Annotated in this window: 47 protein-coding genes, 1 tRNA gene and 1 pseudogene (2 of these 49 running past the window's edge); 28 read left to right on the top strand and 21 right to left on the bottom strand. The window is 62.9% G+C overall.

Annotated features, from left to right (window positions below; genetic code table 11):
• Positions 1–491, bottom strand: partial view of a CPBP family intramembrane glutamic endopeptidase gene (locus BV82_RS18625; RefSeq protein WP_010223347.1) — the 5' portion only. It extends 286 nt beyond the left edge of the window; the window shows 491 of its 777 coding nt (coding positions 1–491); it begins with the start codon at positions 489–491; its stop codon lies beyond the left edge, outside the window.
• Between the two features lie 152 nt (positions 492–643).
• Positions 644–3385, bottom strand: a complete 2742-nt coding sequence (gene acnA / locus BV82_RS18620) for an aconitate hydratase AcnA (protein ID WP_036996422.1) — start codon at positions 3383–3385, stop codon at positions 644–646.
• Between the two features lie 253 nt (positions 3386–3638).
• Between acnA and rlmM the strand changes: the two genes are divergently transcribed.
• Positions 3639–4703 carry a 23S rRNA (cytidine(2498)-2'-O)-methyltransferase RlmM gene (rlmM, locus tag BV82_RS18615; RefSeq protein ID WP_036996421.1) on the top strand — a complete coding sequence of 355 codons (1065 nt, stop codon included), beginning with the start codon at positions 3639–3641 and terminating at the stop codon, positions 4701–4703.
• A 122-nt stretch (positions 4704–4825) separates the two neighbouring features.
• Positions 4826–5068, top strand: a complete 243-nt coding sequence (gene tusA / locus BV82_RS18610) for a sulfurtransferase TusA (protein ID WP_010223351.1) — start codon at positions 4826–4828, stop codon at positions 5066–5068.
• Here tusA and BV82_RS18605 read toward each other — a convergent pair.
• Positions 5065–6462 carry an MATE family efflux transporter gene (locus BV82_RS18605; RefSeq protein ID WP_010223352.1) on the bottom strand — a complete coding sequence of 466 codons (1398 nt, stop codon included), beginning with the start codon at positions 6460–6462 and terminating at the stop codon, positions 5065–5067. The two genes, tusA and BV82_RS18605, sit on opposite strands and share 4 nt — an antisense overlap.
• Positions 6463–6605: 143 nt before the next feature.
• On the opposite strand from BV82_RS18605, the gene pdxB reads away from it, so the two are divergent.
• Positions 6606–7748, top strand: a complete 1143-nt coding sequence (pdxB, locus tag BV82_RS18600) for a 4-phosphoerythronate dehydrogenase PdxB (protein ID WP_036996420.1) — start codon at positions 6606–6608, stop codon at positions 7746–7748.
• A gap of 53 nt (positions 7749–7801) precedes the next feature.
• On the opposite strand, the gene BV82_RS18595 is transcribed toward pdxB, so the two are convergent.
• On the bottom strand, positions 7802–7975 hold the full coding sequence (locus BV82_RS18595) for a PA1571 family protein (protein WP_010223354.1): 174 nt from the start codon (positions 7973–7975) through the stop codon (positions 7802–7804).
• A gap of 276 nt (positions 7976–8251) precedes the next feature.
• Between BV82_RS18595 and BV82_RS18590 the strand changes: the two genes are divergently transcribed.
• From BV82_RS18590 to mqo, 4 genes and pseudogenes are all read left to right on the top strand, one after another.
• On the top strand, positions 8252–10024 hold the full coding sequence (locus BV82_RS18590; protein ID WP_010223355.1) for an ABC transporter transmembrane domain-containing protein: 1773 nt from the start codon (positions 8252–8254) through the stop codon (positions 10022–10024).
• A 209-nt stretch (positions 10025–10233) separates the two neighbouring features.
• Positions 10234–10917, top strand: a pseudogene (locus BV82_RS26780) (methyl-accepting chemotaxis protein); the annotation flags it as partial.
• Positions 10918–11082: 165 nt separating this feature from the next.
• Positions 11083–11850: a methyl-accepting chemotaxis protein gene (locus tag BV82_RS26775; RefSeq protein WP_420831752.1), complete on the top strand. Its 768-nt coding sequence runs from the start codon at positions 11083–11085 to the stop codon at positions 11848–11850.
• 373 nt (positions 11851–12223) lie between these two features.
• Positions 12224–13822 (top strand): malate dehydrogenase (quinone), encoded by a 1599-nt coding sequence (gene mqo / locus BV82_RS18580; RefSeq protein WP_010223357.1) that lies wholly within the window; start codon positions 12224–12226, stop codon positions 13820–13822.
• Between the two features lie 83 nt (positions 13823–13905).
• Here the strand turns inward: mqo and BV82_RS18575 are convergent, their stop codons facing one another.
• The 3 genes from BV82_RS18575 to BV82_RS18565 form a co-directional block, all read right to left on the bottom strand.
• A complete protein-coding gene (locus tag BV82_RS18575; RefSeq protein WP_010223358.1) occupies positions 13906–14280 on the bottom strand; it encodes a hypothetical protein in 375 nt (124 codons plus the stop codon).
• 131 nt (positions 14281–14411) lie between these two features.
• Positions 14412–14488 (bottom strand) — tRNA-Pro (locus BV82_RS18570).
• Between the two features lie 64 nt (positions 14489–14552).
• Positions 14553–14774: a YgdI/YgdR family lipoprotein gene (locus tag BV82_RS18565; RefSeq protein ID WP_010223359.1), complete on the bottom strand. Its 222-nt coding sequence runs from the start codon at positions 14772–14774 to the stop codon at positions 14553–14555.
• 197 nt (positions 14775–14971) lie between these two features.
• On the opposite strand from BV82_RS18565, the gene moaB reads away from it, so the two are divergent.
• Both moaB and BV82_RS18555 read left to right on the top strand, forming a co-directional pair.
• Positions 14972–15511, top strand: coding sequence for a molybdenum cofactor biosynthesis protein B (moaB, locus tag BV82_RS18560; protein ID WP_036996416.1), 540 nt, complete (start codon positions 14972–14974; stop codon positions 15509–15511).
• Positions 15512–15518: 7 nt separating this feature from the next.
• Positions 15519–16721 carry a molybdopterin molybdotransferase MoeA gene (locus BV82_RS18555; protein ID WP_010223361.1) on the top strand — a complete coding sequence of 401 codons (1203 nt, stop codon included), beginning with the start codon at positions 15519–15521 and terminating at the stop codon, positions 16719–16721.
• Here BV82_RS18555 and BV82_RS18550 read toward each other — a convergent pair.
• From BV82_RS18550 to BV82_RS18530, 5 genes are all read right to left on the bottom strand, one after another.
• Positions 16710–17957 (bottom strand): glycosyltransferase family 4 protein, encoded by a 1248-nt coding sequence (locus BV82_RS18550; protein WP_010223362.1) that lies wholly within the window; start codon positions 17955–17957, stop codon positions 16710–16712. The genes BV82_RS18555 and BV82_RS18550 overlap by 12 nt on opposite strands.
• 64 nt (positions 17958–18021) lie before the next feature.
• Complete coding sequence (locus tag BV82_RS18545; RefSeq protein ID WP_036996415.1) at positions 18022–19476, bottom strand: mannose-1-phosphate guanylyltransferase/mannose-6-phosphate isomerase; 1455 nt, start codon at positions 19474–19476, stop codon at positions 18022–18024.
• A 356-nt stretch (positions 19477–19832) separates the two neighbouring features.
• Positions 19833–20492 carry a response regulator gene (locus BV82_RS18540; protein WP_010223364.1) on the bottom strand — a complete coding sequence of 220 codons (660 nt, stop codon included), beginning with the start codon at positions 20490–20492 and terminating at the stop codon, positions 19833–19835.
• Positions 20489–21379 (bottom strand): sensor histidine kinase, encoded by an 891-nt coding sequence (locus BV82_RS18535; protein ID WP_010223365.1) that lies wholly within the window; start codon positions 21377–21379, stop codon positions 20489–20491. Before BV82_RS18535 ends, BV82_RS18540 begins: the two co-directional genes overlap by 4 nt.
• Positions 21380–21815: 436 nt before the next feature.
• Positions 21816–22340, bottom strand: coding sequence for a hypothetical protein (locus BV82_RS18530; protein WP_036996516.1), 525 nt, complete (start codon positions 22338–22340; stop codon positions 21816–21818).
• A gap of 346 nt (positions 22341–22686) precedes the next feature.
• On the opposite strand from BV82_RS18530, the gene BV82_RS18525 reads away from it, so the two are divergent.
• Together BV82_RS18525 and BV82_RS18520 are read left to right on the top strand one after the other, a co-directional pair.
• Positions 22687–23622 (top strand): chemotaxis protein CheV, encoded by a 936-nt coding sequence (locus BV82_RS18525; protein WP_036996413.1) that lies wholly within the window; start codon positions 22687–22689, stop codon positions 23620–23622.
• A gap of 40 nt (positions 23623–23662) precedes the next feature.
• Positions 23663–24469, top strand: coding sequence for an MOSC domain-containing protein (locus tag BV82_RS18520; RefSeq protein ID WP_036996412.1), 807 nt, complete (start codon positions 23663–23665; stop codon positions 24467–24469).
• A gap of 799 nt (positions 24470–25268) precedes the next feature.
• On the opposite strand, the gene BV82_RS18515 is transcribed toward BV82_RS18520, so the two are convergent.
• A complete protein-coding gene (locus tag BV82_RS18515; RefSeq protein WP_010226999.1) occupies positions 25269–27197 on the bottom strand; it encodes a transglycosylase SLT domain-containing protein in 1929 nt (642 codons plus the stop codon).
• A 221-nt stretch (positions 27198–27418) separates the two neighbouring features.
• Between BV82_RS18515 and BV82_RS18510 the strand changes: the two genes are divergently transcribed.
• A complete protein-coding gene (locus BV82_RS18510) occupies positions 27419–29338 on the top strand; it encodes an ATP-binding cassette domain-containing protein (protein ID WP_036996410.1) in 1920 nt (639 codons plus the stop codon).
• A gap of 45 nt (positions 29339–29383) precedes the next feature.
• On the opposite strand, the gene BV82_RS18505 is transcribed toward BV82_RS18510, so the two are convergent.
• The gene (locus BV82_RS18505; RefSeq protein ID WP_010226995.1) at positions 29384–29827 is read right to left on the bottom strand and encodes a universal stress protein; all 444 of its coding nucleotides are present in this window, start codon (positions 29825–29827) and stop codon (positions 29384–29386) included.
• A gap of 109 nt (positions 29828–29936) precedes the next feature.
• On the opposite strand from BV82_RS18505, the gene BV82_RS18500 reads away from it, so the two are divergent.
• The 7 genes from BV82_RS18500 to BV82_RS18470 all read left to right on the top strand — a co-directional run bounded on the left by BV82_RS18500 (position 29937) and on the right by BV82_RS18470 (position 38255).
• Positions 29937–30374: a hypothetical protein gene (locus tag BV82_RS18500; protein ID WP_010226993.1), complete on the top strand. Its 438-nt coding sequence runs from the start codon at positions 29937–29939 to the stop codon at positions 30372–30374.
• Between the two features lie 483 nt (positions 30375–30857).
• Positions 30858–33005, top strand: coding sequence for a fatty acid oxidation complex subunit alpha FadB (gene fadB, locus BV82_RS18495; protein WP_010226991.1), 2148 nt, complete (start codon positions 30858–30860; stop codon positions 33003–33005).
• Between the two features lie 31 nt (positions 33006–33036).
• Entirely contained in the window at positions 33037–34212 is a 1176-nt protein-coding gene (fadA, locus tag BV82_RS18490) for an acetyl-CoA C-acyltransferase FadA (RefSeq protein ID WP_010226989.1), read from the top strand.
• Positions 34213–34290: 78 nt separating this feature from the next.
• Complete coding sequence (locus BV82_RS18485) at positions 34291–34542, top strand: DUF1653 domain-containing protein (RefSeq protein ID WP_010226982.1); 252 nt, start codon at positions 34291–34293, stop codon at positions 34540–34542.
• A gap of 100 nt (positions 34543–34642) precedes the next feature.
• On the top strand, positions 34643–37255 hold the full coding sequence (gene topA / locus BV82_RS18480) for a type I DNA topoisomerase (RefSeq protein ID WP_010226976.1): 2613 nt from the start codon (positions 34643–34645) through the stop codon (positions 37253–37255).
• Positions 37256–37449: 194 nt separating this feature from the next.
• Positions 37450–37971, top strand: a complete 522-nt coding sequence (locus BV82_RS18475; protein WP_010226974.1) for a DUF6586 family protein — start codon at positions 37450–37452, stop codon at positions 37969–37971.
• 50 nt (positions 37972–38021) lie between these two features.
• Positions 38022–38255 carry a hypothetical protein gene (locus tag BV82_RS18470; RefSeq protein WP_010226971.1) on the top strand — a complete coding sequence of 78 codons (234 nt, stop codon included), beginning with the start codon at positions 38022–38024 and terminating at the stop codon, positions 38253–38255.
• Between the two features lie 66 nt (positions 38256–38321).
• Here BV82_RS18470 and sulA read toward each other — a convergent pair whose 3' ends face one another.
• Positions 38322–38816, bottom strand: coding sequence for an SOS-induced cell division inhibitor SulA (sulA, locus tag BV82_RS18465; protein ID WP_010226969.1), 495 nt, complete (start codon positions 38814–38816; stop codon positions 38322–38324).
• A 10-nt stretch (positions 38817–38826) separates the two neighbouring features.
• Entirely contained in the window at positions 38827–39435 is a 609-nt protein-coding gene (gene lexA, locus BV82_RS18460) for a transcriptional repressor LexA (RefSeq protein ID WP_010226967.1), read from the bottom strand.
• Between the two features lie 209 nt (positions 39436–39644).
• On the opposite strand from lexA, the gene BV82_RS18455 reads away from it, so the two are divergent.
• The 3 genes from BV82_RS18455 to nagZ are packed head-to-tail and all read left to right on the top strand — an operon-like array spanning position 39645 to position 41950.
• Positions 39645–40358: a TetR/AcrR family transcriptional regulator gene (locus BV82_RS18455; RefSeq protein ID WP_010226965.1), complete on the top strand. Its 714-nt coding sequence runs from the start codon at positions 39645–39647 to the stop codon at positions 40356–40358.
• 46 nt (positions 40359–40404) lie between these two features.
• Positions 40405–40929: a L,D-transpeptidase gene (locus tag BV82_RS18450; protein WP_010226964.1), complete on the top strand. Its 525-nt coding sequence runs from the start codon at positions 40405–40407 to the stop codon at positions 40927–40929.
• A gap of 22 nt (positions 40930–40951) precedes the next feature.
• Positions 40952–41950, top strand: coding sequence for a beta-N-acetylhexosaminidase (nagZ, locus tag BV82_RS18445; RefSeq protein WP_174242332.1), 999 nt, complete (start codon positions 40952–40954; stop codon positions 41948–41950).
• Positions 41951–42031: 81 nt separating this feature from the next.
• Here the strand turns inward: nagZ and BV82_RS18440 are convergent, their stop codons facing one another.
• The 3 genes from BV82_RS18440 to mfd are packed head-to-tail and all read right to left on the bottom strand — an operon-like array spanning position 42032 to position 48378.
• Positions 42032–44350: a DEAD/DEAH box helicase gene (locus tag BV82_RS18440; protein WP_010226962.1), complete on the bottom strand. Its 2319-nt coding sequence runs from the start codon at positions 44348–44350 to the stop codon at positions 42032–42034.
• Between the two features lie 4 nt (positions 44351–44354).
• Entirely contained in the window at positions 44355–44918 is a 564-nt protein-coding gene (locus tag BV82_RS18435) for a CsiV family protein (protein WP_010226960.1), read from the bottom strand.
• 10 nt (positions 44919–44928) lie between these two features.
• Positions 44929–48378 carry a transcription-repair coupling factor gene (gene mfd / locus BV82_RS18430; RefSeq protein WP_010226958.1) on the bottom strand — a complete coding sequence of 1150 codons (3450 nt, stop codon included), beginning with the start codon at positions 48376–48378 and terminating at the stop codon, positions 44929–44931.
• A gap of 169 nt (positions 48379–48547) precedes the next feature.
• Between mfd and BV82_RS18425 the strand changes: the two genes are divergently transcribed.
• The 3 genes from BV82_RS18425 (at position 48548) to sthA (ending at position 52750) form a co-directional block, all read left to right on the top strand.
• Positions 48548–50011: a glyceraldehyde-3-phosphate dehydrogenase gene (locus BV82_RS18425; protein ID WP_010226956.1), complete on the top strand. Its 1464-nt coding sequence runs from the start codon at positions 48548–48550 to the stop codon at positions 50009–50011.
• A gap of 72 nt (positions 50012–50083) precedes the next feature.
• Entirely contained in the window at positions 50084–51082 is a 999-nt protein-coding gene (locus BV82_RS18420; RefSeq protein WP_036996408.1) for an FAD:protein FMN transferase, read from the top strand.
• A gap of 273 nt (positions 51083–51355) precedes the next feature.
• Positions 51356–52750, top strand: coding sequence for a Si-specific NAD(P)(+) transhydrogenase (gene sthA / locus BV82_RS18415; protein WP_010226951.1), 1395 nt, complete (start codon positions 51356–51358; stop codon positions 52748–52750).
• Between the two features lie 42 nt (positions 52751–52792).
• Here the strand turns inward: sthA and BV82_RS18410 are convergent, their stop codons facing one another.
• Together BV82_RS18410 and BV82_RS18405 are read right to left on the bottom strand one after the other, a co-directional pair.
• On the bottom strand, positions 52793–53515 hold the full coding sequence (locus BV82_RS18410) for a glycerophosphodiester phosphodiesterase (RefSeq protein WP_010226949.1): 723 nt from the start codon (positions 53513–53515) through the stop codon (positions 52793–52795).
• Between the two features lie 28 nt (positions 53516–53543).
• The gene (locus BV82_RS18405) at positions 53544–54131 is read right to left on the bottom strand and encodes a PilZ domain-containing protein (RefSeq protein ID WP_036996406.1); all 588 of its coding nucleotides are present in this window, start codon (positions 54129–54131) and stop codon (positions 53544–53546) included.
• A gap of 94 nt (positions 54132–54225) precedes the next feature.
• Here BV82_RS18405 and BV82_RS18400 point away from each other — a divergent pair, with 94 nt between their 5' ends.
• The 3 genes from BV82_RS18400 to BV82_RS18390 all read left to right on the top strand — a co-directional run.
• Positions 54226–55476, top strand: coding sequence for a lipoprotein-releasing ABC transporter permease subunit (locus BV82_RS18400; RefSeq protein ID WP_036996404.1), 1251 nt, complete (start codon positions 54226–54228; stop codon positions 55474–55476).
• 7 nt (positions 55477–55483) lie between these two features.
• Positions 55484–56167, top strand: a complete 684-nt coding sequence (lolD, locus tag BV82_RS18395; RefSeq protein ID WP_174242301.1) for a lipoprotein-releasing ABC transporter ATP-binding protein LolD — start codon at positions 55484–55486, stop codon at positions 56165–56167.
• Positions 56168–56239: 72 nt separating this feature from the next.
• A protein-coding gene (locus tag BV82_RS18390; protein ID WP_010226940.1) for a lipoprotein-releasing ABC transporter permease subunit crosses the window boundary here: on the top strand, positions 56240–56453 show its start. 1031 nt of this gene lie beyond the right edge of the window; the window shows 214 of its 1245 coding nt (coding positions 1–214); it begins with the start codon at positions 56240–56242; the stop codon falls past the right edge of the window.

Genomic DNA, 56453 nt, shown 5'->3' with positions numbered 1-56453 from the left:
AGGTTGTTCATTGCCCAGACCCAGCCTTGCTCTGGCCACTTTGGCGCCCAGGCGACCATCCCCAACAGCCAGGCACCGCCCAGGCACACCGCGACAACCACGGGTAAGGTCAGGGCGAGGCTGGCCAATGGGCGCTTGTTCTTCAGTGCCAGCACCCAAGGGCAGGCCAGGAGCAGCCAGAAGCCAATCAGCGGCTTGTCGAGGTTCAGGTACATGGAAAAGGGCAGGGCGTCGCTGCTAAAGCGCACCTTGTCGATGACCTTGGCGCCGCTGAAGCCCGGCAGCATATGCAGGGCCAGGGCGATGGCCAGCATCACGAACAGGGCATGGCCGACCAGTTTCTGCCAGAGGCTGGCACGACGCACCAGCAGGCCGGCGCACAGCAGGGCAATCAGGGTGGGCAGGGCCAGCAGGCCGAGGTTGCCCTTGAACAGGGCGAAGATATAACCGAGGCCGAGCAGCGCCAGGCCGATCCATTGCGGAGCAAGCATGAGACATCCTTTGAAAAGCAAAACGTGAATCCTTCGACTGCGTTACTGCGGTCGAGGACACGCCTTTCGGCCATCCTTTGGCCATTACTGCTTATCCTACGTGTTCTGCGGCACAGGGCAAAGGCCCGGTCACCAAGGACCGGGCCCTGACTTCAGGCTGCGATCAATTGCCGCAGCACATAGTGAAGGATGCCGCCAGCCTTGAAGTACTCCACTTCGTTGAGGGTGTCGATCCGGCACAGCACTTCGATCTGTTCCTGGCGACCATCCTCGCGGCTGATCTTCAGGTTCAGGGTCATGTGCGGTTGCACCTGGGCATGGCTCAGGCCGAGTATGTCGATACGCTCGCGGCCATCCAGCGCCAGGCTCTTGCGGTTCTGCCCGGGCTTGAACTGCAGTGGCAGCACGCCCATGCCCACCAGGTTGGAGCGGTGAATACGTTCGAAGCTCTCGGCCAGCACCGCCTTGACCCCCAGCAGGTTGGTGCCCTTGGCGGCCCAGTCGCGGCTGGAGCCGGTGCCGTACTCCTGCCCGGCAATCACCACCAGAGGCGTGCCATCGGCTTGGTAGCGCATGGCCGCGTCATAGATCGCCAGCTTCTCGCCAGTGGGCACGTACAGGGTGTTGCCACCTTCTTCTCCGCCGAGCATTTCGTTGCGGATGCGGATATTGGCGAAGGTGCCGCGCATCATCACTTCATGGTTGCCACGCCGTGAGCCGTAGGAGTTGAAGTCGCGGGGCTCTACGCCCTTGTCGCGCAGGTAGTGTCCGGCCGGGCTGTCGGCCTTGATGTTGCCGGCCGGGGAGATGTGGTCGGTGGTCACCGAGTCGCCGAGCAGGGCCAGCACCCGGGCGCCGTGGATATCCTCGATCACCGGCAGCGGCCCGGTAATGGCATCGAAAAACGGTGGATGCTGGATGTAGGTGGAATCGTCCTGCCATACATAGGTGGCCGCCTGCGGCACCTCAATGGCTTGCCACTGGGCGTCGCCGGCGAACACCTCGGCATACTCCTTGTGGAACATCGCGGTATCGACGCTGGCCACGGCATCGGCGATTTCCCGCTGGCTTGGCCAGATGTCGCGCAGGTACACCGGTTGGCCATCCTTGCCGATGCCCAGTGGGTCACGGCTGATATCGATGCGCACGGTGCCGGCCAGGGCGTAGGCGACCACCAGCGGCGGCGAGGCCAGCCAGTTGGTTTTCACCAGCGGGTGCACGCGGCCCTCGAAGTTGCGGTTGCCCGAGAGCACCGAGGCGACGGTGAGGTCGGCGCTGGTGATGGCTCTCTCGATGGCTTCGTCCAGCGGGCCGGAGTTGCCGATGCAGGTGGTGCAGCCATAGCCGACCAGGTCGAAGCCCAGGGCATCGAGGTACTGGGTCAGGCCGGCGGCCTTGTAGTAGTCGGTCACCACTTTGGAGCCGGGGGCCAGCGAGCTCTTGACCCAGGGTTTGCGCTGCAGGCCTTTCTCGATCGCTTTTTTCGCCACCAGGCCTGCGGCCATCATCACGCTGGGGTTGGAGGTGTTGGTGCAGGAGGTGATCGCAGCGATCACTACTGCGCCGTTTCTGAGCAGGTGTTGCTGGCCTTGATGCTCATAGCTGACTTCGCCGGCCTGGTCGGCATTGCCCACCGCCACGCCGCCACCGCCCTCGCTTTCCAGGCGGCCTTCTTCCTTGCTCGACGGCTTGAGTTGCAGGCCGATGAAGTCATCGAAGGCCTGACTGACATTGCTCAGGGCCACGCGGTCTTGCGGGCGCTTGGGCCCGGCCAGGCTCGCTTCGACTTCATTCATGTCCAGGGCCAGGGCGTCGGTGAATACCGGCTCCTGGCCGGGCAGGCGCCACAGGCCCTGGGCCTTGCAGTAGGCCTCGACCAGTTTCACCGTGGCTTCAGGGCGGCCCGACAGGCGCAGGTAGTCGAGGGTAATCTGGTCGACCGGGAAGAAGCCGCAGGTAGCGCCGTACTCCGGCGCCATGTTGGCGATGGTGGCGCGGTCCGCCAGGGGCAGGTCGGCCAGGCCATCGCCGTAGAACTCGACGAATTTGCCGACCACGCCTTTCTTGCGCAGCATCTGCGTGACGGTCAGCACCAGGTCGGTGGCGGTGATGCCTTCACGCAGCTTGCCGGTCAGCTTGAAGCCGATCACTTCCGGGATCAGCATCGACACTGGCTGGCCGAGCATCGCCGCTTCGGCCTCGATACCGCCCACGCCCCAGCCCAGCACGCCCAGGCCGTTGATCATGGTGGTGTGCGAATCGGTGCCGACCAGGGTGTCGGGGAAGGCGTAGGTGCGCCCGTCCTCTTCACGGGTCCAGACGGTGCGGCCCAGGTACTCAAGGTTGACCTGGTGGCAGATGCCGGTGCCCGGCGGCACCACGCTGAAGTTGTCGAAGGCGTTCTGGCCCCAGCGCAGGAAGGCATAGCGTTCACCGTTGCGCTGCATTTCGATGTCGACGTTCTGGGCAAAAGCCTGCGGGCTGGCGTAGCGGTCGACCATCACCGAGTGGTCGATGACCAGGTCGACCGGCGACAACGGGTTGATCCGCTGTGGGTCGCCGCCGGCCTTGGCCATGGCCGCGCGCATGGCCGCCAAGTCGACCACCGCCGGAACGCCAGTGAAGTCCTGCATCAGCACCCGTGCCGGGCGGTACTGGATTTCGCGGTCGGAGCGCCGCTCCTTGAGCCAGTTGGCCAGCGCCGAAAGGTCGCCGCTGGTGACGGTCTTGCCGTCTTCCCAGCGCAGCAGGTTTTCCAGCAGCACTTTCAGCGACATCGGCAGGCGCTGCAGATCGCCGAGGGTGCGAGCGGCGTCGGGCAGGCTGTAATAGTGGTAGAGACGATCATCGACCGTCAGGGTCTTGAGGGTTTTCAGGCTATCGAGCGAGGGCATTACCAACTCCTTCTGCGCCGGTGAACGGCAATCTTCCCTGCTGTCGCCGGTTCACCGCCTCTGTGACGGTCCGCACGGCACGGACCTGGCTGAACGGTCAGGTTAGCCCTGTTTGGCGGACCTGACCATGTACTGGACCGGCAGGAAGTGTCGCAGGTTCCGAACTTCCTTTATCATTCGCCGATTTACCGGCGCTGCGTATTGCGCCCGGTCAGGGTTGGCGTGATTGGGCGCCATCCGTCCTGGAGTGAAGATGAATACCCTGTTTATGCATTGCCGGCCCGGTTTCGAAAGTGAAGTCTGTGCCGAAATCGCCGAGCACGCCGCGCGCCTGAACGTCGCCGGCTACGCCAAGGCCAAGCCGCAGAGCGCCTGCGCCGAGTTCATCTGCAACGACGCCGAAGGTGCCGAGCAAATGATGCGCGAGCTGCGTTTTGCCCAGCTGATCTTCCCCCGGCAATGGGCCCGCGGCGCGTTCATCGAGCTGCCGGAAACCGATCGCATCAGCGTACTGCTCGACGCCCTGGCTGATTATCCGCAGTGCGGCAGCCTGTGGCTGGAGGTGATGGACACCAACGACGGCAAGGAGCTTTCGACCTTTTGCCGAAAGTTCGAAGTACCGCTGCGCAAAGCCCTGAGCAAGGCCGGGCGCCTGGTTGAGGATGCGCACAAGCCACGTTTGCTACTGACCTTCGTCAGCGGCCGGCGGGTGTTTGTCGGCCTGGCGGCGGCGGACAACTCGGCGATGTGGCCGATGGGCATTCCGCGCCTGAAATTTCCCCGCGAAGCACCGAGCCGTTCGACCCTGAAGCTGGAAGAGGCCTGGCACCACTTCATCCCGCGCGACCAGTGGGATGCGCGGCTGTCCGATGACATGACCGGGGTCGACCTCGGCGCGGCGCCGGGTGGCTGGACCTATCAACTGGTCAAGCGCGGCATGCTGGTGACCGCCATCGACAACGGACCGATGGCTGAGAGCCTGATGGACACCGGCCTGGTCCAGCACCTGATGGCCGACGGCTTTACCTACAAGCCCAAGCAAACCGTGGACTGGATGGTCTGCGATATCGTCGAGAAGCCGGCGCGCAGTGCTGCCTTGCTGGAAACCTGGCTGGGCGAAGGCCTGTGCCGGGAGGCGGTGGTCAACCTCAAGTTGCCGATGAAGCAGCGCTATGCCGAAGTGCGGCGCTTGCTCGAACGCATCGAGGAAGGCTTCAAGGCGCGCAAGGTCAAGGTGTCGATTGGCTGCAAGCAGCTGTATCACGACCGCGAAGAAGTGACCTGCCACTTGCGCCGCCTGGATCTGAAACCGCGGTGAGGCCATCGCTGGCAAGGGTGGCTGCAAAACCTGTGGGAGCCGGCGTTGCCGGCGATCAGCCCAGCGAAGATGACCCTGCCGTGTGCATGAGCGATAATAGCTGATTGTTTCCGGAGTTCTACATGACTGACCTGACCCCAGATGCCATCCTCGACGCCACCGGCCTCAACTGCCCGGAGCCGGTGATGATGCTGCACCAGCACATCCGCGACCTGGCCGCCGGTGGCCTGCTCAAGGTGATCGCCACCGATCCCTCGACCCGTCGCGATATCCCCAAGTTCTGTGTGTTCCTGGATCACGAACTGGTCCAGCAGCAGGAAGACGCGGGCACCTACCTGTACTGGATCCGCAAGAAGCTCGACTAACGCTTTTCAGCCCGGCGAATGTGCTTGGCGCTGCTGCGCGCCAATCGAATCGCCAGCATCAGCGCCGCGCAGGTGAGCCCGGCAATCAGGCCTTCCCACAGGCCGTTGGGGCCGCTGGCCGGGCCGAACAGGTCGGTCAGGCCCAATACATAACCCACCGGCAAGCCAATGCCCCAGTAGGCGAACAGGGTCAGGATCATGGTCACCCGGGTGTCCTGGTAGCCGCGCAGGGCACCGGCGGCGATCACCTGGATGGCATCGGAGAACTGATACAGCGCGGCATACACGATGAGCATCGCGGCAATCTGGATCACTGCCGTATCCGGGGTGTAGATCGAGGCGATCGGCTCGCGCATCAGCAGGATCAAGCTGGCCGAGAAGCAGGCGAACACCAGCGCCGCGCCCAGGCCGACCAGGGCGGCGAAGCGCGCCTGGCGTGGCAACCCGGCGCCAACCGCCTGGCCAACCCGCACGGTCACCGCCATCCCCAGTGAATACGGAATCATGAACAGCAGCGAGCTGATGTTCAGGGCAATCTGGTGCCCGGCGACCACGGTCGGGCCGAGGCTGCCGATCAGCAAGGCAATCACCGCGAAGATGCTCGACTCGGCGAATACTGCGATACCGATCGGCAGACCGACGCCGATCAGGCGCTTGATCACCGGCCACTGCGGCTTGTCGCAGCGCACCAGCACCCGGCTTTGGGCATAGGCCGGGGCCCAGCGGGTCCAGGCGGCCATGCTCAGGGCCATGAACCACATGACAATGCCACTGGCCCAGCCGCAACCGACGCCGCCCAGGGCCGGCAGGCCCAGATGGCCGTAGATCAGCACATAGTTCAGTGGAATGTTCAGCAGCAGGCCGGACAGGCCGATGACCATGCTTGGCCGGGTCCGGCCCAGGGCATCGCTATAGCAGCGCAGCACGTAATAAAGGGCGACGCCGGGGAAGCCGAAGGCAATGCCTTGCAAATAGCCCATGCTCGGCGCCACCAGTTGCGGGTCGACTTTCATCACCTGCAGGATCGGTTCGGCGCTGAGCAACAGGCCGCTGGCAATCAGGCCAACGCTCAGCGCCAGCCACAACGCCTGACGCACCAGCGGGCCGATCTCGGCATGCTGGCCGGCACCATAGCGCTGGGCAACCTTGGGCGTGGTCGCCAGCAGGGTGCCGGTCATCAGCAGGTACACCGGGATCCAGATCGAGTTGCCCAGGGCCACGGCTGCCAGGTCGCGCGGGCTGACCCGGCCAGCCATCACCGCATCGACAAAGCCCATGGCGGTGGTCGCCAGCTGGGCAATGATGATTGGCGTGGCCAGCATCAGCAGGCCGCGCAGCTCGGTGCGGACCCGCGCCGGACGCGACAGGGCAGGGGTTGGGGTATCGGCAGTCATCGGTGTCACAAGGCAGGCGTCCACATAAAAGATGGGCAAAGCCGGCTAGTCTACGCCTTGACGCGGCAGTCAGGAAACCTTGCCTGCCTGTGGATCAGTCCACCCGTATCGGCCTACACTGCGCACCCCGATAGGAGAGCGCCATGCTGATTGTTGCTGACGAGAATATCCCGCTGCTCGATGCCTTCTTTGCCGGCTTCGGCGAAATTCGCCGCTACCCCGGGCGGGCGATCGATGCCGCCTGCGTCAAGGATGCCGACGTACTGCTGGTACGTTCGGTGACCAAGGTCGACCGCACTTTGCTCGAAGGCAGCCGGGTGAAGTTTGTCGGCACCTGCACCATCGGCACCGATCACCTGGCTCTGGATTATTTCGCCGAGGCTGGCATTCACTGGTCCAGCGCGCCAGGCTGCAACGCCCGCGGGGTGGTCGACTATGTGCTCGGTAGCCTGCTGACCCTGGCCGAGCTTGACGGCGCCAGTTTGCCTGCGCGTACCTATGGGGTGGTGGGGGCCGGTGAAGTCGGTGGGCGCCTGGTCGAGGTGCTGCGTGGCCTGGGCTGGCAGGTGCTGGTGTGTGATCCGCCGCGTCAGGCGCGCGAAGGCGGCGACTACGTGAGCCTGGAGCAGGTGCTTGAACAGTGCGATGTGATCAGCCTGCATACCCCGCTGACCCGCGGCGGCGAGCAGCCCACCTGGCACTTGCTGGGCGAGCAGCAATTGGCGCGCCTGCGCCCGGGGGCCTGGCTGATCAACGCCAGCCGTGGCCCGGTAGTGGACAATCAGGCGCTGCGCCAGCTGCTGCGCGAGCGCGATGACATCCAGGCGGTACTCGATGTCTGGGAAGGCGAGCCCCAGGTCGACCTGGCCCTGGCCGACCTCTGCGTGATTGCCACCCCGCATATTGCCGGCTACAGCCTGGACGGCAAGCAACGTGGCACGGCGCAGATCTATCAGGCGTTCTGCGCTTGGCGCGGCGAGCCTGAGCGGGTGCAACTGGCCGACCTGCTACCGCAGCCGTGGCTGGCCGAAATCGCTTTGCAGGCCGAGACCGATCCGGCCTGGGCCCTGGCCACCCTGTGCCGCGCAGTGTATGACCCACGCCGCGACGATGCTGACTTTCGCCGTAGTTTGAGCCGCGACCCGGCTCAGCAGAAGGCCGCCTTCGACCGCCTGCGCAAACACTACCCGCCGCGTCGCGAGATCGAAGGCCTGGCCGTGCGCTTGCACGGCCAGGCGCCGCAGTTGGCGCAGATGGCCCGCGCCCTGGGCGCAGTGCTGGTCTGAGTCGCGGGCAATAAAAACCCGGCGCGTGCGCCGGGTTGAAGAATTCGGGTGGGTCAGTCTTTCTTGGCGAGTTCTACCCGGCTTTTTTCCAGCTCCTCGCAGGCATGCTGGATCATCTCTTCGGTGATGATAATTTCTTTACCATCCTTGTCGATGATCGTGCCGCCTACCGATGCCTGCGGGTTAGGCACGGGTTTTTCCTGGGTATTGCCTTGTTGCAAGCTCATTTCCTGTCTCCTCATCAGGTTGCAAGCTCAGACTAGAATCGCCTCGTGACCGGCCTGTGACAGCTCTTTCGTTTATCACTGTGCGACCTGTCCACTCCACCAGAAAGGTGAGTAAACCTCCAGTGGTACTTTAGACCGAAACGGTCTAGCCCGCTGCGCCCTGGGTCTTATATGCCCAGGTTCTGGTTCCGACGCCTGCCATTACCGGGAGTTCCTTGGCGCTGGACGAGCGGTCCGGTGTAGGCTGGCGCAAACAGCAGACAAACGGCGTACTCCATGCTCAACCGGTTTTCTCCCCGCCAGCGCCAGGCCATGCGCCTGGGGTGGCGCTTCATCCGTCCTTACCGCAAGCAGGTGCTGCTGGCCTTGCTGGCGCTGATAGTCACCGCGGCGATTACCCTGTCCATGGGCCAGGGCATCCGCCTGTTGGTCGACCAGGGCTTCATGACCCGCTCGCCGCACCTGCTCAATCAGTCCATCGGCCTGTTCCTGCTATTGGTGCTGGCCCTGGCGATCGGCACCTTCAGCCGCTTTTACCTGGTGTCCTGGATTGGCGAGCGTTGCGTGGCCGATATCCGCCAGCAGGTGTTCGACCACCTGATCGACCTGCACCCGGGCTTTTTCGAAAACAACCGCAGCTCGGAAATCCAGTCGCGGCTGACCGCCGATACCACCTTGCTGCAGTCGGTGATCGGCTCGTCGCTGTCGTTGTTCCTGCGCAATGCCTTGATGGTGCTGGGCGGGATCGTCCTGCTGTTTGTCACCAACCCCAAGCTCACCAGTATCGTGGTGCTGGCCTTGCCGCTGGTGCTGGCGCCGATCCTGATCTTCGGCCGGCGGGTGCGCAGCCTGTCGCGGCAAAGCCAGGACCGGGTGGCCGATGTTGGCAGTTACGTGGCCGAAACCCTCGGCCAGATCAAGACCGTGCAGGCCTACAACCATCAGGCCAGTGACCAGCAGCGATTCGCCACGACGGTCGAGGCGGCCTTCGCTGTGGCACGCCAGCGCATCCTCCAGCGCGCCTGGCTGATCACCTTGGTGATCGTGTTGGTGCTTGGCGCGGTCGGGGTGATGCTCTGGGTCGGTGGCATGGATGTGATCGCCGGGCGCATTTCCGGGGGTGAACTGGCCGCTTTCGTGTTCTACAGCCTGATCGTCGGCAGTGCTTTTGGTACCTTGAGCGAAGTGATCGGTGAGCTGCAGCGTGCCGCAGGGGCGGCCGAGCGGATTGCCGAGCTGCTGGCGGCGCGCAGCGAGATTGTTGCGCCGGCGCAAGGCCTGCAGCGTACGGCGGCGCGGGCCAGCGGGCGGGTCGAGTTGCAGGCTGTGGGTTTTGCCTATCCGTCACGGCCGACGCCGCCCGCCATCGATGGCTTGAGCCTGACGGTCGAGCCCGGCGAAACCCTGGCCCTGGTCGGCCCGTCGGGGGCGGGCAAGTCGACGCTGTTCGACCTGCTGCTGCGTTTTTATGACCCGCAGCAAGGGTGCATCCGGCTCGATGGCCAGGATATCAGTCGCCTGGATCCCCAGGACCTGCGCCGCCACTTCGCCCTGGTGGCGCAAAACCCGGCGCTGTTTTTTGGTACGGTGGAAGACAACATCCGCTACGGGCGGGCCGATGCCACAGTCGAGCAGGTCCAGGCCGCGGCCCGCAGTGCCCATGCCCATGAATTCATCCTGCAGTTGCCCAAGGGTTATCAGACCCATCTGGGGGATGCTGGCCTCGGATTGTCGGGTGGTCAGCGCCAGCGCCTGGCGATTGCCCGGGCGTTGCTGATGGATGCACCGATCCTGTTGCTCGATGAAGCCACCAGCGCCCTCGATGCCCAGAGCGAGCACCTGATCCAGCAAGCGCTGCCGACCTTGATGAGCGGGCGCACCACCTTGGTGATCGCCCATCGCCTGGCCACGGTGCAGCATGCTGATCGCATTGCGGTGATCGACCAGGGCCGGTTGGTGGCGATCGGCAGTCATCGCCAGTTGATTGCCGAGAGCCCCTTGTATGCGCGGCTGGCGGCGTTGCAGTTCAACACCATGACGGATTTGTGACGGCCTCCTACAGACTGTCACAATTCTGTAGCAATGCCTTGAGACTATCTGCTCCAGCTGTTGCGTAATGCTTGAACCTGGCTGCTATCGATCGATGGCAGCTTTTTTTTGGCCTGCTGTCAGCGGCCAAAGAACAAGGACAGGGAGGTCTTTGCCGGGTCGACGCCACGTGCGTCGCGTCCTCATTCCTTGTTTCGGGACTTCTTCCGATGTTGCGTACATCCCTCAGAGTACAAATCCTCGCCTTGCTCGGCGGCAGCCTGCTGGCGATTCTGTTGATCGCCCTGGTGTGTTTTCAATTGTTGTCCTCCAGCGTGCGTGGCTATGGGCAATTGATCGACGGGCCGTTGCAGGCGTCGCAGTTGATCGATGAGGCCAACCTGCAGTTCAAGGTTCAGGTCCAGGAATGGAAGAACGTGCTGCTGCGCGGCAAGCAGCCCACCGAGCTGGACAAGTACTGGCAGCAGTTCTTGGCGCGCGAGCAGCAGGTGCAAGGCATCCTTGACCAGTTGATCGAGCACAGCGAGCAGCCGCTCAAGGCCCGCGCCGAGCAGCTCAAGGACAGTCACCGGCAGTTGGGCCAGGCATACGCACAAGGGCGTCAGGCGTTTCTGGCCGCGGGTGCTGATCCTGCGGTCGGCGACCAGGCGGTAAAAGGCGTCGACCGCGCCGCCAGCGAACAGATGAGCGCGCTGGTCACGCAACTGCGCACTGATGCCCAGGCACGCGCCCAGGCCATTAGCCAGTCGGCTGAGCGCACCGTCTGGCTGGGGCTGCTGGTGATGTTCGGTTCGGCCGTGCTGGTCGGCCTGTTCAGCCTGTGGCTGGTCAACCGCAGCCTGATCGAGCCGATCCGCGGCTTGATCGACTATGTCGCGCAACTGAGCCAGGGGCGCTTCGAGGCCCGGGTCGCCAGTGACCGTCGGGATGAGCTGGGGCGGCTGGCAGTGGCGGCCAATACCCTGCGCGACTTTCTTGCCGACACCTTCAGCCGCCTGCAGCGCAACGCCGGTGAGCTGGAAAGCGCCAGCGGTGAATTGCGCGGTATTGCCGGCAACATGGCGCGCGGCACCGACGATCAGTTCCAGCGTACCGACCAGGTCGCCACGGCGATGCATGAAATGTCCGCGACCGCCCAGGAAGTTGCCCGCCATGCCGCCGACGCCGCGCGTGCCGCCGATGAAGCCGATCACAGCGCCCAGGCCGGCGAGCAGGTGATGCAGCAGACCATCGACACCATTGCCGTGGTCAACCAGGAAATCGCCGGCACCGCCGAGGTGATTCGTCATCTGCAAGCCGATAGCGGGCGCATTGGCAAGGTCCTGGAAGTGATTCGCGGTATTGCCGAGCAGACCAACCTGTTGGCGCTCAATGCTGCCATTGAGGCGGCGCGGGCCGGGGAGGCCGGGCGCGGCTTTGCCGTGGTCGCCGATGAAGTGCGCAGCCTGGCCCAGCGTACAGCGGCCTCCATTGCTGAAATCAACCAGATCATCAGTGCCGTGCAGTCCGGCGCCGTGGACGCGGTCAAGGCCATCGAAAGCGGCCAGCGGCGCAGCGAGGAGGGGGCCGAACAGGTGCAGCAGGCCGGGCAGATGCTGCAGCGCATCACCGTGGCGGTGGAGGCCATTCGCGATATGAACCGGCAGATTGCCACGGCCGCCGAAGAGCAAACCAGCGTTGCCGAGGATATCTCCCGCAACCTGGTGGAAATCACCCGCATCGCCACCACCAACCAGCAGGCCGTGCAGCAGACCGAGCAGGCCGGCCAGCATTTGCACGGGCTGTCCGGGCAGCTTGGCGAAGTCACCGCACGCCTGAGTGCTTGAGCAGCGAAGGGGGAAATCCGCCACATCCAGCGTCCGTAGCCTGGCAATGTGGCGGATTGTCGCCAGCTAAACCGTTAAAGTTGGGGTGCGACGACTCGTCCTAGCTATTAGCCGTTGGTCTTGTGAAAGTTGGCCCGTTTCCTGCTTTAAGGCGACCCACCCTGACAGCGGCGGCCTTGCCCCGTGTCTGGCGTGACGACCGTTCCCGATCCATCGAACAACCCCAGCCGCCATCCATTGCCTGTGCATCCGGCCGACTGCCTGAGCACCAGCTACGCTGAGCCTTGGACTGCGCGAGCAACAACAAGAATCCGGGCGTGCACTACGGGACCTGCGGTCATTGCCAATTACTTCACTTCAATTGGATTGAACTATGAAAAAAATCCTGCTGACGCTCCTGTGCCTGAGTGTCATCGGTTGCTCCAAGCCCAGTGAGCCCGAGAAAACCGTAGACGTGCTGCTGATCGGCGGCGGCATCATGAGTGCAAGCCTGGGTACCTACCTCAATGAGCTGGAACCCGGTTGGTCGATCGACATCTACGAGCGCCTGGACAAGGTCGCCGAAGAAAGCTCCAACGCCTGGAACAACGCCGGTACCGGTCACTCTGCCTTTTGCGAGCTGAACTACACCAGCGAAGGCGCCGACGGCAAGATCGATATCAGCAAGGCCGTTGGGGTCAACGAGCAGTTCGAGATCTCCAAGCAGTTCTGGGCCTACCAGATCGAGCAGAACGTGCTGAGCAACCCGAAGTCGTTCATCAACAACGTGCCGCACATGAGCTTCGTCTGGGGCGACAAGAACGTCGAGTTCCTCAAGAAGCGTCATGAAGCCCTGCAGCACAGCTCGCTGTTCCGTGGCATGGAGTACTCCGAAGACCACGAGCAGATCAAGAAGTGGGTACCGATCGTGATGGAAGGCCGTGCCGCCGACCAGAAGATCGCCGCCACCCGCATGCCGATCGGTACCGACGTCAACTTCGGCGAGATCACCCGCCAGCTGTTCGCCTCGCTGACCAAGCACGACAACGTCAAGCTGCACGTCCAGCACGAAGTGCGCGACATCGTGCGCAATGCCGACAACACCTGGACCGTGGTCGTCGCTGACCTGGCCAACAAGGGTGCCGAGAGCAGCATCAAGGCCAAGTTCGTCTTCATCGGTGCCGGTGGTGGCGCCCTGAAGCTGCTGCAGAAGTCGGGCATCCCTGAAGCAGACGGCTATGCCGGCTTCCCGGTCGGTGGCCAGTTCCTGATGACCGACAACCAGGACATCGTTGCCCGTCACAAGGCCAAGCTGTACGGCAAGGCGTCGGTCGGTGCACCGCCGATGTCGGTTCCGCACCTGGACACCCGCGTGATCGACGGCAAGGAAGTGCTGTTGTTCGGCCCGTTTGCCACCTTCTCGACCAAGTTCCTGAAGAACGGCTCGCTGCTGGACATGTTCGCGGCGCTGACTACCCACAACATCATGCCGATGACCCACGCCGGTATCGACAATATCGACCTGAGCACCTACCTGATGGGTCAGTTGATGCTGAGCTTCGATGACCGCATGACGGCCCTGCGCGAGTACTTCCCGAACGCCAAGAACGAAGACTGGAAGCTGCTGCAGGCCGGTCAACGCGTCCAGGTGATCAAGAAGGACCCTGAGCACGGCGGCATCCTGCAGTTCGGTACCGAAGTCGTTGCTGCCCAGGACGGCACCATTGCCGCACTGCTGGGCGCCTCGCCAGGTGCCTCGACCGCTGCGCCGATCATGCTGACCGTGCTGGAAAAGACCTTCAAGGATCGCATCAAGACCCCTGAGTGGCAGGCCAAGCTGAAGGAAATCGTTCCGACCTATGGCCAGAAGCTCAACAACAACCTTGAGCTGACCAACAAGACCCGTGAATGGAGCAGCTCGCGTCTGGGCCTGCTGTATGTTCCGGTGCTGCCGGAAGCGGCCGCTGCGGTACAGGCTGAGCCTGCGCTGTAAGCATTTGCTACGGTAGAAACAAACAACCCCCTGTTCAGGGGGTTGTTTGTTTCAGGCCTTCAAAAAGCATCGCCGGTTCTGGATCAGTGCCGCTTCTTGCGGTGACTGTCCGCCAGGTTATTACCCAGCGCACCACCGGCTGCACCACCCAAGCCTGCGCCAATCGCCGAGCCGGTGCTGCCACCCAGTTTGCCGCCTACCAGCGAGCCACCGGCCGAACCCAGGCCGCCACCAATGGCTGCCTTGGTCTTGTTGCCTTTCTTCGCGGCCATGGCGCTGCCCGCTGCACCACCGACACCGGCACCAATGGCCGCGCCGGTGCTGCCACCCAGCTTTTGCCCGACCACGTTACCCAATACACCACCCAGGCCACCGCCTACAGCGGTCTGGCCATCGCCGGCCATGGCGCCTTGTGCACACAGCAGGCCCAGGGTCAGGGCGGCAAGAGTCTTACGCATGTGAATCAACCTCAATGTTCGAAAGGCGCGCATTCTGCTGGTAGCGCCGTCGCCGTGCAATGCTGGCCAGTGCTGCTCGTCTGCCGGGCACGAAAAAGCCCGCACGAGGGCGGGCTTTTTGTTGAGTAATCTGGTCGGAGAGACAGGATTCGAACCTGCGGCCTTCTCGTCCCGAACGAGACGCGCTACCTGGCTGCGCTACACTCCGATGGAGAAAATATTACTCAAAATTTTCTCCTCGGCAAGCCCCCGAAGGCGGCTTGTCGATCAGCTCACAGGTCCTTGACGGTACGGACCTGGTCCTTGTTGATGCGGGTGCGCTTGCCGTCCAGCTGTTCGAATTCGTAGAAGCCCGAGTCTTCATCGTATTGCGGAGTATCGACCGCCTGGATTTCGCGACCGTCGTTCAGGGTAATGACGGTTGGCGAAGCGCAGCCGGCCAGGGTGCCAAGACCCAGGGCGAGCAGGAAAGCGGGAAGAGTCCGTTGAATCATTGTGTTTCTCCAGTAAAGGATGGTGCGTAATGGTTCTTGAGACGCATGGCGCCTGCGCAAGTTCCGTGCAGATTGCAGCATAGCGGCAATCCAGCATTATTGACTGGGCCCAATGCCTGGCCCGGTGGCGGGCGCGAGGCGGGCAGGGCTGTGATATAACACCGCTCATTCGTTCCTATCAATGGATTCAAGGTCCCATGAAAGCCAAGGCAGATGTACCTTTCGTGCCGCTGAACATTGCCGTACTGACCGTCAGCGATACCCGCACCCTGGAAACCGACACCTCCGGCCAGGTGTTCGTCGACCGCCTGACCGAGGCCGGCCACGCCCTCGCTGCGCGGGTGCTGCTCAAGGACGATCTGTACAAGATCCGCGCTCAGGTCGCGACCTGGATCGCCGATGAGCAGGTGCAGGTGGTGCTGATCACTGGCGGTACCGGCTTCACCGGGCGTGACAGCACGCCGGAAGCCGTGGCTTGCCTGCTGGACAAGCAGGTCGATGGTTTCGGCGAGCTGTTTCGCCATATCTCCCTGGCCGATATCGGCACCTCCACCGTGCAGTCCCGCGCCTTGGCCGGCCTGGCCAATGGCACCCTGGTGTGTTGCCTGCCGGGCTCGACCAATGCCGTGCGCACTGGTTGGGACGGTATCCTTGCCGAGCAACTCGACGCCCGTCATCGCCCGTGCAACTTCGTCACCCACCTCAAGCAGGCTGCGCCCTGCGAAAGCCGTGGTTGAGACGCCCATGCACACGCCATTGATGCCCGTCGAAGACGCCCTGGCCAAATTGCTCGCGCTGGCCGAAGCCGCGCCAATCAACGACACCGAGCAGGTCGCGCTGGCCGCCGCCGAAGGCCGCGTGCTGGCCCACGAGCTGGTATCGAGCCTCGACCTGCCGCCCTGGCCCAACAGCGCCATGGACGGCTACGCCCTGCGCCTGGCCGACTGGACTGGCGCGCCGTTGCCGGTCAGCCAGCGGATATTCGCCGGGCATACTCCCGAGCCGTTGCAGCCGGGCACCTGTGCACGAATCTTTACCGGGGCGCCGCTGCCTGTGGGGGCCGATTGCGTCGAAATGCAGGAAAACGCCGAGCTGCTGGACGATCAGCGTGTGCGTTTCACCGAGCCGCTGCGCGTCGGCCAGAACATTCGCCCGCAAGGCCAGGAGACCCGGGTTGGCGAGGCGGTATTGGCCGCCGGTACGCGCCTTGGGCCCATCGAGTTGGGCCTGGCCGCGTCACTGGGCTGTGCCGAACTGACGGTGGTGCGGCGGGTGAAGGTCGCGGTGCTGTCGACCGGGGATGAGTTGGTCGAGCCCGGCTTGCCCCTCGGTCCCGGACAGATCTACAACAGCAACCGGCGGTTGCTTGGCAGCTGGCTGCAACGCCTGGGCTGCGAAGTGATCGATGCAGGCATTCTTGCTGACGACCTGGAGAAAACCCGTGAATGCCTGGCCGGGTTGCAGGACGTCGATCTGATTCTGTCTACCGGTGGCGTTTCGGTGGGCGAGGCGGATTACCTGGGCATCGCACTGCGTGAAGAAGGCGAGCTGTCGTTGTGGAAGTTGGCGATCAAGCCGGGCAAGCCGCTGACCTTTGGTCATTACAAAGGCGTGCCGGTCATCGGTTTGCCTGGCAATCCGGCCTCGACCCTGGTGACCTTTGGCTTGTTGACCCGGCCTTACCTGCTGCGCCGCCAGGGCGTCAGCGAGGTCACGCCACTGCAGTTCCCGGTACCGGCCGGATTCGACTGGCCCAAGGCCGGAAGCCGCCGCGAGTACCTGCGCGGGCGTCTGGAGCAGGGCAGTGCGTTGATCTACAAAAACCAGAGTTCGGGTGTATTGCGCAGTGCTGCCTGGGCCGAGGGGCTGGTCGAAGTCCGTGAGGGCCAGACCCCGGGCAAAGGCGATATCGTCCAGTTCATTCCCTTGAGCGAACTACTTGGCTGATCGGCTGAGCAGCGTGCCGTCCACCAGGGTGGCACTGCTTGGCGCACGCAGGCTGGGACGTGCATGCACGCTTTCCAGCTGGGCGGCGGCGACACTCCAGTCATGCCGGCAGCAGACAAACTCCCGGGCCGCTTGCGACAACTGGCGCAGGCGCCAGGGCTGGTTCAGCAGTTGGGTAATCATCAGGGCCAGCTGGTCGCCATCGTCACTGGCCAGATAGTGCTCGCCATGGGTCACTTGCAGGCCGGACACACCTTTGCCCGTCGTCACCACCGGCAGCCCGGCGGCCATGGCTTCCAGTACCTTGATCTTCGAGCCGCCGCCGTAGCGTAGCGGGGCGAAGAAGATTGCCGAGTTGCGTTGCAGTTCGCGCAGGTCAGGCAGGTAACCGATCCATTCGATCCGCGGGTCAGTCCAGCGCAGTTTCCAGCTGGGCGGCAAGGCGTGGCCGACCACCGCCAGGCGCACCGCCGGGTTGCTCAGCCAGACTTGCGGCAGAATGTCCTCCAGCGCCCATTCGATGGCCTCAAGGTTGGCGCCATACTCGAAGTTGCCGACAAACAGCAGGCGCTGGCTGTGCAGCGAGGGCTGGATGTCCTGGTAGTGCGCGCAGTCCACGCCGTTGATCACCACCGACACCGCAGAACCGGTCACCTGGCTGATGTGCTCGGCGTCAGTGGGGCTGACCGCCACCACTTCATGGGCCTGGCTGAGCACACGGTTCTCCCAGCGCCGATAACGCCAGCGATCGAAGGCATTGAAGGGGCGCAGCCACAGTGGCAAGCGGTCGTGACAGGCGGCGCCGTTGACGGATTCGATGTTGTGTTCACTGAGCACGAACGGCAGCCGCCGACTCTGCAGGGCTTTTTCGAATGGCTGAAAGCTATAGCTGTGTTCGATCTGGATCACATCCCAGGGCTCGTCCAGCAATTGCTCGAAGCAGTGGCGCAGGTGCGGCGCCAGGCCATTGATACTGGCGCGCATCGGGTAGCTGGGGTAAATCGCCGCCAGCAGGTTCAGCGGGCTGTGCAAGGGGCGCCTGGGGAGCACGATCAGGCGTTCGAGCAAAGGCTCCAACGCCTGTCGGGCCGCGTCGCTGGGGAGGATCTTCGACTGCACCAGCAAGGTGATGCGATGACCGCGCTGCGCCAGGTTGCGCAGCAGGTGGTATTGCCGGGTTTTACCGCCGCTGGTGGTCGGCCAGGGCAGGTAGGGTAGTGTCCAGAGTATGCGCATGACCCCTTTCCTCAGTGTTCAGGCGGGTAACGGCATGCAGATAAAAATGGACGCGCCAAGGGGATCAGCTTGCGGCTGGCTCCGGGGCGCGTCCATAGATATCAGTAAAGCGCACGATGTCGTCCTCGCCCAGGTATTCGCCACTTTGTACTTCAATCATCACCAGATCGATCACCCCGGGGTTGGTCAGGCGGTGCACCCGTCCGGGCTTGATGAAGGTCGATTCGTTGGTGTCGAGCAGAAACTCCTCTTCGCCGTTGGTCACGCAGGCCATGCCGCTGACCACGATCCAGTGCTCGCTGCGGTGGTGATGCATCTGCAGCGACAGCGAGGCATCGGGGCGGACCATGATGCGCTTGATCTTGAACCGTGGGCCTTCCTCGAGCACGGTGTAGGTGCCCCAGGGGCGGTTGACCGTACGGTGCAGGCGGAAGGCATCGTGGCCCTGGCGCTTGAGCTGCTGGGCGATCACCTTGACCTCCTGGCTGCGGGCTGCGTCAGCGATCAGCAGGGCGTCGGGGGTATCGATGATGATCAGGTTATCCAGGCCCACCGCACCGACCAGGCGCCGTGGTGAGTCGATGTAGCAGTTACGCACATCGTGCAGCACGGTTTCGCCGGTGCAGCGGTTGCCCTGGTGATCGCCGGTCGAGAGCTCGCGCACCGCCTCCCAGCTGCCGATATCGCTCCAGCCCAGTTGGCTGGGCAGTACCGCGACCTGTTGTGAGACCTCCATCACCGCATAGTCGATGGAAATGTCCGGCACCTGGGCAAAGCTGTCCGGGTCCAGTTCCACCTGGCACTCGCGCGCGCCTTCCTTGCAGGGGCTCTGGGCCAGGCAACGATTGATCGCTGCCAGCAGTTGCGGGGTGTGCAGTTCCAGTTCATGCAGGATGGCATCGACGCGCATGCAGAACATCCCGGCATTCCACAGGTGCTGGCCGCCCTCGAGGTACTGCTGTGCGGTATCGGCATCGGGTTTTTCCACGAAGCGTGCGACCTTGAAGCCATGGGCGTCGAGTGGCTGGCCCTTTTCGATGTAGCCAAATCCGGTTTCGGCGCGGGTCGGCAGCAGGCCGAATGTGGTCAGCCAGCCGTGGCTGGCCAGCGCACGGGCCTGGCTGACAGCCTGGTCGAAGGCGCTGAGGTCGTTGATCAGGTGGTCGGCCGGCAGCACCAGCAATTGTGCGTCCTCACCATACAGCCGGGCGCAGTGCAGGGCGGCTGCGGCGATGGCGGCAGCGGTGTTGCGGCCAAAGGGTTCAAGGATATAGTCCAGGGCCAGATTAGCCTTGTTCAACTGGCGGAACTCGTCTTGGGTGCGGAAGAACACCTCGCGGTTGGTCACTGTCAGTACCCGCTCGACATCGGCCAGCCGACTGGCGCGGGCGAAGGTCTTCTGCAGCAGGCTCTGGCCATCGGGCAGGCGCATGAACGGCTTGGGCATGGTTTCGCGCGATACCGGCCACAGGCGGGTGCCGGCGCCGCCAGCGATGATGCAAGGGATCAGAACACTCATCTCACAGCCTCGAGTCAGGGGCACTGCCTGGGCAGTGCGGCAAAAGTAAACAGGGCAACCTGGCAGGCTTTTGCGCAATGAGTCAAGAAAATGACTTTTACCACTGGCGTCATCCATAAAGGCCAAATATTTGTCGAATGATGCGCCTGGGCGGCGAAGCTTTCAATGATATTTGTATGAATGGTGTGCAAATGACTGCTGAAACGTTAAGTGCGATGCAGTAAAAGCGCGCCAGAAAAGGCGTCGATACTCGATGCTCAATGGGGTCTGGGCATTGGTCATGGCCGCCAGGCTGGAGGCGGGCACGTGCTGTGCCCCGGCCTTGAGTGTGCGCCTGGCGCCAGGTGTACTGCTGCTCAGTCGTCCAGGCTGATGATCTGCTCGCGCACGGCAAACAGCACCAGGCCGGCAACATCGTAGATTTGCAGGCGTTTCATGATCTGCGAGCGGTGGGTTTCCACGGTCTTGATGCTCAGGCCCAGGCCCTGGGCGATTTCTCGCGTCGATTTGCCGCGCACGATCAGGCGCAGGATCTCCAGTTGGCGGGCGGTGAGGTTGTGCTTTTCGGCTGCTTCCGGCTTGCCTGATTGGGCGCGCAGCAGCGCCTGGTTGATCACGGTGTGGGCGATCGCCGGGCTCAGGTAGCGCTCGTTGCCACGCAGCGCGGCCAGCGCCTGCTCAAGTTCGGTAGCGGTGGTGTCTTTAAGCAGGTAGCCGTGGGCACCGCTTTCCAGGGCCTGCATGATCAGCTCCGGATCGGTGTGCATGGAGAGAATCAACACCTTGCTGCGACAGCCGAGGGCGCGCAAGCGGCTCAAGGCGTCCAGGCCGCTGGTGCAGCGCATGGAGATATCCAGCAAGACGATGTCCGGGTCCAGTTGCATGACCAGTTCGGGCACCTGGCCGCCGTCGTTGGCTTCGCCGATCACGGCATAGCCGGGTATATCTGACACCAGTGCGCGAACACCTGCGCGGATCAATGAGTGGTCATCCACCAACAACAATGTACAGGTCATGGGGCGTTACTTGTCTTGGCGCGTTCGAGGGTACGGGGAGGCCAGGGGAACAGGGCGTCGATCTGGGTGCCCAGGCCGGGCTGGCTGGTGACTGACAGTGTGCCATTGAGCAAGCCGGCACGCTCGAGCATTCCGGCCATGCCGCGTTGGCCTTCGTCGGCCGGATTGCTGGCGGGCAGAAAGCCCAGGCCGTCATCGCTGATCGACAGTGCCAGGCCTTCGGGCTGGCGCTGGATACGAACCACCAGGTTGTTGGCCCTGGCATGGCGCAATATGTTGGTCACCGCCTCCTGGGTGATGCGAAAGGCGGCAATTGCCATGTCTTCCGGGATGCCGCCCAGGCGCTGACGGCACTCCAGGCTCCAGTGCACATTGGTGTTCTCCAGGGTGCGCAGCAGGTGGGCGCGCAGGCTGGCTTCCAGCCCCAGGCTAGCCAACTGCCGGGGGTTGAGGATGGCCGAGACATCGCGAACATTGGCCAGGGTGTCATCCAGGGTGCTGCGCAAAGTACTGCAGTGCTCCTGCAGCTCAGCCGGGGCACGACGTTGCAGCCAGTCGGCCTGAAGCTTGGCGGCGGTCAGCAGTTGGCCGATATCGTCGTGCAGTTCGCGGCTCAGGCGCTGGCGTTCGCTTTCCTGCACCTTGAGCAACCGGTCGGCAAGTTCCGCCGGGCGCAGGGCAATCGAACGCGCCCACTGACGCAGTTGCCAGGCAATGCTCAGCAGGGCGATCAGTTGCAGGGCCAGGGCTGCGCCCGGCAACGGTTGCTCAAGCAGGTACAGGGCCAGGTTGACGGCAATCGAGGCCAGGCACAGCAGGGCGGTCGCCCAGCGCAACAGAGAGGCGCCGGGGCGCCAGCGCTTGAGTGTCTTGAGGCTTGAGAGCATAGGAAATGAAGCCACTGAAATATCGCTGTTGAAAGCCTTGCAAAGGTCAAACTAGAGGCTTTTGTCGAATTGCCTTCAATAACGTTTAAATGTCGGCGCTGGGGTGCGGCGATGAAAGTCGGCGTGCTCTGTCTTGGGGGCGCCAGGTGAGGTGCATGACTTCATCAGCGCGCATGGTATCACTTCAAATACAATTGGTCGCGAACTCTGATAACTGACTGAATAGCCAGATTTTACGGGCTGGCACGGCGGTTCCGATTACCTTCGAATCTAGCACTATGCCATCAGTTTGTGGGGATGGAATTTTGCCCGATATCAATTAAACGGAATATTTTTTGCGAATAATTAGAGGTGCCGGAAAATACACTAAGTTTGACCTTAGTGTGCACTCGTCAGGGAGCCGGTTATCTTCGCCAGGGCATTGTTGTTATGCCGCTTAGTTGACCCTGGTTGGCGAGGAAAGTGCGCAGGCATGCGCGGTGGCGGGCGCAGTCATGGACGGTTCGGAGTGTTCGCAGAGGTGCTGGGTCTCGATGCAAGAGGTGCAGGCCAGAGCGGTTTGCGGGCTCAGGGCAGTGGCCAGGGTGTCGAGCAGTTGCACCTGTTCCTCGGTGTCCAGGCTCAGGCGGCCGGTGTGCGGGTCGATCAATTCCAGTTGCCAGGCCAGCAAGGTCAGGCAGCTTTCCAGGGCCTGCAGGGCTTCACCCTGCAGCGCCGGTTGCGCCTGTGCCGGCTCCAGCAGCGCTTGCAACTGCTGGCTGTAGGCGGCGACCTCGACCAGGCCAAGGGTCTGTGCGCGTTCCACCAGGGTTGCCAGGGTGTCGTTCAGGCAGTGGCAGGCATCCGGATCGTTATCGATCAGTTGCAGGTGCAGCAGGCATTCCTCTGCCTTGGTCAGCAGCACCTGGGCGTCGATCAGGAATTCCTGCAGGGCGCTGTTGTGCAGTGCGTCGTTAGCCATCATTTGGCTCCAGCGCGAAAGGCTGGAGCAGGGGCTGGCCACCATGAGGCGATCGCTGACAAAAGCCTGACTCCGTTCATGCAATGAGAATGGCGTCACATTAATGGCTAATGGATATTGCGAACATCAGGTCTCACCCGATTGTCACTAGGGGATTCCCTGATACGGTGTTTTCGATACGACCCTTTGCGGGTGTTTGCGACAGCGGAGAGGTGAGCGCAGTAAAGCATGATGGTAAAATGACATCAATGGGCTGCAGAGCATTTTCTTCAAGGGGTCAAGCTCTGCGGCAAACGGCCGATACAGGGCCATTGGGATCATTTTCGACACACCTGGGGGCTCTTCGATGGCTGGCATTCTCGACACGGTAGACCAAAGAACGCAGCTGGTGGGCGAGAACCGCCTGGAAATCCTGATGTTCCGCCTGGCGGGCCGGCAACTGTTCGCGATAAACGTGTTCAAGGTCCAGGAAGTGCTGCAGATGCCCAAGCTGACCCTGATGCCACAGCGTCACGCGTACGTCTGTGGCGTGGTCAACTTGCGCGGGCAGACCCTGCCGGTGATCGACCTGTCCCAGGCCATCGGCATGCGCCCGCTGGAGCCGGGCCCGGGCAGCACCATCATCGTCACCGAGTACAACCGCTCGGTGCAGGCCTTTCTGGTCGGTGGCGTCGACCGCATCGTCAACATGAACTGGGAAGCCATCATGCCGCCGCCGACCAGTGCCGGTCGTCAGCACTACCTGACAGCGATCAGCAAGGTCGACGAGCAACTGGTGGAAATCATCGACGTCGAGAAGGTGCTGGCGGAAATCGTCCCGTACAGCGCCAAAGTGTCGCGCGACAAGCTCGAAGATCCGCTGCTGGGCCGTGCCCGTGGTCGCGAAGTGCTGCTGGTGGACGACTCCACCGTGGCCCTGGCGCAGTTGCGTGACACCTTGTCGCAACTGGGGGTGAAGATGCACGTGGCCAGCGATGGCCTCAGGGCCCTGCGCATGCTCAAGGGCTGGGCCGACGCTGGCGAGGATGTCTGCGAGAAGCTGCTGATGGTCTTCACCGACGCCGAAATGCCGGAAATGGACGGCTACCGCCTGACTACCGAGATCCGCAACGACCCGCGCCTGCGCTCACTGTACGTGGTGCTGCATACGTCGTTGTCCGGCAGCTTCAACGAATCGATGGTGAAGAAGGTCGGCTGCGACAACTTCCTCTCCAAGTTCCAGCCCGACAAGCTGGTCGATGTCGTGCGCCAACGGCTGATGCTGGATGAAGCCACGGCCTGAGTCGGTATAAGCTAGGGTTTTAACCGACACAAGGCAGGTCATGATGCGCCTGAGTGCGTTGTACCGATACCCGCTCAAATCAGCGCGCGGTGAGGCGCTGCAAACCTCCTCGCTGGACCTTCTGGGGTTGAGCGGGGACCGCCGCTGGATGCTGGTGGAACGTGACAATGGGCGTTTTCTGACCCAGCGCATGTACCCGCAGATGAGCCAGCTGGCGGCCTTGCACAACGCCGACGGCAGCCTCACCCTTCAGGCACCAGGCTACCCGGCGCTGCACGTTGGCGTGCCGGAGCCCGATAGCGACCTGCGCGGCGTCACTATCTGGCGCGATACCTTTCGCGTGCCGGATGCCGGCGATGCTGCCGCGCAGTGGCTCAGTCGGTTCATCGGCAAGGACGTGCGCCTGGTTCATGTGCCAGAGCAACGCACGCGTTATCTACCCAATGGTTATGGTCTGAACAGCGACCGCGTGGCGTTCGCCGACGGTTTTCCCTTGCTGCTGATTGGCCAGGCGTCGCTGGATGACCTGGTCGACAAGGTCGGGCGGCCACTGGAGATGCTGCGCTTTCGTCCCAACCTGGTGGTGGAGGGCAGTGCGGCGTTTGCCGAGGATGGCTGGAAGCGGATCCGCATCGGCGCGGTCGAGTTCCGGGTGCTCAAGCCGTGCGAGCGTTGCATCATGACCACCATTGACCCGCAGACCGGCGAGCGCAGCCCGGACCGCGAACCGCTGGCGACCTTGCGCACCTATCGGCAGAAGGAGGGGGATGTGCTGTTTGGCCAGAACCTGGTGGCGGATGGCGCGGGGGTGCTTGAGGTGGGGATGGCGGTGACGGTGCTGGAGTAACCAGGCAAGGCTTTGCCTTGCATCGCTGGCAACGCCAGCTCCCACAGGTCTTGCACCATCCCTGGGGCACTGCCAATCCTGTGGGAGCCGGACTTGCCGGCGATCGAGCGCGAAGCGGTCGTAATCCAGACGCCGCGTTATGTGCAAGCTGGACCGGCCTCATCGCTGGCAAGCCAGCTCCCACAGGTCTTGCACCGACCCTGGGGCCACTGCCAATCCTGTGGGAGCCGGACTTGCCGGCGATCGAGCGCGAAGCGGTCGCAATCCAGACGACGCGTTATGTGCAAGCAGGGCTGGCCTCATCGCTGGCAAGCCAGCTCCCACAGGTCTTGCACCGACCCTGGGAGCACTGCCAAACCTGTGGGAGCCGGACTTGCCGGCGATCGAGCGCGAAGCGGTCGCAATACAGACGACGCGTTATGTGCAAGCAGGGCTGGCCTCATCGCTGGCAAGCCAGCTCCCACAGGTCTTGCACCGCCCCTGAGCGCACTGCCAATCCTGTGGGAGCCGGACTTGCCGGCGATCGAGCGCGAAGCGGTCGCAATCCAGACGATGCGTTATGTGCAAGCAGGGCTGGCCTCATCGCTGGCAAGCCAGCTCCCACAGGTCTTGCACCGACCCTGGGAGCACTGCCAATCCTGTGGGAGCCGGACTTGCCGGCGATCGAGCGCGAAGCGGTCGTAATTCGGACAGCGCCGAATAGGCTGGCTGGACTGACCTCATTGCTGGCAACGCCAGCTCCCACAGGTGCATGCAAATCTATTGTGGGAGCCGGCCTTGCCGGCGATGGGCTGGACGATCACTGATCGTCAAAATACCGCTCATGCCAATCCACCAGCGGCTGCGGCGAATTGAGCTTCTGCCCGTAGATCACCGAGTACGACAGCACGTTCTGCACGTACTGGCGCGTCTCGTCGAACGGAATCGACTCGACCCAGACATCGAAACTCAGGTGGTCGGCGCCGCGCAGCCACTGGCGCACGCGGCCCGGGCCGGCGTTGTAGGCGGCGGAGGCGAGTACCCGGTTGCCGTTGAACTGGCTGTGCACCTGGCTCAGGTAGGCGGCGCCCAGCTGGATGTTCTTGTCCGGGTTGAACACCTGCGCAGGCGAAGCCAGCGGGATGCTGAACTTGCGCGCGGTCTCCTTGGCGGTGGCCGGCATCAGTTGCATCAGGCCACTGGCGCCGACGCTTGAGCGGGCGTCGTCCATGAACGCGCTTTCCTGGCGGGTAATGGCGAACACCCAGCTCGAATGCAGACCACGTACCTTGGCTTCACGCACCAGGGTGTCGCGGTGGGCCATCGGGAAGCGGATGTCCAGGTCGTCCCAGTACTTGGCCTGGCTGATGGTGCGAATGGCCGGGAAGTACCAGCGCATGTCGTAGGCCAGCTTGGCCTGGGCGACCATCTCGTCACGGTTGAAGTGGCGGCTGACGTGGTACCACTCGCGACGCCCGTCGACAATCTGGCCGCGGGCGTGGAATTCCAGTGCGCGCTTGACCCCCGGGGTGTTGCGGACCTTGTTGACCACCTGCTGGCTCAGCACCAGCGGCTTGTTGTTCAACTGGTAAGGCGTTTGCGAGCGGTCGGCGGCCAGGAAGCCGTAGAAGTCACGCTCGCGAGCCACGGTTTTGTACAGCAGCGGGATTTGCGGGTCCTTCGGCTGTGCCAGCTCCAGGCTGCGCGCCTGCCAGTAGCGCCAGCGGTTGCTGCTGGCCAGGTCTTGCGGCAGGCGCTTGGTCAGCGCGTAGGCATCTTCCCAACGGCCCAGGCGCAGCAGCAGGCGCAGGCGCCACTCGGTGACGGTGTTGTCGCGCAGCTCCGGATCGTAGCGGGTCATCAGGTCCAGGGCGCGCGGGTCGTAGCGGCGGGCCAGGGTCAGGCCGATCTCGCGGGCGATGGCAACTTTCTCGTCGCGGGAGAAATGCATGCGGCTGGCGTAGTCATCGAGCAGGTTCATGGCCCGCTCCGGGTCCTGGCGGGCCAGGCGGCGCAGGCCCAGGCTGACCACGTCGGACATCGCCTCGTTGACCGGGGTGAAGCGCCCGGGCTGGTTGAGCAGTTCGGGCTTTTGCGCCACGTCGATCAGCAGGCGGCCTTGCGGCGCCAGGGTGTTGAGGCTTTTGACCAGGGTATTGGCCAGCGCATAATTGCGGGTTTGTGCCGCCAGCTTGGCGCGCTCCCAGCGTTTTTGCTCGGTCAACTGGCCTTCGGCGGCCCAGCGCTCGAACAGGGCGTCGCAGGCCGCGGGTTGCGACTTGCCGACCAGCCAGAGTTTTTCTGCGCTGGCAAAGCCTTCGGCGCGCTGGCCATGGCTGAGCTGGTACTGGCCATTGAGGCAGTCCAGTTCAGTGAAATTGAGTTTCGGATCGTAGTACTTGGTAAACGTCGCCCAGTCACCACGCTCGGCCAGCCAGCGCAACCAGCGCAGCTTCATCCAGTTGGCCTGGGGCAGGTCGCCGTGGGCGCCGAGGAATTTCTCGATTTCGGCGTTGCTGGCGGTTTTCAGCCGGGCGGTCAGCTCGTCGTAGGCCAGGTAAGGCGTCAACGGGTAGTCGCGCAGGGCATCGGCATAGCGCAGGTAGGGCCCCTTGTCACCCTTGGCCAGGGCGCGTTTGGCTTCATCGTAATATTGACGTTGCTGGGTGATGTCGGTGGCCTGGGCGACACCCACCGCCGAGGCAGTGAGAAGCAGGCTGGATACGAGGTGGAGCAGGCGGCTGCGCATGAGACTTCCGGGCAGTTTGACCATGAAAAGTGACGGCGAAGCCAGCACTGTTGGAGTTGCATTGCCTTAGCTTAGCCGGTTGCCGCAGGCGGATGAAAGCATTGTGCTTGTATCTGCTTGTAAAGAAGCGGCCTGTCGTCGGAAGGTACTGAAGGACGCGCTGCTTAATGTGAAGCCGGCCCAAGTCGGGTAGAATGCGCGCCCGGTTTTTGGAGAAGATCATGACCCTGCTCAAATTAAGCGATGTGTCCCTTGCGTTCGGCGCCACGCCGTTGTTGGACAAGGTGTCCTGGCAGATCGCCCGTGGTGAGCGGGTGTGCATCATCGGCCGCAACGGCACAGGCAAGTCGAGCATGCTGCGCCTGGTCAAGGGCGATCAGAAGCCTGATGAAGGCGATGTCTGGCGTGCCCCGGGCCTGAAGATCGGCGAGCTGCCGCAAGAGTTGCCGGTGGCCGACGGCCGTACCGTGTTCGACGTGGTCGCCGAAGGCCTCGATGGCGTCGGCGCCTTGCTGGCTGAGTACCACCACCTGAGCCAGAACATCCACAGCGATGCCGACCTGGAAAAGCTCATGCACGTCCAGCACGACCTCGAGTCGCGCGATGGCTGGCGCCTGCAGCAACTGGTCGACAGCACCCTGAGCCGCCTGCAACTGCCGGCCGACAAGACCCTGGCCGAGCTCTCCGGTGGCTGGCGCCGCCGTGTGCTGCTGGCCCAGGCGCTGGTGTCCGAGCCCGACCTGCTGTTGCTCGACGAGCCGACCAACCACCTGGACATCGGTGCCATTGCCTGGCTTGAAGATGCCCTCAGCGGGTTCGGCGGTGCCGTGCTGTTCATCACCCACGACCGTTCCTTCCTGCAGAACCTGGCCACGCGCATCCTCGAACTGGATCGTGGCGGCCTGATCGACTGGAACGGCGACTACGCCAGCTTCCTGGTACACAAGGAAGCGGCACTGGCGGCCGAAGAAACCGCCAACGCGCTGTTCGACAAGAAGCTGGCCCAGGAAGAAGTGTGGATCCGCCAGGGTATCAAGGCCCGGCGTACCCGCAACGAAGGCCGTGTGCGCGCCCTCAAGGCGCTGCGCGTCGAGCGCAGCGAGCGTCGCGAGCGTCAGGGCAAGGCCAACATCCAGCTGGATGTCGCGGAGAAGTCCGGCAAGCAGGTGATGGTCCTGGAGAACGTCAGCTTCAACCATCCGGGTGGCCCGCAGCTGGTCAAGGACTTCTCCATGGTCCTGCAGCGCGAAGACCGTATCGGCCTGCTTGGCGCCAACGGTACCGGCAAGACCACCTTGCTCAAGCTGATGCTCGGTGATCTTGAGCCCACCAGCGGCAAGGTCGAGTCCGGCACCCGCCTGGAAGTGGCCTATTTCGACCAGCTGCGCCATCAGCTGGACCTGGAAAAGACCGTGATCGACAACCTCGCCGAAGGTCGCGACTTCATCGATATCGATGGCCAGAGCCGTCACGTGTTGAGCTACCTGGGCGACTTCCTGTTCAGCCCGCAGCGCGCCCGGACCCCGGTCAAGGCCCTGTCCGGTGGCGAGCGTGCGCGCCTGCTGCTGGCCAAGCTGTTCAGCAAGCCGGCCAACCTGCTGGTGCTCGACGAACCGACCAACGACCTCGACGTCGAGACCCTCGAGCTGCTCGAAGAAGTGCTGTCGGCGTTCAAGGGCACCGTGCTGATGGTCAGCCACGACCGGGCCTTCCTCGACAACGTGGTGACCAGCACCCTGGTGTTCGAAGGCGAGGGCAAGGTGCGCGAGTACGTCGGTGGTTACCAGGACTGGATCCGCCAGGGCGGTTCGCCGAAGTTGCTCGGGGTTACCGAGAGCAAGTCGGGCAAGTCCGAACTCAACACCGCTGTGGTCGAGAGCGTGGCGCCTGCGCCGGTAGCGGCGCCAGTGGCTGAAACGGCAAAGAAAAAGCTCAGCTACAAGCTGCAACGCGAGCTGGAAGCCTTGCCGGGCCAGATCGATGTGCTGGAGCAGAAGATGGCGGCGGTGCAGGAAGAGATTTCTGCCCCGGCTTTCTACCAGCGCCCGATCGAGCAGACCAGTGCGGTACTGGCGAGCCTGGAGAAGATGCAGGCCGAGCTGGATGTGCTGGTCGAGCGCTGGGCCGAACTCGACAGCTGAAGGGCAGGGCCCGGCGCATGAGCCTGCGCCGGGCCCACCCGGGTGTTACTCGGCTTTTTTCTGCAGGCGTACCGCGAGCACATCGCAGGGTGCGCCGTGCAGCACGTCGTTGGCGGTAGAACCCAGCAGCAGGGCCAGGCCGTGGCGGCCATGGCTGCCGACCACGATCAGGTCGCACTTCTGGTCCTTGGCCAGTTGGTGGATCTCCTGGCGCGGCTGGCCGTAGGTCAGGTGCGAATCACCGCGGTTGATGCCCGGGTACTTGTTGAACAGACGATCCATGCGCTCCTTGGCCTGGTCGAACTGTTGCTGTTGCAGCTGGGACAGGTCCATCGGCACGTCGCCGCCAAAGGCCATGGCCATGGGCTCGACGATATGTACCAGGGATACCTTGGTCTGTGTCGGCTCGGCCAGTGTCATGGCGCGCTTGATGACCGGATCGCATTCTTCGGTCAGGTCGACGGCAACCAGTATGTGTTCGTAGGGCATGAGAAGCTCTCCTGACAGTCGCGATAGGTAAAGTATGGTCGGTTTCAGGCTGATCGCTTCGAATCGCGGCTAACCAGCTCATTTGCAACGCTTTGTGGGAACAACTGATATGACGGTCTGGGTAGTGGTGTCAATCCTTGCGCTGATTCTCAGCCCTTTGGCCTGGCTGCGTCCTTCGCGCAAGCAAAGCGGCCAGATGGCCCTGCGCATGGAAGCCCGGCGCATGGGCCTGGCCATGCAACTGGCGCCCCAGGAGTGGCCGCACTGGCTGCCCAAGGAGCCGCCCAGCCCATGCGCACAGTACCTGCGGCCACGACGCCAGGGCCGTAGCGACAGCTGGTGCTACTGGCAGACCACCCCCGGCGTGTGGCTCAACCAGTGGCGCGAGCCTTGCGCCGATGCCGCGCATGCCGAGCAGTTGGCGCGCTTGCCGGAGAGTGTCTACAAAGTCGAGGCGGGCCCGCAGATGGTTGCCTTGTACTGGGGTGAGCGCGGTGAAACGGCTGTATTGCAGGATATTGCCGCAGTGCTCAACGCCCTGGCCTGATCGCTATCAATAAAAAGCCCGATGCACAGATCGGGCGGACAGGCCAGGCAGGCCGGTGTAATGTTTCAGTCCCTTGCAGTGTAGCCATCCAGCGGCAATTTGCTGCCTACTCCCTCTCTTGTTTCGCGTTGATCGATGATCAGCGCGTGTAAGCCATTGACCACTATCGCAGCGCTGAATGGCGTGCCATCAGCAGAGCGGCCGTTTGCCCCCTGTCAGCAGAAAATGACCGGAAAGTCGCGTTTTCACGGTGCTTTTGGGTATTTGACAACGGCGATCTTTTCGTTGAATGTGTGCATACCCAAATCAAACGGGCGTATGAATTGAGCGTTTGTATTGTCAGACGGCTCTTACAGAATCCCGACTATCGCGCTGGCGGGTGTGCCTGGAGCAAGGGTTCGGCAACAACGGCCAATGGCCGGCCGGATCTTTCACCAGCGATCGGCGTGTACAGTTCAGCTTCCATATCGTGGAGATCAGTTGATGATTTACGAAGGTAAAGCCATCACGGTTAAGGCTCTTGAAAGCGGCATCGTCGAACTGAAGTTCGACCTCAAGGGTGAGTCCGTCAACAAGTTCAACCGTCTTACCCTGAACGAATTGCGTCAGGCCGTAGACACCATCAAAGCCGACGCATCGATCAAAGGCGTGATTGTCAGCAGTGGCAAGGACGTATTCATCGTCGGCGCGGACATCACCGAGTTTGTCGATAACTTCAAGTTGCCCGAGGCCGAACTGGTCGCCGGCAACCTGGAAGCCAACCGGATTTTCAGCGATTTCGAAGACCTGGCCGTGCCGACCGTTGCCGCAATCAATGGCATCGCCCTGGGCGGCGGTCTGGAAATGTGCCTGGCTGCCGACTACCGCGTCATGGCCACCAGCGCCAAGATCGGCCTGCCGGAAGTCAAGCTGGGCATCTACCCGGGCTTCGGCGGTACCGTGCGCCTGCCGCGTATCATCGGTGCCGACAACGCCATCGAGTGGATTGCCGCCGGCAAGGAAAACCGTGCTGAAGACGCGCTGAAAGTCGGCGCCGTCGATGCCGTGGTAACCCCTGAGCTGTTGCAGGCTGCGGCCCTTGACCTGATCAAGCGCGCCATCAGCGGCGAGCTCGACCACAAGGCCAAGCGCCAGCCAAAACTGGAAAAACTCAAGCTCAACGCCATCGAGCAGATGATGTCGTTCGAAACCGCCAAGGGTTTCGTCGCCGGTCAAGCTGGCCCGAACTACCCGGCGCCGGTCGAAGCGATCAAGAGCATCCAGAAGGCCGCCAACTTCGGTCGTGACAAGGCCCTGGAAGTCGAAGCCGCAGGCTTCGTCAAACTGGCCAAGACCTCGGTTGCCGAGAGCCTGATCGGCCTGTTCCTCAACGACCAGGAACTCAAGCGCAAAGCCAAGGCCCACGACGAAATCGCGCGCGACGTGAAGCAGGCTGCCGTGCTCGGCGCCGGCATCATGGGGGGTGGCATCGCCTACCAGTCGGCGGTCAAGGGCACCCCGATCCTGATGAAGGACATCAACGAAAGCGCCATCCAGCTGGGCCTGAACGAAGCCTCCAAGCTGCTCGGCAAGCGCGTTGAAAAAGGCCGCCTGACCCCGGCGAAAATGGCCGAAGCGCTGAACGCGATTCGCCCGACCCTGTCCTACGGCGATTTTGGCAACGTCGACATCGTCGTCGAAGCCGTGGTCGAGAACCCGAAGGTCAAGCAAGCAGTGCTGGCTGAAGTGGAAGGCCAGGTCAAGGAAGACGCGATCCTGGCGTCCAACACCTCGACCATTTCCATCAACCTGCTGGCCAAGGCCCTCAAGCGTCCGGAAAACTTCGTCGGCATGCACTTCTTCAACCCGGTGCACATGATGCCGCTGGTTGAAGTCATCCGTGGCGAGAAGTCCAGCGAAGTGGCGGTTGCCACCACCGTGGCCTATGCCAAGAAGATGGGCAAGAACCCGATCGTGGTCAACGACTGCCCGGGCTTCCTGGTCAACCGCGTACTGTTCCCGTACTTCGGCGGTTTCGCCAAGCTGGTCAGCGCCGGTGTCGACTTCGTGCGCATCGACAAGATCATGGAAAAATTCGGCTGGCCAATGGGCCCGGCCTACCTGATGGACGTGGTCGGTATCGACACCGGCCATCACGGCCGTGACGTCATGGCCGAAGGCTTCCCGGACCGCATGAAGGACGACCGTCGTTCGGCCATCGACGTGCTCTACGAAGCCAAGCGCCTGGGCCAGAAGAACGGCAAGGGCTTCTACGCCTACGAGACCGACAAGCGCGGCAAGCCGAAGAAAGTCGCTGACGCGGCAGTCCTCGACGTGCTCAAGCCGATCGTTTACGAGCAACGTGAAGTCAGCGACGAAGACATCATCAACTGGATGATGATCCCGCTGTGCCTGGAAACCGTTCGCTGCCTGGAAGACGGTATCGTCGACACCGCCGCCGAAGCCGACATGGGCCTGGTCTACGGTATTGGTTTCCCTCCTTTCCGTGGCGGCGCGCTGCGTTACATCGACTCGATCGGTGTAGCCGAATTCGTTGCCCTGGCCGACAAATACGCCGATCTGGGTCCGCTGTATCACCCCACCGCGAAGCTGCGTGAAATGGCCAAGAACGGCCAGAGCTTCTTCGGTTAAGCGCCCAACGATATAGAGCGAGAGTGAATATATGAGCCTGAATCCAAGAGACGTGGTGATTGTCGACTTCGGTCGCACCCCGATGGGCCGCTCCAAGGGTGGCATGCATCGCAATACCCGCGCCGAAGACATGTCCGCGCACCTGATCAGCAAGCTGCTGGAGCGCAACGCCAAGGTCGATCCGAGCGAAGTCGAGGACGTCATCTGGGGCTGCGTCAACCAGACCCTGGAGCAGGGCTGGAACATCGCCCGCATGGCCTCCTTGATGACCCAGATCCCGCACACCGCTGCCGGCCAGACCGTCAGCCGCCTGTGCGGCTCGTCGATGAGCGCGCTGCACACCGCGGCGCAGGCGATCATGACCGGCAACGGTGATGTCTTCGTCGTCGGTGGTGTCGAGCACATGGGCCACGTCAGCATGATGCACGGTGTCGACCCCAACCCGCACATGTCGCTGTACGCCGCCAAGGCCTCGGGCATGATGGGCCTGACCGCCGAAATGCTTGGCAAGATGCACGGCATCAGCCGTGAGCAGCAGGACCTGTTCGGCCTGCGTTCGCACCAGCTCGCCCACAAGGCGACGGTCGAAGGCAAGTTCAAGGATGAAATCATCCCGATGCAGGGCTACGACGAGAACGGTTTCCTCAAGGTCTTCGACTACGACGAAACCATTCGCCCGGACACCACCCTGGAAAGCCTGGCGGCCCTCAAGCCTGCTTTCAACCCCAAAGGTGGTACCGTGACTGCCGGCACCTCGTCGCAGATCACCGACGGCGCCTCGTGCATGATCGTCATGTCGGCCCAGCGTGCCCAGGACCTCGGTATCCAGCCTCTGGCGGTGATCCGTTCCATGGCCGTGGCCGGTGTCGACCCGGCAATCATGGGCTACGGTCCGGTTCCGGCGACCCAGAAAGCCCTCAAGCGTGCGGGCTTGTCCATCGCCGATATCGACTTCTTCGAGCTCAACGAAGCCTTCGCCGCACAGGCCCTGCCAGTGCTGAAGGATCTGAAAGTGCTCGACAAGATGGATGAGAAGGTTAACCTGCACGGCGGCGCCATCGCCCTGGGCCATCCTTTCGGTTGCTCCGGTGCGCGGATTTCCGGCACTCTGCTCAACGTCATGAAGCAGAATGGCGGGACCCTCGGCGTTTCGACCATGTGCGTCGGCCTGGGCCAAGGCATCACCACCATCTTCGAACGCGTTTAAGCGTTCGGCGGGTGGAAACCGGGGCCTGGTGCCCCGGTTTTTGTTTTTGCAGGAATTTTTTTCAAGAGGGTGAGCAACATGCAGATACAACCAGGCGTATACCGGCATTACAAGGGGCCTGAGTATCGTGTGTTCGGCACCGCGCGCCATTCCGAAACCGAGGAGTGGGTGGTGTTCTACCAGGCGCTGTACGGTGAATTCGGCCTGTGGGTACGACCGCTTTCGATGTTCCTCGAGTCGGTCGAGGTTGACGGCGAGCAAGTGCCGCGCTTTGCTTTGGTCAAGGCTGAAACCGAGCTGTTTTCCCGGCCCGATGCCGAGGGTGGCTAGAGCCCCGCGCTTGACCTCACTCTGTTGCCACTATATATAGCGGTGCCGCGTCAGGTACCTGCCGTGTTTTTATTTTCAGTATTCAGGAATTTTCCGATCCATGGGCAAATCGCTGGTCATTGTGGAATCCCCGGCTAAGGCCAAGACCATCAACAAGTACCTGGGCAGCCAGTACGTGGTGAAGTCGAGTATCGGCCATATCCGAGACCTGCCCACCAGCGGTTCGGCCAGCGCCAGCAAGGAGCCTGCCGCCAAGCGCGGCAAGGCCGCCGCAGGCGAAGCGCCGGCCCTGTCGCCAAAAGAGAAGGCGCGCAAGCAGTTGGTCGCACGCATGGGCGTCGACCCTGACCACGGCTGGAAAGCCAAATACGAGATTCTCCCGGGCAAGGAGAAGGTCATCGACGAACTGCGTCGCCTGGCCAAAGATGCCGACACCATCTATCTCGCAACCGACTTGGATCGCGAGGGGGAAGCCATTGCCTGGCACCTGCGCGAAGCCATCGGTGGTGATGACAGCCGCTACAAGCGCGTGGTGTTCAACGAAATCACCAAGAAAGCCATCCAGGAAGCGTTCTCGCAGCCTGGCGAGCTAGATATCGACCGGGTCAACGCCCAGCAGGCGCGACGCTTCCTCGATCGCGTGGTGGGCTACATGGTTTCGCCACTGCTGTGGGCCAAGATCGCCCGCGGCCTGTCCGCCGGCCGCGTGCAGTCGGTGGCGGTGAAGCTGGTGGTCGAGCGTGAGCGCGAGATCCGTGCCTTCATCCCTGAAGAGTACTGGGAAGTGCACGCCGACCTGGGTACCGCCAAGGACGCCAAGGTGCGTTTCGAAGTGGCCCGCGAGAACGGCGAAGCCTTCAAGCCGCTCAACGAAGCCCAGGCCATGGCAGCGCTGGCGCAGCTCAAGTCCTCCAGCTACACCGTGGCCAAGCGTGAAGACCGCCCGACCAGCAGCAAGCCGTCGGCGCCGTTCATCACCTCGACCCTGCAGCAGGCCGCGAGCAACCGCCTGGGCTTCGGCGTGAAGAAAACCATGATGATGGCCCAGCGTCTGTACGAAGCCGGCTACATCACCTATATGCGTACCGACTCGACCAACCTCTCGGTCGATGCGGTGGAAATGGCTCGCAGCTACATCGAAAGCGAGTTCGGCAAGAAGTACCTGCCCGAAGCGCCGATCGTCTACGGCAGCAAAGAGGGTGCCCAGGAAGCGCACGAAGCGATTCGTCCATCCGACGTCAACACCCATCCGACCAAGCTCAGTGGCATGGAGCGCGATGCCGAGCGTCTGTACGAGCTGATCTGGCGCCAGTTCCTGGCCTGCCAGATGCCACCGGCGCAGTACCTGTCGACCACCGTCAGCGTCACCGCAGGCAACTTCGAGCTGCGCGCCAAGGGCCGTATCCTCAAGTTCGACGGTTACACCCGGGTATTGCCGCAACAGAGCAAGCCGGGCGATGACGATGTGCTGCCGGAAATGAACCAGGGCGAAGTGCTCAAGCTGATCCAGCTCGACCCGAGCCAGCACTTCACCAAGCCGCCGGCGCGTTACTCCGAAGCCAGCCTGGTCAAGGAGATGGAAAAGCGCGGTATCGGTCGTCCTTCGACTTATGCTGCGATCATCTCGACCATCCAGGATCGCGGTTACGTGACCCTGCACAACCGCCGCTTCTACTCCGAGAAGATGGGCGACATCGTCACCGAGCGCCTGTCCGAGAGCTTCTCCAACCTGATGGACTACGGCTTCACCGCCGGCATGGAAGAGAACCTCGATGACGTGGCCCAGGGCGAGCGCGACTGGAAGAACGTGCTGGACGAGTTCTACGGCGACTTCAGCAACAAGCTGAAGCTGGCCGAAGACGGCGAGAAGGGCATGCGTGCCAACCAGCCGACCCTGACCAACATTGCCTGCAAGGAATGTGGCCGGCCGATGATGATCCGCACCGCCTCCACCGGCGTGTTCCTCGGCTGCTCGGGCTACAGCCTGCCGCCCAAAGAGCGTTGCAAGGCCACCGTCAACCTGGTCCCGGGCGATGAAATCGCCGCCGACGACGAGGGTGAATCGGAATCGCGCGTGCTGCTCAACAAGCACCGCTGCCCGATCTGCTCGACGGCCATGGATGCTTACCTGCTCGATGAGAAGCGCAAGCTGCACATCTGCGGTAACAACCCCGATTGCACCGGCTACGAGATCGAAGAAGGCAACTACCGCATCAAGGGCTACGAAGGGCCGAGCCTTGAGTGCGACAAGTGCGGTAGCGAGATGCAGCTCAAGACTGGCCGTTTCGGCAAGTTCTTCGGTTGCACCAACGCCGAATGCAAGAACACCCGCAAGCTGCTCAAGAGTGGCGAGGCGGCGCCGCCGAAGATGGATGCGGTGAAGATGCCGGAGCTCAAGTGCGAGAAGGTCAACGATACCTACGTGCTGCGTGACGGTGCTTCGGGGCTGTTCCTGGCTGCCAGCCAGTTCCCGAAAAACCGCGAGACCCGTGCACCCCTGGTGATCGAGATCATCCCGCACAAGGATGAGATCGATCCGAAGTATCACTTCCTCTGCGAGGCGCCGAAGAAGGACCCGGACGGTCGCCCGGCGGTCATCCGCTACAGCCGCAAGACCAAGGAGCAGTACGTGCAGACCGAGGTCGACGGCAAGCCGACCGGCTGGCGTGCGTTCTATGACGGCAATGCCTGGAAGGTCGAAGACAAGCGCTGATTGAGCTTGGGGCCGCTGTTCGCGGCCCATCGCCGGCAAGGCCGGCTCCCACAGGGAGTGCAATCGCCGCCGACTCTGTGGGAGCCGGCCTTGCCGGCGATCGACCGCAAAGCGGTCGCCATCTAGACTTGCAGTAGGGCAGGGCAATCCGTGACACTCACAGACCGCCTTGCAGCCTTTCGGAGGGCACCCAGATGGCCCAGGAACTCTACACCCGCACCAACCAGAAGATTTACTTCGCAGGCCTGGCCCTCGAAGCCCTTGGCAAGGCGCAGGAAAGCCGGGCCATGAATGCCCAGGCGCTGATCCAGGCCGAGCGTGAGTCGGCGCTGTTTCACCTGTACGGCGCGCTGCTGGGCTTGTGTCACGAGATTGCCGGGTTTTATCGTTTGCCCCAGGCCGGCGCACCCCGTGCCGAGCTGTTGCTGACCCGCGAAGTGCTCGAGGCTGTGGCCATCCCAGAGATGGCCGAACTGGTTGAGCTGGCCGAACAGCGCGAAACCTGGCTGGCGCAATTGCTAAGTGCTTATGCCGATTTGTTCCGACCGCCGGTCGCGAAAAAAGCGCCAAAAACCGACGTTACCCAGCCGCTGATCCAGGCACTAAGCCTCGATGAACCCGAGGCGCCAGCGCTGTCGCGCGAAGAGCTGGAAAGCTGGCGGCAGAACCTCAAGGGGCTTACGGTTCGTTTTCGTGAAGGTTTGAGTGAGTGCTGATTGGGGCGGTGGCTGGTACAATGCCGGCCTTTCGCGGAGAACAGCCCCTTATGCCAACGTCCTTTCTAGAAATTGTCGAGTTGCCTGATGGCCGGATCGAGCTGCGCCGTGCCGAGGACGAGGGTTCGTTGGTAACCCTGGATTTCTCCGAGGACGCCAAAGCCTTTTTGCAAGGTCAGCACGTGGAAGTGGCCAAGGCCATGCTCAGTGTTGGCGTGCAGATGGCCGGCAAGCTGGTAGAAGGCGAGATCGAACGCGACGAAGGGCCACGGGTCCTGCACTGATCGCCTGCATGGCTTCCTCGTCCTGAGGAAGCCTGGCGAAATCAATGGTTGAAACAGACCTGAATATCAGCCGAGGCGGATGTTCAGGCTTTGTGCGTCTCCAGCGCGAGCCGCATTGCTCAGTTGCTGGCGGGCGCTGCTGCTGACGGTGTTGAGCCAGCTGACCACGGTGTGGCTGCGGCCCAGGCGCAGGGCATCGCAGGCCAGTTGCAAGGCACTCTGGTTGCCGCGCGGTTGCAACAGCAGGATGCGCTCGCGGTTCAGCCCGGCCTCGCGCAGCCAGGCCTGGGTCAGGCTGGCAGGTGGGGCGATCAGGGTCAGCCAGCGGGCGTCATGTTCTTCGCTCAACTCGCTCAGTTCACGCAGCATCGGGGCCAACAGGCTCTGGCAGCTACCCAGTGCGCCACGCAAAGACAGCTCGCTGAAAACCTGGGCCGCGCCGGGGTGGGGCGCTGGCTTGGCGCTTTTCAGTCCGGGCAGCACCGGCTGGGCCAGGAATGCTTCGAACAGTGGCAATTGTGCTTGCAGCGGTACGTTCTGTGACGCAGGGGGGAACTGCATGATGCCTCCTTTACCGGCGTATGACGCCGACGCTCAAGCCCTCGATCACCAGCTCCTGGTCTTTCAGGTTGACTTCGATTGGGGCGAATTCGGGGTTCTCGGCAATCAGCCAGACTTTGCTGCCTTCGCGCTTGAAGCGTTTGACCGTGACTTCGTCACCCAGGCGAGCAACGACGATCTGGCCGTTGCGAGCTTCGCGGCAGGTGTGCACGGCCAGCAGGTCGCCGTCGACGATGCCGACATCCTTCATGCTCATGCCGTGAACGCGCAACAGGTAGTCGGCGCGGGGATGGAAGAACGCCGGGTTGATGTTGCAGGATTCTTCGATGTGTTGCTGGGCGAGGATCGGCGCACCGGCCGCCACCCGGCCAATGATCGGCAGGCCGCTGTCGTCGGGCTTGGCTTCAAAGCCGGGGATGCGGATGCCCCGTGACGCCCCCGGGGTCATTTCGATCGCACCCTTGCGGGCCAGGGCCTTGAGGTGCTCCTCGGCGGCGTTGGGCGATTTGAAACCCAGCTCCTGGGCGATCTCTGCGCGGGTGGGCGGAAAGCCGTTGTCTTCCAGGCAGCGTTTGATAAAAGCCAGAATCTCAGCTTGGCGTGGCGTCAGTTTTAGCATGTCGATCGCTCTGTCTTTTTATACAGTGACTGGAATTATATACAGTAGGTGGCAAGCTGCAAGCGCCACGCGCCAAGAAAAGGCGGATAGGCGCTCTCGCAGCTATGGTTTAATACGTGACCGCATGGCCGCAAAGCGGCTGCGCGGACTTGACAAATCACCGCTTTGAAACGTATGTTTCAAACAAGTGTTTGTCAGGCGGAGTAGTCATGGCCCAGTCGGAAACCGTAGAACGCATTCTCGATGCTGCCGAGCAGTTGTTCGCGGAAAAAGGTTTTGCCGAAACCTCATTGCGGCTGATCACCAGCAAGGCCGGCGTCAACCTGGCGGCGGTGAACTACCACTTTGGTTCGAAGAAGGCCCTGATCCAGGCGGTGTTCTCGCGCTTCCTGGGGCCGTTCTGCGCAAGCCTTGAGCGCGAGCTGGAGCGCCGCCAGGCCCGCCCTGAGCAAAAGCCGAGCCTTGAAGAGCTGCTGGAGATGCTGGTCGAGCAGGCGCTGGTGGTGCAGCCACGCAGCGGCAATGACCTGTCGATCTTCATGCGCCTGCTGGGCCTGGCCTTCAGCCAGAGCCAGGGCCACCTGCGCCGTTACCTTGAAGACATGTACGGCAAGGTGTTTCGCCGCTACATGCTGCTGGTCAACGAAGCCGCGCCGCGCATTCCGCCAATCGAGCTGTTCTGGCGCGTGCACTTCATGCTCGGCGCCGCGGCGTTCAGCATGTCCGGGATCAAGGCCCTGCGCGCCATCGCCGAAACCGATTTCGGCATCAATACCTCGATCGAGCAGGTCATGCGCCTGATGGTGCCGTTCCTGGCCGCCGGCATGCGCGCCGACAGCGGTGTCACTGACGAAGCCATGGCTGCCGCGCAGTTGCGCCCACGCAGCAAGTCCGGCAGCACCCCGGTCGCCGCCAAGGCCTGATGCCACGGCTGGGCGCGGCGAGCCGCATCGGCTAAGCTAGCGCCCCATGGCCAGTCTCGATTTTCTGCATATCTCCCTTGCTGATCAATGCCTCTATGGGTTCGCCCAGGGGCAGTTGCGCCTGCGCCTTGACGTCTCCACCGCGCGCAACGGCGCCGGTGAGCTCAAGGGCTCGGGTTGCACGCCGCGGGGTCGCCACCAGGTGCGCGCCAAGATCGGTGCCGGCTTGCCGCAAGGCGCGGTGCTGAGGGGGCGGCGCTGGACCGGCGAAATCTGGTCGCCGGCACTGCACGAACACTTTCCCGGTCGTGACTGGATCCTCACGCGCATACTCTGGCTCAGCGGTTGCGAGCCGGGCGTCAATCGCTTGGGGCCGGTCGACACCTTCCACCGTTATATCTACCTGCATGGCACCCCCGATAGCGAACCTATGGGTGTGCCGTTGTCCCATGGTTGCGTGCGCTTGCGCAACGCCGACCTGCTGAACCTGTTCGACCAGGTGCCGGTGCATTGCCCGGTGCAGATCGACGAAGCCGCGTGCCCCCAATGGGCCCACATCCGCGTCAACTGAAGGATCAATTATGAGTGCCAGCCTGCAAGGCTCCCTGATGGTCGACATCGCCGGTACCTGGCTGACCGCCGAGGACCGCCAGCTTTTGCGCCAGCCCGAAGTGGCCGGCCTGATCATCTTTGCCCGCAACATCGAAAGCCCGCGCCAGGTGCGTGAGCTGTGCGCCTCGATTCGCGCCATTCGCCCCGAGTTGATCCTGGCGGTGGATCAGGAAGGCGGTCGGGTGCAGCGGTTGCGCCAGGGCTTTGTGCGCCTGCCGGCGATGCGCGCGATTGCCGATAACGACAACGCCGAATACCTGGCCGAGCAATGCGGTTGGCTGATGGCCACTGAAGTGCTGGCGGTCGGTCTGGACCTGAGCTTTGCGCCGGTGCTGGACCTCGATCACCAGCGCAGCGCTGTGGTCGGCAGCCGCGCCTTCGAAGGTGATCCGCAACGCGCCACGCTGCTGGCCGGTGCTTTTATTCGTGGCATGAACGCTGCGGGCATGGCCGCTTGTGGCAAGCACTTCCCGGGTCATGGCTGGGCCGAGGCCGATTCCCATGTGGCGATTCCCACCGACGAGCGCAGCCTGGCGCAGATCCGCGCGGCCGACCTGGTGCCGTTCACTCGTTTGAGCGGGCAGTTGGCGGCAGTGATGCCGGCCCACGTGATCTATCCGCAGGTGGACAACCAGCCGGCTGGTTTCTCCCGGCGCTGGTTGCAGGAGATTCTGCGCGGCGAGCTGGGCTTCAATGGGGTGATCTTCAGTGATGACCTGTCCATGGCCGGTGCCCATGTGGTCGGTGATGCCGCCAGCCGTATCGAGGCGGCCCTGAGCGCCGGTTGTGACATGGGCCTGGTGTGCAATGATCGCGCAGCCGCCGAGCTGGCCCTGACTGCCGCCCAGCGCCTGAAAGTCAAGCCGTCGCCGCGGATTGCGCAGATGCGCGGGCGGGGCTTTGCCCGTACCGACTATCGTCAACAGCCGCGCTGGCTGGAGGCGCTTGGAGCGCTCAAGGAAGCGCAGCTGGTTGATTGATTGCAGGGCTGCGTTGCAGCCCATCGCTGGCAAGCCAGCTCCCACAGGCTCCGTGTGGGAGCTGGCTTGCCAGCGATGAGTTCACCGCGCACTAGAGCCTTGCCGCTTCCCAGGCAACGGCGCAAATAACGCATCGATATCCTCCGCCGCCAAACGCCAGTCCCCCGCCTGCCGCCCATCCAGCACGCCCGCTGCCAGCGCCGATTTCTCCTGCTGCAACTGCTGGATCTTCTCTTCCACCGTGCCCCGGGTAATCAGCTTGTAGACGAACACCGGTTTTTCCTGGCCGATTCGATAAGCGCGGTCGGTGGCCTGGTTTTCTGCCGCCGGGTTCCACCACGGGTCGTAGTGGATCACGGTGTCCGCCGCGGTCAGGTTCAGGCCGACACCGCCGGCCTTGAGGCTGATCAGGAAGATCTGCAATTGCCCGCTCTGGAAGTCGTGCACCGGTGCCCGGCGGTCACGGGTTTCGCCAGTCAGCAGGGCATAGGCGATACCGCGGTGCTGCAGTTCGGCCTCGATCAGCCGCAGCATGCTGGTGAACTGCGAGAACAACAGGACACGTCGACCTTCGGCCAGCAGTTCTTCGAGCATTTCCATCAGGCTGGTGAGTTTGCCGGAGTGGGCGCCGCGCGCGGTCGAGGCTTGGCTGTTGATCAGGCGCAAATCGCAGCAGACCTGGCGCAGCTTCAACAGCGCTTCGAGGATAATGATCTGGCTGCGCGCCACGCCCTTGCGGGTGATCTCCGCGCGTACTTTCTGGTCCATCGCCAGGCGCATGGTTTCGTACACGTCACGCTGCGCATCGCTGAGCTCGACCCAGTGAATCATCTCGGTTTTGGCCGGTAGCTCGGTGGCCACTTGCTCCTTGGTGCGGCGCAGCAAAAAAGGTTTGATCCGTGCATTGAGGTGTTGCAGGCGTTCATCGTTGCCCTGGCGCTCGATCGGCACCCGATAGTCGCGGTTGAACGCTTTGGCGTCGCCCAGCCAGCCCGGCAGCAGGAAGTGAAACAGCGACCACAGCTCACCCAGGTGGTTTTCCAGCGGGGTGCCGCTCAGGCACAGGCGCTGGCGGGCTTCGAGCTGGCGCGCCGCCTGGGCCGCCTTGCTGCCCGGGGTCTTGATGTACTGCGCCTCATCGAGGATCAGTACATGCAGCTTCAGGCCCTTGAAGTGCGACAGGTCCTTGGGCAGCAGGGCATAGGTGGTCAACAGCAGGTCGTAGTCCTGCAGGCTGCCGAAATGCTTGCGCCGGCCGATGCCTTGCAGGGCCAGCACGCGCAAGCCCGGGGCGAAGCGTTCGGCTTCGTCCTGCCAGTTGGGGATCAGGCTGGTGGGCATCACCACCATGGCCGGGCGGGTCAGGCGTCCGGCATTTTTTTCGCTGAGCAGGTGAGCGAGGGTTTGCAGGGTTTTGCCCAGGCCCATGTCGTCAGCGAGGATGCCGCCGACCTCCAGCTCACGCAGGGCCTGCATCCAGCTCAGGCCTTCGAGCTGATAGGTGCGCAGGGTAGCGTTCAGGCCTTCAGGCGTTTGCGCCGGTTGCAGGCGGATATCGCGCAGGCGCTCGGCCAGGCTGCGCACCTGCTCACCGCCTTGCCAGCTCAACGGCAGCTCTTCCAGGGCATTGAGGCGCGTGGCGTCCAGCGTCGGCAGGCGCACGCTGGTTTCGCCGGGTTCACGCAGGTAAAAGTCGCCCAGGGTTGCCAATACCGGCTTGAGGCGACCGTAGGGCAGGGCCACTTGCAGGTTGCGCCGTACTTCACCCACAGGCGCGGGAATCTGTACCAGCAATTGTTCGTCGTCCCGGCGCTTGTGCAACTGCGCAGGGTTGAGCAGTTCCGGGTGGCTGCGCAGCACGTTGAGCAGAATCGGCAGCAGGCTCAGGCGCTGGCCATTGACTTCGATACCCAGTTCCAGGTCGAACCAGTCCCGGCCGCTGGCTTCGTCGATCTGTGCGTACCAGTTGTCGACCTCGGCAAGATTGAAGGCGAAGTCGTCGGTGTACTCGATCTCCCAGCCTTGTTCGCGCAGGGTCGGCAGGTCATTGAGCATGAAGCGTAGCCAGGCTGCTTCGGAGGCCAGCTCAAGCAGGTCGCCGGCGCTCTCCGGCAGGGCTTTGCTCTGCCGGGTGGCGATCTTGAAGCCCAGGCGCTGGAGCGTCTGGCGGATTTGGCTTTCGGCCTCGGCGTGGCGCTGCAGGCGTTGGCTGCCAGTACTCTCCAGGCGGCTGACGTCCTTGACTTGCCTGCCGCTGGCGCGAATGCCGTCATAGTTGAACGACAGCGCCGCCCGGTGCTGGTGCTGGCGCTGCATCCTGCCGGTTTGCGGCACGTAGGCGCTGAACTCGTGGCTGCCCAGAATCAGGTGAGGCGTGGGGGCAATACCATCGTTAGGCATCGGGTTACTGCTCCATCATCTCCGCAGGCGCAGTGGGAGCGCTGGCTGGCCGGTTGGCCGTGACCTTGAGCAGCAGGGCCAGGTGGCCGCCGTCGAGGAAGGTCAGTTCTCCATTCTTGATGGTGCTGTTGCTCTGCTTGAGCGGTTCGCTCAAGGTCACGCTGCCGTTGCCGTCGAACTGGTTGACCCAGAAACTGGCATCAACGGCGATGAAGCGTTCTTCCTTGACGGTCAGGTTGCCCTCGATGGGGAACTGGCCGAAGTGTTCTTCGCCGTCGCTGATCGCCACTGTGCCGGCATCTTGTTTCCAGGCTTTGTGCAGCAGCACGGTGTACTGGTTCGGGTCGGCGGCAAGCTTGGCCGCCTCGTCGGTGAGCGCTGGTTGGCGCAGGTCACCCTCGGCGACGATCTGGGCGCCATTGCGCCAGTCTTCCGGGGCCGACTTGCTGGTAATCGCCGGCACGGCGTTCTGCCGTACCAGGATCATTTCGACCTGATAGGCGCCATTGGCAAATGCCGTCGGGGCAATCAGTGCCAGCAGCAGGGTCAGGCTACGCGTCGCACGCATGGATCTTCCTTCACGCAGATTGTGGGGTCAGGCGCTCGAACAGCGCCTCAAGGTTGTTGAAGCGTTCTTCCGGGCGCTCCATCGGCACCAGGAACTTGAACTGGGTGGCGCCTTCGAACTTGTAGCGTTTGGGCTGGCCCTGGATCAGCTTGATCAGTACCAGCGGATCGACCGGGGTCTGGGCTTCGAATTCGATCTTGCCGCCGTTGGGGCCGGCGTCGACCTTCTTGATGCCGAGTTTTTCTGCCTGCAGCTTGAGCAGGGTCAGGCGCACCAGGTTCTTGGTCGGTTCCGGCAGCAGGCCGAAGCGGTCGATCATCTCTACCTGCAGGTCTTTCAGGCCGTCTTCGTCCACCGCCGAGGCGATGCGCTTGTAGAGGATCAGCCGCGCATGCACATCCGGCAGGTAGTCCTCGGGAATCAGTGCCGGCAAGCGCAGGTTGATTTCCGGGCCGCCGCCCAACGGCTGGTCGAGGTTTGGCTGGGTGCCCTTGCGGATGGCCTTGACCGCGCGTTCGAGCATTTCCATGTACAAGGTAAAACCGACCGCCTGGATCTGCCCGCTCTGGCCTTCGCCGAGCAGCTCGCCGGCGCCGCGGATCTCCAGGTCATTGGTGGCCAGGACAAAGCCAGCCCCCAGGTCCTGGGTGTTGGCGATGGCTTCCAGGCGCTTTTCGGCGTCCGGGGTGATTTGCTGGCGCGGCGGGGTGAGCAGGTAGGCATAGGCCTGGTGGTGACTGCGCCCGACCCGGCCGCGCAACTGGTGCAACTGCGCCAGGCCGAACTTGTCGGCACGCTCGATGATGATGGTGTTGGCGCTCGGCACGTCGATGCCGGTCTCGATGATGGTCGAGGCGATCAGCACGTTGAAGCGCTTGTGATAGAAGTCGCTCATCACCTGTTCGAGTTCGCGCTCGCGCATCTGCCCGTGGCCGATGCCGATGCGTGCTTCCGGTACCAGTTCGGCAAGGTCGGCGGCGCATTTTTCGATGCTCTTCACATCGTTGTGCAAGTAGTAAACCTGGCCGCCGCGCAGCAGTTCACGCAGCAGCGCCTCCTTGACCGTGCTCTTGTTCTGCTCCATGACGAAGGTGCGCACCGACAGCCGGCGCGCCGGCGGCGTGGCGATGATCGATAGGTCGCGCATGCCGGCCACGGCCATGTTCAGGGTGCGCGGGATCGGCGTGGCGGTCAGGGTGAGGATGTCCACCTCGCTGCGCAGGGCCTTGAGCTGCTCCTTCTGGCGCACGCCGAAACGGTGCTCTTCGTCGATGATCACCAGGCCCAGGTCCTTGATCTTGACGTCGTCCTGCAGCAGCTTGTGGGTGCCGATGACAATGTCGATCTTGCCTTCGGCCAGGTCCGCCACCGCTGCGGCGACTTCCTTGGGCGACTTGAAGCGGCTCATCACCTCGACCGTTACCGGCCAGTCGGCGAAGCGGTCGCGAAAACTGTTGTAGTGCTGCTGGGCGAGCAGGGTGGTCGGCACCAGGATTGCCACCTGGCGGCCGCCGTGCACGGCAATGAAGGCTGCGCGCATGGCCACTTCGGTCTTGCCGAAGCCGACATCGCCGCACACCAGGCGGTCCATCGGCTTGGCCGCGAGCATGTCCTCGCGCACCGCTTCGATGGCGCTTTGCTGGTCCGGGGTCTCTTCGAAGGGGAAGCCGGCGCTGAAGGTGGCGTAATCCACCGACGGGTCGGCGAAGGCATAACCTTTGCGCGCGGCGCGGCGGGCATAGATGTCGAGCAGTTCGGCAGCGACATCACGTACCTGTTCGGCGGCCTTGCGCTTGGCTTTTTGCCAGGCTTCGGAGCCGAGCCGGTGCAGCGGCGCCAGGGCGTCGTCGCTGCCGGTATAGCGGGCGATCAGGTGCAGGTTGGCCACCGGCACGTAGAGCTTGGCGCCCTCGGCGTATTCGAGGGTGAGGAACTCGGCGGCCTGGTTGTCGATTTCCAGGGTCGCCAGGCCCAGGTAGCGGCCGACCCCGTGATCGATATGCACCACCGGCGCGCCTTCACGCAGCTCGGTGAGGTTCTTGATGACGGCATCGTTATTGGCGTCGCTGCGCTTGTCGCGGCGACGGCGCTGCATTACCCGTTGACCGAACAGCGGGCTCTCGGCGACCAGGGCGATGGCCGGGTCATCCAGCAGCAGGCCTTCGTCCAGCGGTGCGATGGTGATCGCCAGGCGCTCCTTGCCGGCAACGAAGGCACTCCAGCTGTCGACGGTTTGCGGGCGCAGCTTCAGGCGCTCAAGCAGCTCCAGCAGCACTTCGCGACGGCCCGCCGACTCGGCGGTGAACAGCACGCGGCCAGAGAACTGCTCAAGAAAGCCCGATAGCGCTGCCAACGGCTGGTTGGCCTTGGCTTCGATGGCAAGGTTGGGCAGGACCTGGGCCGGGAAGCGCTCGCGGCCGACGCCGCTGTCGACGTCGTCCTGGCTGACCACCACGCGCGGCCAGCTCTTGAGCCGGGCGAAACAGTCCTCAACCGGCAGGAACAGTTCGGCGGGCGGCAGCAACGGTCGCGCCGGGTCGATGCGGCGTTCCTCGTAGCGGTTGCGCACATCGCTCCAGAAGTGCTCGGCGGCCTGTTCGACGCCCGGCAGGGAGAACACCTGGGTGTCCTGGGGCAGGTAGTCGAACAAGGTCGAGGTGTCTTCGAAGAACAGCGGCAGGTAGTACTCGATACCGGCCGGGGTGATGCCGCTGGAGAGGTCCTGGAAGATCGGGCTGCGGCGGAAGTCGACGTCGAAGCGCTCGCGAAAGCGTGCCTTGAAGCGCGTCACCGCCTCTTTTTGCAGCGGGAACTCGCGGGCCGGCAGCAGCCGCACCGAGTCGACCTTGTCGATCGAGCGCTGGGTTTCCGGGTCGAAGGTACGCAGGGTCTCGATTTCGTCATCGAACAGGTCGATGCGGTACGGCAGCTTGCTGCCCATCGGGAACAGGTCGATCAGCGCGCCGCGTACGGCGAACTCGCCGTGCTCGTACACGGTATCGACGCAGCGGTAACCGCTGGCTTCAAGGCGCGTGCGCATCTGCTCGACATCAAGCTTCTGGCCGATGTCCAGCACCAGGCTGCTGCCGAGTAGAAAGCGCGTCGGTGCCAGGCGGTGCAGGGCCGTGGTGATCGGCACCACGAGAATGCCGTGATCGAGCTCCGGCAGCCGGTACAGGCTGGAAATGCGCTGGGAGATGATGTCCTGGTGCGGCGAGAACAGGTCGTAGGGCAGGGTTTCCCAGTCGGGGAAGGGCAGTACCGGCAGCTCGGGCGCAAAAAAACGCAGTTCCTGCTCGAGGCGGTCAGCGCTCTGGCTGTCGGCGGTCAGCAGCAGGGTGAAGCGTTTGGCGGCGCTGGCCGCTTCGGCAATCGCCAGGCTCAGGGCGGCGCCCGGCAGGTTGCCCCAGGTTTGTTTGCCGGCAGTGGCCGGCAGGTGCGGTAGACGCAGAACAGGCACGGGAGGTCGAGCTCCAAGCGTTGCGACAAAGACGCCAATTGTACCGGGCGCAGGCCCGCGCTGTCAGGTTTGTGCAGGCTAAAAGCATGTAGTGGATTGTCGGCGACAGGCGCTCATTGCCCGATGGGCTGCGGGGCGTCATAATGTAGCCCCTTTTTTCTGTCCCTACATGTGGAAGGTTCCCGTGACTCAGAAGCCCGACCAGTGTCTTGGTGAGTGGATTGATCGTGAAGCGCTTGCAGAAGCGATGATCCCGCTTATCGGTCAGCTCTACCGCAATAACAATGTGGTGAGCTCGATCTATGGCCGTAGCCTGATCAACCGCTCGGTGATCTCGATCCTCAAAGCGCACCGCTTTGCCCGTCATCGCCAGACCGACGAAACCGAACTGTCTGTACACGAGACATTCCCGCTGCTCAAAGCCATGAGCGAGCTGAAACTGGGCGCCGCTTCGGTCGACCTGGGCAAGCTGGCCAACAAGTTCAAGCAAGAAGGCAACGGCCGCAGCGCCGAGCAGTTCGTGCGTGAAGAAATGGCTGACGTGGTTGGCCAGCAAAACGCTTCGGCGCGCAAAGGCACCGACGTTGTCCTCTACGGCTTCGGTCGTATCGGCCGTCTGCTGGCGCGTATCCTGATCGAGAAAACCGGTGGTGGCGACGGCCTGCGTCTGCGCGCCATCGTCGTGCGCAAAGGCGCCGAGAACGATCTGGTCAAGCGTGCCAGCCTGCTGCGTCGTGACTCGGTACATGGCCCGTTCGATGGCACCATCACCATCGACGAAGCCAACAACACCATCACTGCCAACGGCAACCTGATCCAGGTTATCTACGCCAAGAACCCGAGCGAAGTCGACTACACCCAGTACGGCATCGAGAATGCCCTGATTGTCGACAACACCGGTGTATGGCGCGACGCCGACGGCCTGGGCCAGCACCTGGCCTGCCCGGGCGCTGCCCGCGTGATCCTCACCGCACCTGGCAAGGGCGCGCTGAAGAACATCGTGCATGGCATCAACCATGGCGAAATCAGCGCTGATGACAAGATCATCTCCGCGGCTTCCTGCACCACCAACGCCATCGTTCCGGTACTGAAGGCGGTCAACGACAAGTTCGGTATCATCAACGGTCACGTTGAAACCGTTCACTCGTTCACCAACGACCAGAACCTGATCGACAACTTCCACAAGGGCAGCCGTCGTGGCCGTGCCGCGCCGCTGAACATGGTTATCACCGAGACCGGTGCCGCCACTGCAGCTGCCAAGGCACTGCCAGTGCTCAAGGGCAAGCTGACCGGCAACGCGATCCGCGTACCAACGCCGAACGTGTCGATGGCTATCCTCAACCTGAACCTGGAAAAAGCCACCAGCCGCGAAGAGATCAACGAGTACCTGCGCCAGATGGCCATGCACTCGGACCTGCACAAGCAGATCGACTACGTGAGCTCCCAGGAAGTGGTCTCCACCGACTTCGTCGGTTCCCGCCACGCCGGTGTGGTCGATGCCGAAGCCACCATCTGCAACGAAAACCGTGTTGTCCTGTACGTCTGGTACGACAACGAATTCGGTTACAGCTGCCAGGTAGTGCGCGTGATGGAAGACATGGCTGGCGTCAATCCGCCTGCTTTCCCACGCTAAGCTTGGCTTGGTTGTGAAAGACGGGAACCTCAGGGTTCCCGTTTTTTTTGCCTGAAATTTCCAGGAGGCTGGATGCGTAGAACAGTGTTGATAGGCGCGTTGCTGAGTCTGGCCGGGTGCGGGCAGGGCAACACCCTTGAACGCATCAGTGGCCCGACCATGGGTAGCAGCTACACCGTGCAGTATGTGCGCACGCCCCAGGGGCCGGCGCCGGAGCAGGTCAAGCGCGAGGTGGAGCGGATTCTCGAAGGCATCGACAAGCGATTTTCCACCTACCGCAGCGACTCGCTGATCGAGGCCTTCAACAGGCTGCCGGCCAACAGCTGCCAGTCGATGCCGGCCGATGTGCTGGCGCTGGTGCGGGTTGGCGAGCAGCTGGCGCAGCAGAGTGACGGGGCGTTTGACCTGACCGTGGAGCCCTTGCTCGACCTGTGGGGCTTCGGCCCGCAGTCACGCAGGGAAAAAGTGCCGGATGCCCAGGCCCTGGCCGCCACGCGCCAACGGGTCGGGTATGGGCATTTGCGCATAAACGGTGAGCAGCTGTGCAAGGATGCACCGGTGGAAGTCGACTTCAACAGCATCGCTGCCGGGCATGCGGTGGACCTGCTGGTGACGCGGCTAAAAGCCCTGGGCATCGCGGATTTGCTGGTCGAAGCGACCGGTGAACTCAAGGCGATCGGGCGCAAACCTGATGGCAGCAAATGGAAAGTGGCCCTGGAGCTGCCGGGTACTGACCGCCAGATTGCCCAGCAAGTGCTGGCCGTGGACGGTTTTGCTGTGTCCACCTCCGGTGACTATCGCAACTATTTCGAGGAGAATGGCCTGCGCTATTCACACACCTTCGATGCGCGCCTTGGGAGGCCGGTGAAACACGACCTGGCGGCGGTGACGGTATTTGACCGTTCGACGCTGATGGCCGATGGGTACTCGACCTTGCTGTTGATCCTCGGGCCCGAGCAAGGCTGGGAGTTTGCCCTCAAACACGGGATTGCCGCGGTGTTCGTGACCCGGGTTGCGGAAGGTTTCGTCTCCCGAAGCACGCCGGCGTTTGCCCAGGTGAACAAGCAGTAACCAGTTTTTGTGGGAGCTGGCCTTGCCAGCGATGCAGCCGACGCGCAATCGCTGACACTGCGCTGATGCCATCGCCGGCAAGGCCGGCTCCCACAGGGTTTGTGTAAATGACATGTAGTGCAGAGAAAAATAGCCTACGACGCGACCAAGGGTTAATGTGCGCGGCGTTCAAGCTTGATTAGACTGCACCCGAATTTTTTCATGGCGCCGCTGGCGGCATGAGGTAGCCCCGCCCGCCGATGTGGCGCGCAGGCCTGTTCTGAAGGAGTACGCATGGCTGTCTACAACTACGACGTAGTGGTGCTGGGTTCCGGCCCCGCAGGAGAAGGGGCGGCAATGAATGCTGCCAAAGCAGGACGCAAGGTGGCGATGGTCGATAGCCGTCGCCAGGTCGGCGGCAACTGCACCCACCTGGGCACCATCCCGTCCAAGGCCCTGCGTCACTCAGTGCGCCAGATCATGCAGTTCAACACCAACCCGATGTTCCGGGCCATTGGTGAACCGCGCTGGTTCTCGTTCCCTGACGTACTGAAAAGCGCCGAGAAGGTGATTTCCAAGCAGGTTGCCTCGCGCACTGGCTACTATGCGCGCAACCGCGTCGACGTGTTCTTCGGCACCGGCAGCTTCGCCGACGAGCAGACCATCGAAGTGGTCTGCGCCAACGGCGTGGTCGAGAAACTGGTGGCCAAGCACATCATCATCGCCACCGGTTCGCGCCCGTATCGCCCGGCCGATATCGATTTCCACCACCCGCGTATCTACGATAGCGACACCATCCTCAGCCTCGGCCACACCCCGCGCAAACTGATCGTCTACGGCGCTGGCGTGATTGGCTGTGAGTACGCCTCGATCTTCAGTGGTCTGGGTGTGCTGGTGGAGCTGGTGGACAACCGCGCTCAGTTGCTGAGCTTCCTCGACTCGGAAATTTCCCAGGCGCTGAGCTACCACTTCAGCAACAACAACATCACCGTTCGCCACAACGAAGAGTACGACCGTGTCGAAGGCCTGGACAACGGTGTGATCCTGCACCTCAAATCCGGCAAGAAGATCAAGGCCGATGCCTTGCTCTGGTGCAACGGCCGTACCGGCAATACCGACAAGCTGGGCCTGGAAAACATTGGCATCAAGGTCAACAGCCGTGGTCAGATCGAAGTCGACGAGAACTACCGCACCCACGTGCCGAACATCTACGGTGCCGGTGATGTGATCGGCTGGCCGAGCCTGGCCAGTGCCGCCCACGACCAGGGTCGCTCGGCTGCCGGCAGCATCGTCGACAACGGTAGCTGGCGGTTCGTCAATGATGTGCCGACTGGCATCTACACCATTCCGGAGATCAGCTCGATCGGCAAGAACGAGCAGGAGCTGACCCAGGCCAAGGTACCTTATGAAGTGGGCAAGGCCTTCTTCAAGAGCATGGCCCGGGCGCAAATCGCCGGTGAGCCGCAAGGCATGCTGAAGATACTGTTCCACCGCGAAACCCTGGAAATCCTTGGCGTGCACTGCTTCGGCTACCAGGCGTCGGAGATCGTCCACATCGGCCAGGCGATCATGGATCAGCCGGGTGAGCGCAATACCCTGAAGTACTTCGTCAACACCACCTTCAACTACCCGACCATGGCCGAAGCCTATCGGGTAGCGGCTTACGACGGCCTCAACCGGCTTTTTTGAGCGGCTCCGGCCGGTGGCCTGAGCCGGCCGGGGAGACCGATTTCAGCGATTCTCGAGGGTGGCGCTGGCCAAACCGGGAAAGTCTGTAATCAGGCTGTCTACGCCGAAGTCGGCGAGCCTGCGCATCAGCGCCGGCTCGTTGACTGTCCACACCGACACGTGCAACCCCTGGCGCTGAGCCTTGATTAGGCGCTCGGGGGTGCACAGTGTCCAGTTCAACGCCAGCAAGTTGCAGTCATAGTTCTGGGCGACCTTCAGTGGGTCGAGCCAGGCGTATTCGGCGACCAGCCCCCTGGCAATATCCGGTGTCAGCTCAAGCGCTGCGCCCAGCACTTCCCGTGAGCTTGAGGTAATGGTGATCTTGTCGAGCAAGCCGAACTGCTGGGCCATTTCGCGGATTGCCAGCACGGTGGTGGCGGCGCGGGTGCGCGAGGCACTCTTGACCTCCAGTTGCCAGTGCTCGAAGTCGCACTTTTCAAACAGTTCTTCAAGGCGCGGGATAGGGCAGGGCGAGACCCAGCCCGGGCCGCCCTTGCGTGCATCATAGGTCGCAAGATCGGCCGCGAAATGCTCGACCACTTTGCCGCGCCGGCCCGTGGTGCGCTTGAGGCTCGGGTCATGGATCACCATCAGCTGGTTGTCGGCTGACAGGTGCAGGTCGAGTTCGCAGCGACGCACGCCGTGCCCGAGGCACTGCTGGAAGCTGGCGAGGGTGTTTTCGGGGGCTTCGCCCTTGGCGCCGCGGTGGCCGTAAATCGTGGTCACGTCTGTTCCTTCAACAAATAAGTGAAACTCAGGAGGCGCTTGGGTCGTTCTGTTCCAGGGCCTGGCGTCGTTGTTGCGCTTGGCGTTGCAGGATATAGCGGGCCAGCAGCTGGCGCTGGGCATCGGTGGTGTCGATGAACTCGGTGCCGACCTCGTACTGGCCGTCGGCGTTGCGATCGCAATGGGTGACTTTGGCGCGCAGCAACAGGCCCAGGGCCTGGGGCATCAGCACCAACTTCACCGCGACGCAGGTGTCAGCAGCCAGCGGCTCGGCCTGGCTGAACTCGATGCCGCCTTCGGACAGCACCACCGCTTGCGGCGCGCTCAACTGCCCGAGCAAGGTCTGCGCGACCACGGCGCTGAGCAGGTCGATGCGTTTGTTCTGGGCCTTGAGAAAGGCGGCCAGGGTGCGGTCCTTGTCACTGAGCTGGCGCAGCAGGTGTTGGGATTCGAACTCGCTCAGGTGCAATTCACTGAGCAGGTTGAACAGCGGCGAAGTATCTTGCAACAAGTCCGTGCCAAGCGCTTCGGCGGCGCTCAACGGGCTAATTTCCAGTGCGATCCGATCCTCGATACGGTAGTATTCGCGGCGATCTTCTTCATCTAATGTCGACATGGCGAACCCATGGTAGCGGCGGTGGTCTGAGTGTAAAGCTGCTATTCAAGCCCCGCCACAAGGACGTTCCTCTTTCATCCGAACAAGCCCCGACATGTTCAGACCTCTCTTCGTATTCATCGGCACGCGTTATACCCGTGCCAAGCGTCGCAACCACTTCGTCTCGTTCATTTCCCTGACCTCGATGATCGGCCTCGCCCTGGGCGTTGTCGTGATGATCGTGGTGTTGTCGGTCATGAACGGCTTCGATCACGAGATGCGCACCCGGGTGTTGGGCATGGTGCCCCACGCCACACTGGAAACCGGCCAGCCGATCAACGACTGGCCGGCCCTTGCCAGTCAAGTAAAGCAGAACCCGCAGGTTCTGGCGGTGGCGCCTTTCACCCAGATGCAGGGCCTGCTGACCCATGACGGCAAGGTGCAAAAGGTGCTGCTAAACGGCATCGACCCGGCCCAGGAACGCCAGGTCTCGATCATCGACGACTTTATCCGCGAGGGTAAGCTCGATGACCTGGCCCCCGGCGAGTTCGGCATCATGATCGGCGACAAGGCGGCCACCAAGCTGGGTGTTGGCGTCGGCGACAAGCTGACCTTCGTCGCCCCCGAAGTCACCGTGACCCCGGCCGGCATGTTCCCGCGCATGAAGCGCTTTACCGTGGTCGGCATCTTTCATGTCGGCGCCGGTGAGATCGACGGCTACCTGGGCCTGACCAACCTCTCGGACCTGTCCCGCCTGCACCGCTGGAAGGCCGACCAGGTCCAGGGCCTGCGCCTGAAGTTCGACGACCTGTTCCAGGCGCCGCGGGTGGCCTGGGACATCGCCCAGAAGCTCGGCGAGCAGGAGTTCTATGCCCGCGACTGGACCCGCAGCCACGGTAACCTGTACCAGGCGATCCGCATGGAAAAAGCCATGATCGGCCTGCTGTTGCTGCTGATCGTCGCGGTGGCGGCGTTCAACATCATTTCCACCCTGGTGATGGTGGTAAACGACAAGAAGGGCGATATCGCCATCTTGCGCACCCTGGGTTCGACGCCCGGGCAGATCATGGCCATTTTCATGGTTCAGGGTACGGTGATCGGTGTGGTCGGCACCCTGATCGGCGCGCTGGTGGGCATCTTCGCCGCGCTCAATGTCAGCGCCGCGATCGCCGGCATCGAAACCCTGATCGGGCACAAGTTCCTCAATGCCGACGTCTATTTCATCGACTACCTGCCCTCGCAGATCATGGCCGAGGACGTGTGGATGGTCTGCGGTGCGGCATTGGTCCTGAGTTTCCTCGCCACCCTGTATCCGGCCTGGCGTGCGGCACGCACCCAGCCTGCGGAGGCGCTACGTTATGAGTGAGTTGGGCATGAGTGATAAAGCAGTGCTGAGTTGCCGCAACCTGGGCAAGTCCTACGAGGAAGGCCCGGAGAAGGTCCAGGTGTTGTCCGGCTTGCAGCTGGAGCTGCACCCGGGCGAGCGGGTGGCGATCGTCGGTAGTTCAGGTTCGGGCAAGAGTACTTTGCTCAACCTGCTCGGCGGCCTCGACACCCCGTCCGAAGGCAGCGTCTGGCTGGCCGGCGAAGAGCTCTCGGCGCTGGGCGAACGCGCCCGTGGCCTGCTGCGCAATCGCGCCCTGGGCTTCGTCTACCAGTTCCACCACCTGCTGCCGGAGTTCACTGCGCTGGAGAACGTGTGCATGCCGTTGCTGATCGGCCGCACCGCCATTCCCGAAGCACGTGAACGTGCCCAGGCGCTGCTCAAGCGCGTGGGCCTGGGGCATCGCCTGAGCCACAAGCCGGCCGAGCTGTCCGGTGGCGAGCGCCAGCGCGTGGCCATCGCCCGGGCCCTGGTCAACCGGCCGGGGCTGGTCATGCTCGACGAGCCGACCGGCAACCTCGACCATCACACCGCCCAGGGCATCCAGGACCTCATGCAGGAGCTGAGCAGCGCCTCGCAGACAGCCTTCCTGGTGGTGACCCACGATCTCAACCTGGCGCGCCAGATGGACCGAGTGCTGCGCCTGGATGACGGGCACCTGGTACCGATCTGATTGCCCGCGCAACGTGCCCGCCACCGTTAGGCGGGCACCTGGTTCCTTTTCTTTACCCGGGTGCTTTCGTTCATGTTCAGACCCTTGTCTATTTTCATCGGCGCGCGCTACACCCGCGCCAAGCGCCGCAACCATTTCATCTCGTTCATCTCCATGACCTCGATGATCGGCCTGTCCCTGGGCGTGCTGGCGATGATCGTGGTGCTGTCGGTGATGAATGGCTTTCAGCGCGAAATGAGTTCGCGCATCCTCGGCATGGTGCCGCACGCCAGCGTGCTCGGTGCCC

The organism is Pseudomonas donghuensis, assembly GCF_000696345.2.
GTDB classification, from domain to species: domain Bacteria; phylum Pseudomonadota; class Gammaproteobacteria; order Pseudomonadales; family Pseudomonadaceae; genus Aquipseudomonas; species Aquipseudomonas donghuensis.
Note: the sequence above shows the minus strand (reverse complement) of the source record. Positions and strands in the feature narration are given on the sequence as shown.

What these genes read in the sequence shown, in the direction of transcription:
- BV82_RS18530 (WP_036996516.1), bottom strand. Translation starts at nt 22,340, where the DNA reads ATGGCTAACGACGCACTGCACAACAGCGCCCTGCAGGAATTCCTGATC.
- BV82_RS18550 (WP_010223362.1), bottom strand. Translation starts at nt 17,957, where the DNA reads ATGCGCATACTCTGGACACTACCCTACCTGCCCTGGCCGACCACCAGC.
- sthA (WP_010226951.1), top strand. Translation starts at nt 51,356, where the DNA reads ATGGCTGTCTACAACTACGACGTAGTGGTGCTGGGTTCCGGCCCCGCA.
- BV82_RS18435 (WP_010226960.1), bottom strand. Translation starts at nt 44,918, where the DNA reads ATGCGTGCGACGCGTAGCCTGACCCTGCTGCTGGCACTGATTGCCCCG.
- moaB (WP_036996416.1), top strand. Translation starts at nt 14,972, where the DNA reads ATGAAAGCCAAGGCAGATGTACCTTTCGTGCCGCTGAACATTGCCGTA.
- BV82_RS18500 (WP_010226993.1), top strand. Translation starts at nt 29,937, where the DNA reads ATGACGGTCTGGGTAGTGGTGTCAATCCTTGCGCTGATTCTCAGCCCT.
- BV82_RS18455 (WP_010226965.1), top strand. Translation starts at nt 39,645, where the DNA reads ATGGCCCAGTCGGAAACCGTAGAACGCATTCTCGATGCTGCCGAGCAG.
- BV82_RS18575 (WP_010223358.1), bottom strand. Translation starts at nt 14,280, where the DNA reads ATGCGTAAGACTCTTGCCGCCCTGACCCTGGGCCTGCTGTGTGCACAA.
- BV82_RS18525 (WP_036996413.1), top strand. Translation starts at nt 22,687, where the DNA reads ATGGCTGGCATTCTCGACACGGTAGACCAAAGAACGCAGCTGGTGGGC.
- BV82_RS18540 (WP_010223364.1), bottom strand. Translation starts at nt 20,492, where the DNA reads ATGACCTGTACATTGTTGTTGGTGGATGACCACTCATTGATCCGCGCA.
- BV82_RS26775 (WP_420831752.1), top strand. Translation starts at nt 11,083, where the DNA reads ATGGCGCGCGGCACCGACGATCAGTTCCAGCGTACCGACCAGGTCGCC.
- BV82_RS18485 (WP_010226982.1), top strand. Translation starts at nt 34,291, where the DNA reads ATGCAGATACAACCAGGCGTATACCGGCATTACAAGGGGCCTGAGTAT.
- BV82_RS18450 (WP_010226964.1), top strand. Translation starts at nt 40,405, where the DNA reads ATGGCCAGTCTCGATTTTCTGCATATCTCCCTTGCTGATCAATGCCTC.
- BV82_RS18595 (WP_010223354.1), bottom strand. Translation starts at nt 7,975, where the DNA reads ATGAGCTTGCAACAAGGCAATACCCAGGAAAAACCCGTGCCTAACCCG.
- BV82_RS18605 (WP_010223352.1), bottom strand. Translation starts at nt 6,462, where the DNA reads ATGACTGCCGATACCCCAACCCCTGCCCTGTCGCGTCCGGCGCGGGTC.
- lexA (WP_010226967.1), bottom strand. Translation starts at nt 39,435, where the DNA reads ATGCTAAAACTGACGCCACGCCAAGCTGAGATTCTGGCTTTTATCAAA.
- fadB (WP_010226991.1), top strand. Translation starts at nt 30,858, where the DNA reads ATGATTTACGAAGGTAAAGCCATCACGGTTAAGGCTCTTGAAAGCGGC.
- BV82_RS18440 (WP_010226962.1), bottom strand. Translation starts at nt 44,350, where the DNA reads ATGCCTAACGATGGTATTGCCCCCACGCCTCACCTGATTCTGGGCAGC.
- BV82_RS18420 (WP_036996408.1), top strand. Translation starts at nt 50,084, where the DNA reads ATGCGTAGAACAGTGTTGATAGGCGCGTTGCTGAGTCTGGCCGGGTGC.
- BV82_RS18515 (WP_010226999.1), bottom strand. Translation starts at nt 27,197, where the DNA reads ATGCGCAGCCGCCTGCTCCACCTCGTATCCAGCCTGCTTCTCACTGCC.
- BV82_RS18475 (WP_010226974.1), top strand. Translation starts at nt 37,450, where the DNA reads ATGGCCCAGGAACTCTACACCCGCACCAACCAGAAGATTTACTTCGCA.
- BV82_RS18520 (WP_036996412.1), top strand. Translation starts at nt 23,663, where the DNA reads ATGATGCGCCTGAGTGCGTTGTACCGATACCCGCTCAAATCAGCGCGC.
- BV82_RS18555 (WP_010223361.1), top strand. Translation starts at nt 15,519, where the DNA reads ATGCACACGCCATTGATGCCCGTCGAAGACGCCCTGGCCAAATTGCTC.
- fadA (WP_010226989.1), top strand. Translation starts at nt 33,037, where the DNA reads ATGAGCCTGAATCCAAGAGACGTGGTGATTGTCGACTTCGGTCGCACC.
- BV82_RS18510 (WP_036996410.1), top strand. Translation starts at nt 27,419, where the DNA reads ATGACCCTGCTCAAATTAAGCGATGTGTCCCTTGCGTTCGGCGCCACG.
- sulA (WP_010226969.1), bottom strand. Translation starts at nt 38,816, where the DNA reads ATGCAGTTCCCCCCTGCGTCACAGAACGTACCGCTGCAAGCACAATTG.
- BV82_RS18505 (WP_010226995.1), bottom strand. Translation starts at nt 29,827, where the DNA reads ATGCCCTACGAACACATACTGGTTGCCGTCGACCTGACCGAAGAATGC.
- rlmM (WP_036996421.1), top strand. Translation starts at nt 3,639, where the DNA reads ATGAATACCCTGTTTATGCATTGCCGGCCCGGTTTCGAAAGTGAAGTC.
- BV82_RS18470 (WP_010226971.1), top strand. Translation starts at nt 38,022, where the DNA reads ATGCCAACGTCCTTTCTAGAAATTGTCGAGTTGCCTGATGGCCGGATC.
- BV82_RS18545 (WP_036996415.1), bottom strand. Translation starts at nt 19,476, where the DNA reads ATGAGTGTTCTGATCCCTTGCATCATCGCTGGCGGCGCCGGCACCCGC.
- topA (WP_010226976.1), top strand. Translation starts at nt 34,643, where the DNA reads ATGGGCAAATCGCTGGTCATTGTGGAATCCCCGGCTAAGGCCAAGACC.
- lolD (WP_174242301.1), top strand. Translation starts at nt 55,484, where the DNA reads ATGAGTGATAAAGCAGTGCTGAGTTGCCGCAACCTGGGCAAGTCCTAC.
- BV82_RS18565 (WP_010223359.1), bottom strand. Translation starts at nt 14,774, where the DNA reads ATGATTCAACGGACTCTTCCCGCTTTCCTGCTCGCCCTGGGTCTTGGC.
- BV82_RS18405 (WP_036996406.1), bottom strand. Translation starts at nt 54,131, where the DNA reads ATGTCGACATTAGATGAAGAAGATCGCCGCGAATACTACCGTATCGAG.
- acnA (WP_036996422.1), bottom strand. Translation starts at nt 3,385, where the DNA reads ATGCCCTCGCTCGATAGCCTGAAAACCCTCAAGACCCTGACGGTCGAT.
- BV82_RS18400 (WP_036996404.1), top strand. Translation starts at nt 54,226, where the DNA reads ATGTTCAGACCTCTCTTCGTATTCATCGGCACGCGTTATACCCGTGCC.
- BV82_RS18590 (WP_010223355.1), top strand. Translation starts at nt 8,252, where the DNA reads ATGCTCAACCGGTTTTCTCCCCGCCAGCGCCAGGCCATGCGCCTGGGG.
- BV82_RS18535 (WP_010223365.1), bottom strand. Translation starts at nt 21,379, where the DNA reads ATGCTCTCAAGCCTCAAGACACTCAAGCGCTGGCGCCCCGGCGCCTCT.
- mqo (WP_010223357.1), top strand. Translation starts at nt 12,224, where the DNA reads ATGAAAAAAATCCTGCTGACGCTCCTGTGCCTGAGTGTCATCGGTTGC.
- BV82_RS18425 (WP_010226956.1), top strand. Translation starts at nt 48,548, where the DNA reads ATGTGGAAGGTTCCCGTGACTCAGAAGCCCGACCAGTGTCTTGGTGAG.
- pdxB (WP_036996420.1), top strand. Translation starts at nt 6,606, where the DNA reads ATGCTGATTGTTGCTGACGAGAATATCCCGCTGCTCGATGCCTTCTTT.
- tusA (WP_010223351.1), top strand. Translation starts at nt 4,826, where the DNA reads ATGACTGACCTGACCCCAGATGCCATCCTCGACGCCACCGGCCTCAAC.